Annotated in this window: 55 protein-coding genes and 1 pseudogene (2 of these 56 only partly in view); 39 read left to right on the forward strand and 17 right to left on the reverse strand. The window is 65.0% G+C overall.

Features of this window, described 5'->3' with window-relative positions; all coding sequences use genetic code 11:
* Positions 1–1094 carry the 3' portion of a VpsF family polysaccharide biosynthesis protein gene (locus tag LB565_RS12720; protein WP_411970642.1) on the forward strand. Its footprint begins 226 nt before the window's first position, so 1094 of the gene's 1320 nt are visible here — the last part of the coding sequence; its start codon lies off the left edge, out of view; it ends in the stop codon at positions 1092–1094.
* A gap of 43 nt (positions 1095–1137) precedes the next feature.
* Here LB565_RS12720 and LB565_RS12725 read toward each other — a convergent pair whose 3' ends face one another.
* Positions 1138–2337, reverse strand: a complete 1200-nt coding sequence (locus LB565_RS12725; protein ID WP_224584433.1) for a TCR/Tet family MFS transporter — start codon at positions 2335–2337, stop codon at positions 1138–1140.
* Positions 2338–2515: 178 nt separating this feature from the next.
* On the opposite strand from LB565_RS12725, the gene LB565_RS12730 reads away from it, so the two are divergent.
* Entirely contained in the window at positions 2516–3154 is a 639-nt protein-coding gene (locus tag LB565_RS12730) for a TetR/AcrR family transcriptional regulator (protein WP_224584434.1), read from the forward strand.
* 40 nt (positions 3155–3194) lie between these two features.
* Here LB565_RS12730 and LB565_RS12735 read toward each other — a convergent pair whose 3' ends face one another.
* Both LB565_RS12735 and LB565_RS12740 read right to left on the reverse strand, forming a co-directional pair.
* Positions 3195–4466 carry a glycoside hydrolase family 5 protein gene (locus tag LB565_RS12735; protein WP_224584435.1) on the reverse strand — a complete coding sequence of 424 codons (1272 nt, stop codon included), beginning with the start codon at positions 4464–4466 and terminating at the stop codon, positions 3195–3197.
* Entirely contained in the window at positions 4463–5650 is a 1188-nt protein-coding gene (locus tag LB565_RS12740; RefSeq protein WP_224584436.1) for a DUF1972 domain-containing protein, read from the reverse strand. The genes LB565_RS12735 and LB565_RS12740 overlap by 4 nt, the downstream gene beginning before the upstream one ends.
* Positions 5651–6028: 378 nt before the next feature.
* On the opposite strand from LB565_RS12740, the gene LB565_RS12745 reads away from it, so the two are divergent.
* The 9 genes from LB565_RS12745 to xth all read left to right on the forward strand — a co-directional run bounded on the left by LB565_RS12745 (position 6029) and on the right by xth (position 17071).
* Entirely contained in the window at positions 6029–7213 is a 1185-nt protein-coding gene (locus LB565_RS12745) for a glycosyltransferase family 4 protein (RefSeq protein WP_224584437.1), read from the forward strand.
* Positions 7210–8517, forward strand: coding sequence for a hypothetical protein (locus LB565_RS12750; RefSeq protein WP_224584438.1), 1308 nt, complete (start codon positions 7210–7212; stop codon positions 8515–8517). The genes LB565_RS12745 and LB565_RS12750 overlap by 4 nt, the downstream gene beginning before the upstream one ends.
* A 9-nt stretch (positions 8518–8526) precedes the next feature.
* The gene (locus tag LB565_RS12755; RefSeq protein ID WP_224584440.1) at positions 8527–9753 is read left to right on the forward strand and encodes a GNAT family N-acetyltransferase; all 1227 of its coding nucleotides are present in this window, start codon (positions 8527–8529) and stop codon (positions 9751–9753) included.
* Between the two features lie 97 nt (positions 9754–9850).
* Entirely contained in the window at positions 9851–10075 is a 225-nt protein-coding gene (locus LB565_RS12760; protein WP_095820755.1) for a hypothetical protein, read from the forward strand.
* Between the two features lie 265 nt (positions 10076–10340).
* Positions 10341–12833, forward strand: coding sequence for a DNA ligase D (ligD, locus tag LB565_RS12765; protein WP_224584442.1), 2493 nt, complete (start codon positions 10341–10343; stop codon positions 12831–12833).
* Between the two features lie 400 nt (positions 12834–13233).
* The gene (locus LB565_RS12770; RefSeq protein ID WP_224584445.1) at positions 13234–14145 is read left to right on the forward strand and encodes a Ku protein; all 912 of its coding nucleotides are present in this window, start codon (positions 13234–13236) and stop codon (positions 14143–14145) included.
* Between the two features lie 17 nt (positions 14146–14162).
* Complete coding sequence (locus LB565_RS12775) at positions 14163–15266, forward strand: tetratricopeptide repeat protein (RefSeq protein WP_411970643.1); 1104 nt, start codon at positions 14163–14165, stop codon at positions 15264–15266.
* Between the two features lie 210 nt (positions 15267–15476).
* Positions 15477–16130, forward strand: a complete 654-nt coding sequence (locus tag LB565_RS12780; protein ID WP_224584449.1) for an alpha/beta fold hydrolase — start codon at positions 15477–15479, stop codon at positions 16128–16130.
* Between the two features lie 167 nt (positions 16131–16297).
* Entirely contained in the window at positions 16298–17071 is a 774-nt protein-coding gene (gene xth / locus LB565_RS12785; RefSeq protein WP_224584450.1) for an exodeoxyribonuclease III, read from the forward strand.
* Between the two features lie 58 nt (positions 17072–17129).
* On the opposite strand, the gene LB565_RS12790 is transcribed toward xth, so the two are convergent.
* The gene (locus LB565_RS12790; RefSeq protein WP_224584451.1) at positions 17130–17219 is read right to left on the reverse strand and encodes a putative RiPP precursor; all 90 of its coding nucleotides are present in this window, start codon (positions 17217–17219) and stop codon (positions 17130–17132) included.
* 284 nt (positions 17220–17503) lie between these two features.
* Here LB565_RS12790 and LB565_RS12795 point away from each other — a divergent pair, with 284 nt between their 5' ends.
* The 6 genes from LB565_RS12795 (at position 17504) to LB565_RS12820 (ending at position 26463) form a co-directional block, all read left to right on the forward strand.
* Positions 17504–19084 carry a WD40 repeat domain-containing protein gene (locus LB565_RS12795; RefSeq protein WP_224584452.1) on the forward strand — a complete coding sequence of 527 codons (1581 nt, stop codon included), beginning with the start codon at positions 17504–17506 and terminating at the stop codon, positions 19082–19084.
* A 176-nt stretch (positions 19085–19260) separates the two neighbouring features.
* Positions 19261–20634: a c-type cytochrome gene (locus LB565_RS12800; protein WP_224584453.1), complete on the forward strand. Its 1374-nt coding sequence runs from the start codon at positions 19261–19263 to the stop codon at positions 20632–20634.
* Entirely contained in the window at positions 20634–21140 is a 507-nt protein-coding gene (locus tag LB565_RS12805) for a (2Fe-2S)-binding protein (protein ID WP_140710044.1), read from the forward strand. The genes LB565_RS12800 and LB565_RS12805 overlap by 1 nt, the downstream gene beginning before the upstream one ends.
* Positions 21140–23389, forward strand: coding sequence for a xanthine dehydrogenase family protein molybdopterin-binding subunit (locus LB565_RS12810; RefSeq protein ID WP_224584455.1), 2250 nt, complete (start codon positions 21140–21142; stop codon positions 23387–23389). The genes LB565_RS12805 and LB565_RS12810 overlap by 1 nt, the downstream gene beginning before the upstream one ends.
* 172 nt (positions 23390–23561) lie before the next feature.
* The gene (locus LB565_RS12815) at positions 23562–24242 is read left to right on the forward strand and encodes a hypothetical protein (RefSeq protein WP_224584457.1); all 681 of its coding nucleotides are present in this window, start codon (positions 23562–23564) and stop codon (positions 24240–24242) included.
* A 229-nt stretch (positions 24243–24471) separates the two neighbouring features.
* Positions 24472–26463 (forward strand): amidase, encoded by a 1992-nt coding sequence (locus LB565_RS12820; RefSeq protein WP_224584459.1) that lies wholly within the window; start codon positions 24472–24474, stop codon positions 26461–26463.
* A gap of 36 nt (positions 26464–26499) precedes the next feature.
* Here the strand turns inward: LB565_RS12820 and LB565_RS12825 are convergent, their stop codons facing one another.
* The gene (locus LB565_RS12825; protein ID WP_224584462.1) at positions 26500–27738 is read right to left on the reverse strand and encodes an MFS transporter; all 1239 of its coding nucleotides are present in this window, start codon (positions 27736–27738) and stop codon (positions 26500–26502) included.
* A 97-nt stretch (positions 27739–27835) separates the two neighbouring features.
* Here LB565_RS12825 and LB565_RS12830 point away from each other — a divergent pair, with 97 nt between their 5' ends.
* From LB565_RS12830 to LB565_RS12845, 4 genes and pseudogenes are all read left to right on the forward strand, one after another.
* Positions 27836–28744: a LysR family transcriptional regulator gene (locus tag LB565_RS12830; protein ID WP_224584464.1), complete on the forward strand. Its 909-nt coding sequence runs from the start codon at positions 27836–27838 to the stop codon at positions 28742–28744.
* A 681-nt stretch (positions 28745–29425) separates the two neighbouring features.
* Entirely contained in the window at positions 29426–29965 is a 540-nt protein-coding gene (locus LB565_RS12835) for an isochorismatase family protein (RefSeq protein WP_224584465.1), read from the forward strand.
* 174 nt (positions 29966–30139) lie between these two features.
* Positions 30140–30596, forward strand: a pseudogene (locus tag LB565_RS12840) (GFA family protein).
* A 761-nt stretch (positions 30597–31357) separates the two neighbouring features.
* Positions 31358–31513: a hypothetical protein gene (locus LB565_RS12845; RefSeq protein ID WP_224516067.1), complete on the forward strand. Its 156-nt coding sequence runs from the start codon at positions 31358–31360 to the stop codon at positions 31511–31513.
* 58 nt (positions 31514–31571) lie between these two features.
* On the opposite strand, the gene LB565_RS12850 is transcribed toward LB565_RS12845, so the two are convergent.
* Together LB565_RS12850 and LB565_RS12855 are read right to left on the reverse strand one after the other, a co-directional pair.
* Positions 31572–32312: a sulfotransferase family protein gene (locus tag LB565_RS12850; RefSeq protein WP_224584467.1), complete on the reverse strand. Its 741-nt coding sequence runs from the start codon at positions 32310–32312 to the stop codon at positions 31572–31574.
* Between the two features lie 165 nt (positions 32313–32477).
* Positions 32478–32753 (reverse strand): hypothetical protein, encoded by a 276-nt coding sequence (locus LB565_RS12855; protein WP_224584469.1) that lies wholly within the window; start codon positions 32751–32753, stop codon positions 32478–32480.
* Between the two features lie 227 nt (positions 32754–32980).
* On the opposite strand from LB565_RS12855, the gene LB565_RS12860 reads away from it, so the two are divergent.
* Positions 32981–34210 (forward strand): PLP-dependent aminotransferase family protein, encoded by a 1230-nt coding sequence (locus tag LB565_RS12860; protein ID WP_224584471.1) that lies wholly within the window; start codon positions 32981–32983, stop codon positions 34208–34210.
* Between the two features lie 249 nt (positions 34211–34459).
* The gene (locus tag LB565_RS12865; protein WP_224584473.1) at positions 34460–35005 is read left to right on the forward strand and encodes a YbhB/YbcL family Raf kinase inhibitor-like protein; all 546 of its coding nucleotides are present in this window, start codon (positions 34460–34462) and stop codon (positions 35003–35005) included.
* A 47-nt stretch (positions 35006–35052) separates the two neighbouring features.
* Here LB565_RS12865 and yghU read toward each other — a convergent pair whose 3' ends face one another.
* On the reverse strand, positions 35053–35922 hold the full coding sequence (yghU, locus tag LB565_RS12870) for a glutathione-dependent disulfide-bond oxidoreductase (protein ID WP_224584474.1): 870 nt from the start codon (positions 35920–35922) through the stop codon (positions 35053–35055).
* A 205-nt stretch (positions 35923–36127) separates the two neighbouring features.
* On the opposite strand from yghU, the gene LB565_RS12875 reads away from it, so the two are divergent.
* Positions 36128–37030 (forward strand): S1C family serine protease, encoded by a 903-nt coding sequence (locus LB565_RS12875; protein WP_224584476.1) that lies wholly within the window; start codon positions 36128–36130, stop codon positions 37028–37030.
* A gap of 13 nt (positions 37031–37043) precedes the next feature.
* Positions 37044–37994 carry a LysR family transcriptional regulator gene (locus LB565_RS12880; protein WP_224584478.1) on the forward strand — a complete coding sequence of 317 codons (951 nt, stop codon included), beginning with the start codon at positions 37044–37046 and terminating at the stop codon, positions 37992–37994.
* On the opposite strand, the gene LB565_RS12885 is transcribed toward LB565_RS12880, so the two are convergent.
* Positions 37945–38673 carry an SDR family oxidoreductase gene (locus tag LB565_RS12885; protein WP_224584480.1) on the reverse strand — a complete coding sequence of 243 codons (729 nt, stop codon included), beginning with the start codon at positions 38671–38673 and terminating at the stop codon, positions 37945–37947. The two genes, LB565_RS12880 and LB565_RS12885, sit on opposite strands and share 50 nt — an antisense overlap.
* Positions 38674–38858: 185 nt before the next feature.
* Between LB565_RS12885 and LB565_RS12890 the strand changes: the two genes are divergently transcribed.
* Positions 38859–39455 (forward strand): YdeI/OmpD-associated family protein, encoded by a 597-nt coding sequence (locus LB565_RS12890; RefSeq protein WP_224584482.1) that lies wholly within the window; start codon positions 38859–38861, stop codon positions 39453–39455.
* A 264-nt stretch (positions 39456–39719) separates the two neighbouring features.
* On the opposite strand, the gene LB565_RS12895 is transcribed toward LB565_RS12890, so the two are convergent.
* Positions 39720–40040, reverse strand: a complete 321-nt coding sequence (locus tag LB565_RS12895; protein ID WP_224584484.1) for a hypothetical protein — start codon at positions 40038–40040, stop codon at positions 39720–39722.
* A gap of 353 nt (positions 40041–40393) precedes the next feature.
* Here LB565_RS12895 and LB565_RS12900 point away from each other — a divergent pair, with 353 nt between their 5' ends.
* The 7 genes from LB565_RS12900 (at position 40394) to LB565_RS12930 (ending at position 47138) form a co-directional block, all read left to right on the forward strand.
* On the forward strand, positions 40394–41101 hold the full coding sequence (locus tag LB565_RS12900; protein WP_224584486.1) for an SDR family oxidoreductase: 708 nt from the start codon (positions 40394–40396) through the stop codon (positions 41099–41101).
* A 448-nt stretch (positions 41102–41549) separates the two neighbouring features.
* Positions 41550–42335 (forward strand): nucleotidyltransferase domain-containing protein, encoded by a 786-nt coding sequence (locus LB565_RS12905; RefSeq protein ID WP_224584488.1) that lies wholly within the window; start codon positions 41550–41552, stop codon positions 42333–42335.
* A 240-nt stretch (positions 42336–42575) separates the two neighbouring features.
* Positions 42576–43784, forward strand: a complete 1209-nt coding sequence (locus LB565_RS12910; RefSeq protein WP_224584490.1) for an ABC transporter substrate-binding protein — start codon at positions 42576–42578, stop codon at positions 43782–43784.
* Positions 43781–44581, forward strand: coding sequence for an ABC transporter ATP-binding protein (locus LB565_RS12915; protein ID WP_224584492.1), 801 nt, complete (start codon positions 43781–43783; stop codon positions 44579–44581). The genes LB565_RS12910 and LB565_RS12915 overlap by 4 nt, the downstream gene beginning before the upstream one ends.
* Positions 44574–45278: an ABC transporter ATP-binding protein gene (locus LB565_RS12920; protein ID WP_224584494.1), complete on the forward strand. Its 705-nt coding sequence runs from the start codon at positions 44574–44576 to the stop codon at positions 45276–45278. Before LB565_RS12915 ends, LB565_RS12920 begins: the two co-directional genes overlap by 8 nt.
* 7 nt (positions 45279–45285) lie before the next feature.
* Positions 45286–46173 carry a branched-chain amino acid ABC transporter permease gene (locus LB565_RS12925; RefSeq protein ID WP_224584496.1) on the forward strand — a complete coding sequence of 296 codons (888 nt, stop codon included), beginning with the start codon at positions 45286–45288 and terminating at the stop codon, positions 46171–46173.
* Positions 46173–47138, forward strand: a complete 966-nt coding sequence (locus LB565_RS12930; protein ID WP_224584497.1) for a branched-chain amino acid ABC transporter permease — start codon at positions 46173–46175, stop codon at positions 47136–47138. Before LB565_RS12925 ends, LB565_RS12930 begins: the two co-directional genes overlap by 1 nt.
* A gap of 43 nt (positions 47139–47181) precedes the next feature.
* Here LB565_RS12930 and LB565_RS12935 read toward each other — a convergent pair whose 3' ends face one another.
* Positions 47182–47655, reverse strand: a complete 474-nt coding sequence (locus LB565_RS12935; protein WP_224584498.1) for an Lrp/AsnC family transcriptional regulator — start codon at positions 47653–47655, stop codon at positions 47182–47184.
* Positions 47656–47762: 107 nt separating this feature from the next.
* On the opposite strand from LB565_RS12935, the gene LB565_RS12940 reads away from it, so the two are divergent.
* From LB565_RS12940 to LB565_RS12960, 5 genes are all read left to right on the forward strand, one after another.
* Entirely contained in the window at positions 47763–48956 is a 1194-nt protein-coding gene (locus tag LB565_RS12940; protein WP_224584499.1) for a diaminopropionate ammonia-lyase, read from the forward strand.
* 240 nt (positions 48957–49196) lie between these two features.
* A complete protein-coding gene (locus LB565_RS12945; RefSeq protein ID WP_224584500.1) occupies positions 49197–50393 on the forward strand; it encodes a diaminopropionate ammonia-lyase in 1197 nt (398 codons plus the stop codon).
* Between the two features lie 337 nt (positions 50394–50730).
* A complete protein-coding gene (locus LB565_RS12950; protein ID WP_224584501.1) occupies positions 50731–52848 on the forward strand; it encodes an EAL domain-containing protein in 2118 nt (705 codons plus the stop codon).
* Between the two features lie 90 nt (positions 52849–52938).
* On the forward strand, positions 52939–53340 hold the full coding sequence (locus tag LB565_RS12955) for a hypothetical protein (protein WP_224584502.1): 402 nt from the start codon (positions 52939–52941) through the stop codon (positions 53338–53340).
* Between the two features lie 162 nt (positions 53341–53502).
* The gene (locus LB565_RS12960; RefSeq protein WP_224584503.1) at positions 53503–54006 is read left to right on the forward strand and encodes a hypothetical protein; all 504 of its coding nucleotides are present in this window, start codon (positions 53503–53505) and stop codon (positions 54004–54006) included.
* 5 nt (positions 54007–54011) lie between these two features.
* Here LB565_RS12960 and LB565_RS12965 read toward each other — a convergent pair whose 3' ends face one another.
* Both LB565_RS12965 and LB565_RS12970 read right to left on the reverse strand, forming a co-directional pair.
* Positions 54012–54311 (reverse strand): AzlD family protein, encoded by a 300-nt coding sequence (locus LB565_RS12965; RefSeq protein WP_224584504.1) that lies wholly within the window; start codon positions 54309–54311, stop codon positions 54012–54014.
* Complete coding sequence (locus LB565_RS12970; RefSeq protein ID WP_224584505.1) at positions 54308–55051, reverse strand: AzlC family ABC transporter permease; 744 nt, start codon at positions 55049–55051, stop codon at positions 54308–54310. Before LB565_RS12970 ends, LB565_RS12965 begins: the two co-directional genes overlap by 4 nt.
* 168 nt (positions 55052–55219) lie before the next feature.
* Here LB565_RS12970 and LB565_RS12975 point away from each other — a divergent pair, with 168 nt between their 5' ends.
* Positions 55220–55678, forward strand: coding sequence for an Lrp/AsnC family transcriptional regulator (locus tag LB565_RS12975; RefSeq protein ID WP_040981044.1), 459 nt, complete (start codon positions 55220–55222; stop codon positions 55676–55678).
* A 38-nt stretch (positions 55679–55716) separates the two neighbouring features.
* Here the strand turns inward: LB565_RS12975 and LB565_RS12980 are convergent, their stop codons facing one another.
* The 4 genes in view from LB565_RS12980 to LB565_RS12995 are tightly spaced (at most 49 nt apart) and all read right to left on the reverse strand, a layout consistent with a single transcriptional unit that may run on beyond the window.
* Positions 55717–56037 carry a plasmid stabilization protein gene (locus LB565_RS12980; RefSeq protein WP_095768382.1) on the reverse strand — a complete coding sequence of 107 codons (321 nt, stop codon included), beginning with the start codon at positions 56035–56037 and terminating at the stop codon, positions 55717–55719.
* Between the two features lie 37 nt (positions 56038–56074).
* On the reverse strand, positions 56075–56272 hold the full coding sequence (locus LB565_RS12985; protein ID WP_224584507.1) for a hypothetical protein: 198 nt from the start codon (positions 56270–56272) through the stop codon (positions 56075–56077).
* Positions 56273–56321: 49 nt separating this feature from the next.
* Positions 56322–56540 carry a hypothetical protein gene (locus LB565_RS12990; RefSeq protein ID WP_224584558.1) on the reverse strand — a complete coding sequence of 73 codons (219 nt, stop codon included), beginning with the start codon at positions 56538–56540 and terminating at the stop codon, positions 56322–56324.
* A 27-nt stretch (positions 56541–56567) separates the two neighbouring features.
* Positions 56568–56587 carry the end of a hypothetical protein gene (locus tag LB565_RS12995; protein ID WP_224584509.1) on the reverse strand. 475 nt of this gene lie beyond the right edge of the window, so the window shows 20 of its 495 coding nt (coding positions 476–495); its start codon lies beyond the right edge, outside the window — the gene reads right to left on this strand; its stop codon occupies positions 56568–56570.

A 56587-nucleotide genomic window follows, 5' to 3' on the forward strand; every position in this document is an offset into this window, starting at 1 on the left:
TGCTCGTCTTCGTCTGGCGCTCCTGCACCTTTGGCAACCCGGTCGGCTATGTGGTTCATGTCACCAACAAGCGGCCGGCAACGATGCTGATGGCAGTGATCGCGACGGTGCTTCTCTTCGTCGTCATCCTCAGACAGCGCCCCGGCATGGCCGGCATGATCGACACGTTCGTCGCCCCGGCACTGCTCGTGCTGCTGCTCAGCGAGGACGACGAGAAGACCTTTGCCTGGCTGCAGCTCGTCATCCATGTCGTCATGACCGCGAATGCGCTGATGGCGCTGTTCGAGTTCGGCACCAAGCATCTGGTGTTCCCCTACAGGTTCGACGGCGCGGTGTTCGTCAACGACCTGCGCTCGACGGCGCTGCAGGGCCACCCGCTCTCTAATGCCACGGTCACCTCTATCTATGTGCTGTCGCTGCTGTCCGGCTCGCTTTCCCTGTCGACGCCGCTCAGGCTGGCGCTTGTCGGCCTGCAGTTCTGCGCGCTGGTCGCCTTCGGCGGCCGCTCGGGCATGGTGCTGACGATCTTGCTCGGCGGTGTCTATCTGCTCATCCAGGGCCTGGCGCAGCTCAGGACCGGGCGCGTCAACCTCTTGGGCGCCGCGCTGGTGATCATGCTCGCCGCGCTCCTGCCGCTGGCCATCGCGCTGGCCGGTTATTACGGCTTCTTTGACGCGCTGCTCGAACGTTTCGTCTCCGACAGCGGCAGCGCCAATGCCCGCGTCGAGATGTTCGATCTCTTCAGGCATCTGGAGCTGCGCGACCTGATCGTCGGGCCCGATGTCGACCTGCTCGACAGTATGCGCCGCATCAGCGGCCTGGAGCAGGGTATCGAAAACCCGGTCCTGCGCCTGACGCTCTACCAGGGGGCCTTCTTCACGCTCCTGATCTTCTTCGGCTTCGCGTTGTTCATGCATGAGGTCGCGCGCCGCTGCCATCCCGGCATCTGGTTGCCGATGCTGGGCTGGCTCATCCTGATCAACACCTCCGAAAGCATCGCCTCAAAGACGACGCTGATGACCAAATTCGTGGTGATGGCGCTGGCGCTTTATCGGCCGGCGAGGCCTGTTGCGGGTCAAAGGCCGCAGGCGTAGGCGCTCTACGGCGCCCCCGCGCGAAGGAACGCAGCCGCTCGCATTATGCATTCACGGGTCGACCAACCGCCTCAATCCTCCTTGTCCCAAGCAACACCAGCGGCACGGCGACCAGATTGATCGCGATCACAGAAAGCCAGATGGCGCCGGGCCATTCTCTTCGCGTGGCGAAGTAGAAGGTCGAGAAGGCGAGCGGGGCGACTATGGAGGCGAGGCTGACGACCGAGGCCAGCACGCCCTGCAACTGGCCTTGGCGTTCCGCATCGACCTGCCTTGTCGCTAGCGCCTGGAAGGCCGGCGTGCCGATGCCGGAGAGTGCGAAGACCGGCATGATGGCGAACACCATCCAGCCTTGGTTGGCGAAGGCCATTGTGGCCAGGGCGATGCAGGCAAAGCCGATGCCGGCGACGAAGGCCTTGCGCTCGCCGAGCAGCCGGGCGGCCGGACCGGGCAGGAAGGCCTGCGCCAGCGTCTGGCAAAGGCCGAACGCGCCGAGCGAAAGCCCGATCCAGAGGCCGTTCCACCCGAACGTGTCGAAACCCCAGAGCGCCCAGCAGGTGCCGTAGGCCTCGCCGGCGCCAGAGAGGATGAAATAGACCAGGACGATGGGCAGGAGCCCTTTCATCGACAACACCCAGCGCAGCGGCCTCAGCGGGTTGAGCGCGGCGAGCTCGATCTTCTGGCGGGGGGGCATCCGCGACTCCGGCAGGACGAAGACGGCCAAAAGCAGGTTGGCGGCGTTGAGCAGGGCGGCGGCGATGAGGGGCAACCGGATCCAGTGGTCGCCGAGCACGCCGCCCAGCACCGGGCCGACGATGAAGCCGATGCCGAACATGGCGCTGAACAGGCCGAAGCGGCCGGCGCGTCTCTCCTCAGGCGTAATGTCGGTGATGTAGGCCGTTGCTACGGAAATGTTGGCGCTGGTGAGACCCGCGACAGCGCGGCCGATGAACAGCATCCAGAGCTGTGGCGCGAAGGCCATGATGAGGTAATTGATCGCGGCGCCCGCCAGCGAAATCAGCAGGACCGGCCGCCTGCCCAGATTGTCGCTCAAGGCGCCGAGCACCGGCGCGAAGAAGAACTGCATGGCCGCGTAGAGCGCGGTCATGATGCCGATATAGGCGACGATATCGGGGCTGTGGGTCACCTCCTCGAGAAGGCGCGGCAGGATGGGAAAGACGAGGCCGATGCCGACGGCGTCGAGGCAAATGGCGGCAAAGATGACGATGAGGGGTTTGTTCATGGGGGTAAGCTCCGGGAGCAAAGGCTTCTTCGCCGGCCGGCGGGAGGGCACCTCGCGCCAGGCGTCAAACCTTCTGTGTACTGAGTTTTAATATGTACTGAGTACACATATCGGACGACGGCGAGGCAGAGTCAATACAAATATGTACTGAGTACAAAAATCATGCTATCGGGAAGCCATGCCAGAACCGTCCGACCGCCGTTCCCGAAAACGCCTCGCTACCAGCAAGGCTATCTCCGATGCCGCCACGCGCCTGTTCATGCAACGCGGCTTCGATCATGTGACCGTGGACGAGATCGCTGCGGCCGCCGACGTCGGCCGCATGACGGTCTTCAACCACTTCCCGCGCAAGGAGGACATGTTCTTCGACCGCGACGAGGAGGGGCGCGAGATGCTGCGCGAGGCCGTGCGCCAGCGTGAGGCCGGTGTCGCACCACTGGAGGCATTGCACCTGCTTGCGCACCGGCTGGTCGCCGAACGCAGCCCGGTGGTCGAATTTTCCGCCAGAAGCGAGCGCCTGGTGCCGACGGTCGCCGGCAGCGAAACCTTGAAGGCTAGGGCGCGAGCGATCCGCGACGAACTGGCCGACATGGTGGCGGCGGCGCTGGCCGAAAGCGTCGGCTGCGACGCCGCCGATCCCGACGCGCATCTCGCGGCAAACCTGCTGTTGGCGACCTGGACTGTTGCCTTCCTCGAGGCGCATCGCGCGTTCCGCCAGACCCGCAGCCAGGAGAAAGCTAACGATGTTTTCCTCGCGCTCGTCGACAAGGGGGCGGCGGGCCTGAAGGCCGCAATGGCCGGCACGCCGTACCTGTGAGCGAAACCAAACCTTTGGCGCGGTTTGGTGATTCAACAAATCAAGCGCGTGGCATCGTCAGCCCCAGCGCTTCGACCATCGCCGGGTCGAGCGCGCGCGTGGTGTCGTCCATCATGCCCATGCCGTCGAACAGGTCCCAGAATGCCCAGGCAAAGCCGAAGGCCTCGGCGCTCTGCCGGACATCGGCGATGTAGCGGGCGCGGTCGGGATTGGGCGCGGCGGTGTAGCGGGCATCGGTGCGCAACGCGCCGAACTCGCCCATGATGATGCGCTCGCGCGCGACGTCGTGAGCTTCCGCCCAGTCGCCCACCTGCTTGAGATAGCCATCGATGAAGCGGCGGTCGGGTTGCGCATCGAAATAGACTTTGAGCACCTTTTCAGTCTCTTCATAGGCGGCTTTCTTGGCCTCGTCCGACCTCTCGGAATCCTGCGCCATCCTTGCTCTGACCGAGGCCAAGGTCCTTTCCAGCGTTCCGGCGGAAGCCGGCCATGGCACGTTGTTCAGCGCGCGGTAGACCGGCTCGCGCATCCATGGCGCGCCCTGATGGCTGAACAGATAGGGTTCATAGAAGTGGAAGGTGAACAGGATCGGCTCGAAATCCGCCAGCGGTGCCGGATCCAGCGCGGTCAGTCCGCGCACCATCGAGCCGCAGCCGCCGGTGACGAGCAGCGGCAGCTTGCGCGCCGAGCCCCGCGCTGCGCTCAGCAGCGCCGCCTGGACCTCGGGCCACAACCCGGAGGCACAGTCCTGCGGCGGCTCGTTGACCGGCTCCAGCGCGATCCTGCCGGGCGCCATGTCCGCCAGCATGCCGGCAACCTCGCCGACGAAGACCTGGTAGCGCGTGAATTCCGGCGCCGCGGTGCTCGAATACATGCGGTCGGGATTCCAGTAATGCGTGGCGCCGTTGGCCTGCACGTTGACGATGACGGCAAGATCGGCTGCGAGCGCCGCCTCGACCGCCGCACTCAGCATCGCCATCAGCTTGGCGCGCTGGCCCGCGTCGGCTGCCAGGAATGGGCCCGGATCGACAGGCAGGCGGATGAAGTCGAGCCCGCTGGCGCGCAGCCGGGCAAGGTCGGCCGGCGTCGGCACCGGCCGCTGCGGCTGGAAGGGCGGGCAGTCATAGTCGGTGCGGGGCGCCGGAAATTCGCGCGTCAGGGCAAACCACGGCCAGGTGTTGACCCCGCGCCTGAAAGGCCATGCGCCGGCGGCTCGCGCTTGAGATACGAGCAGTGGAACCGCACTCGCCAGTGGTGCTGTTGCCGCGACCAGCGCCGCGCCGAGGATCCGGCGGCGCGACCAGCCGGTCATGCGTGCTTGGCGCGGTCGGCTTTCGCCGGCACGGCGGTGGCAACGCCGAGCTGCCGCAGCGCTTCCTTCTCATACGCTGTGAGAACGTCTTCCCAGCGGAAGGCCTCGCGAGCGCGTGCCCGCGCCGCCTTGCTGCAGCGCGCCACCAGCGCGTCGTCGGCCAGCGCCTCGTCGATCCGTTGGCTCAGGCTGTCCGTGTCGTTGAAATATATCGCCGCATCGCCGGCGACCCAGCGATTGTAGCGGTTGTCATGCGCGATCACCATGTTGCCGGCGGCAAGCGCCTCGACCAGCGAGGGGTTGGTGCCGCCCACCGTGTGGCCGTGCATATAGGCGCGCGCATGGTAGCGCAGCGCCTTCACCGTCGCCTGGTCGTAGATCGCGCCCGGCATCATCACCACCGAACCTGCCGCTTCGCTCACCGCGCGGTGATAGGGGATCTCGTCGTTGAGCGTACCCAGCACGACCAGCTTCATCTCGCCCCGGTCGCGGCGGCGGAAGGCTTCGATGATCGGCAGGATGTTGTTGTCGGGTTCGATCCGCGCGATCGAGACCAGATATTTGCCGGGCTCGAGCCCAAGCGCGCGAATGGGTTCCTCCGGAGCCGAGGTCACCGGGTCCGCGCCGTAAGCAATGGTGGCGATGGCGCTGCGCGGCCGCCTTGTCGCCAGGTGATCGGCGATCGCCGGGTGGTCGGCCACAAGCCGGTGCGAAAGCCACGCGCCGATCCATTCGTTGAGCCAGAACCAGGTGCGCGCCGCCGGTCCCCATTTCGGCCGCCTCCACTCGATGCCGTCCATATTGGTGATGATCTTGCGCCGCATGAGCCTGAGCCAGGTCAGGAAAACGGCGCCGTTATAGCCGAGCACCAGGCACACGCCCGGCCGCCTGGCGGCATCGAGCACGCATTGCCAGTCGAATTCCAGCGTCGCGCGCGGACCCCTGGAGGCGACCTCGATGGTGATGAGCTCGATCCCGCGCCAGGTCTCGCTCGTCACCCTTTGGCCGACGCGCTCGACCTCTTTTTGGCAATAGACACCGACCTTCCAGCCGCGTCCGGCCAAAAAAAGCGCCAGCCGCTCGGCGAAGGTCTCGAAGCCGCCGTGAGAAGCCGGAATGCCGCGTGTCCCCAGGATGAGGATCGAAGGCCTTTCGATCAGCTTGGAAGGTCGTTCCGGTTTCAAAATAGAAGGTCGTTCCGGTTTCAAAATAAAGGAATCCCCGGGGTCCGGTCATGGTTGTTGTTGCGTCACTGACACGCCCAGCAACTTGCGTGCCAGGGTACCCCCAAGGCGAATACTCGCATGAAGGTGTAAAATTTCTCTTCAGAAAGCTTGGCTTGCTTCATTATCGGTCAACTTTCGCGGCGTATCTGTACCGATACGGGGCACGGCCGGGGTTCAGGGGTCGCAGCAGGGCATTCACGAACCCGGCACAATCCTTGCTCCCGAGCCTCCAGTGGCCATCGCCGGGTAGAGCGGCGTGCGGATTTGGCATGAAGTTTCTTCCGCGCTTGAGGTCCGGTGCTGAGCGGACTCGGGGTGCAAGGTGGAAAGATAGTGATGCGCATTGCCTGCGTTCATCAGGGCTATGAGCTCTATGGTTCGGACCGCAGCTTCGCGGAGAGCGTGGCTGCGCTGCGCGCCGCGTTTCCGGCCGCCGAGATCGAAGTCGTGCTGCCGCGCGAGGGGCCGATTGTCGATATCCTCAAGCCGCATGCCAGCCGTATCGTGTTCGAACCGCTGTGGGTGCTCAGGCGCCAGGCGATGCTCAGGCTCGCCACCGTCGAGATGGCGCGGCTGCCGGCGGCGCTGTGGCGCGCCTGGCGGCGCATGCGGGGCAGCGACCTGACCTATATCAACACCTCGATCATCGTCGATTATGCGCTGGCCGCGCGGCTTTTGCCGCGCAAGGCTCTGCTGCACATCCACGAGATTCCCGAGGGCATCCTGCGCAAGGTGCTTGTCGCCTTGATGCGCTGGAGCAAGGCCGACCTGATCTTCAATTCACGTGCCACGCGCGCCACCTTCGGCGACCCGTCGATCATCGATGCCAAGGGACGGCGCACGCATGTCGTCTATAACGGCGTCGCCGGGCCGGCGGCCGCCCTGCCGACGACCTATGACGGCAACCGGCCGCTCAAGGTCCTGCTGCTTGGTCGCGTCAACCGCATCAAGGGACAGGAGGTGCTGCTCGAAGCGGTCGCCTCGCTCCCCGCTGCGTTGCGCGACCGTGTAGAGGTCCGCCTCGTCGGCGGCGCCTTCGAAAGCGTCGAGCGCGAGAAGGCACTGGCCGAGCTGGTTGGGCGCATAGGCCTGACCGGGCATGTCGAGGTGCTGCCATTCGTCGCCGACCCCGCCGACCACTATCGCTGGGCAGATATCGTGGCGGTGCCATCGCGCCGCCCGGAATCGCTTGGTCGCGTCGCCATCGAAGCAATGGGCTGGGGACGGCCGCCGCTGGTGTCGGCGATCGGCGGGCTGATGGAAGTGGTGGCGGACGGCGAGACCGGCTGGCATGTGCCGCCCGGCAACGCCGCCGCCCTTGCCGGCAAGCTCACGGAGATCATCCTGCGGCCGGACCTCTGGCGCGGCTTCGCCGCTGCCGGCCGGGCACGCTATGACGCGGTGTTCAGCGAACATATCGCCGCCGCCGCGATCGTGGCGATCGTGGCCGACAAGCTGAAGGCTGCAACGCCGCGACAGGGGCGGGCGCACATTGCCGGCCAGGCGGAGACGAGCCCGTGAAGTTCACCTTCCCGGGCCATCTGGTGCGGCGCCTCATGCTGATGATCGGCGGCGAGGCGATGCAGAGCGGCTTCCATTTCGCCCTCAACATCGCGCTGCTGCATCTTCTGTCGGCGGAAGGCTACGGCCTCTTCGCGCTGGCCATGGTGATGGGCGGCGTCGGCTTGTCTTACATCCGATCCCTCACCGCCGTTCCCGCCAGCATATGGATGAGCAAGAGCACCAACAGCGCCGGCGTCGACGCCCATGATGTAACCTTCGGATCGGCGGCGCTGGTGGTGGCGCTGCTGATGGGGCTGGGCACGGGATTGCTGATGCGCGTCCTGGGCGATCCGAACGGTATCGGCGCCGCCTGCTTCGTCTGCGCCTGGTCGCTGCGCAGCCATATGCGCACGGCATTCTTCGCACGCCGCATGCAACTCGTCGTCTCGATCAGCGACGCCCTGTTCACCGTCGCGGGCATAGTCCTCGCGGGGGCGGCGATCTGGTTTTTCACGGATGCGCTTCAGGCCACCTTCTACGCGCTTGCCGCGGCCAATATCGTCGGCATCGCCGTGCTGGTGAGACTGGCGCGCCGCAGGCTGCGCATCTCCTTCCGCGCGCCGACCTGGCGGCGCTATGCAAAGCTATGGCCGCAGCTCTGCTGGTCAGGGTTCAGCGCCACCACCACCAACATCCAGGGGCAATCCCTGGCGCTGCTGGTCGCGGGCATCGCCGGGCCCGCCGCTTACGCGCCGTTGGCGGCGGTGCTGGTGCTGTTTGCGCCGCTGCGCATTTCCAGCCTTGCCTTCTCCAACATGGCGCAGCCGGAACTGGCAAAGCTGGTGCGCAACAAAGAGTTCGACCGCGTATGGGCGCAGGCCAAGATCTGGGCGCTCGTCATGGGTGTCGGCAGCCTGGCCTATGGCTGCGGTATCCTGTTCATCTTGCCGATGATCAAGTCCCAGGCCCTGCAGCATGCCTCGGTCGGCCTGATCGGAATTTTCGCCATCGCCAACTTTGTGCCGATCATGGCCTATGTGATGCCGCGCGTGGTCCTCGAGATCGTCGGCGATTTCCGCATCGTCGCCTTCATCACCATGGCCGGCGCGATCGTCGGACTCGCGACGATCGGCATCCTGTTGGCCGTCGCGCCGTCGACTTGGTCGCTGGCCGGTGCCGCGGTGTCCGAGACCTTTGTGCTCGTGGCTTCATGGTATTTCGCGGCCAACCGCATGTGGAACCTCAAGCATCCGAGCAAGCAGCGCCCCACGATGGTCGGCGCCTGGCGCCGCGCGGCGACGCTCGCCGTGCAGCGACGATAGGAGAATGATGTGGCAAGCCAGGCAATGCCGATGGCCGCAATGACGACGGGCTTGGTTGACGGCGAGACCGCGGCGCACGCTGCCGGCGCCGCCAGCACCGCTTACGTGGCTGAGCTGCACACCAGCCTCGAAACGGCCAAGCCGCTCTGGCTGCGTCTCGAGGCGACGGGCGTGTGCACCGGCCACCAGCACTTCGCCTGGGCCGAGGGGATCGTCGAAGGGCTCCTGCCGCAAAAAGCCGACCTTGCGATCGTAGAAGTGAGGGATGCAGGCACGGGCGAGCCGAGGATGCTTGTACCGCTGATGCGGCGCCGCGCATTCCGCCATTGGGTGATCGAATGGCTGAGCTGCGGAGTGTGTGACTATTCCGCGCCCTTGCTCGCCGACGCGACGCCGTGGACCAGGCAATCCGCCGAGGCCGCCTGGGCGGCGGTGCTTTCCGTGCTGCCGCCGGCCGACCGCATCCACATCGTCGGCATCCCGAAAGAGGTCGGCGGCGTCGCCAATCCCTTGGCGCTGCTGTCGCCGGCGCGCGACTCCATCCACTCGCATTACGGCATCGCCATGGATGGCGACGCCGAAACCGTCGTCAAGCGCATCTGCCGCCCGTCCTTCGTCAAGGCGCTCAACAAGGATCTGCGCCGGCTCGATCGCAATGGCGGCCTGGCGCTGGTGGAAGCAGACACGCCGGCCCTTGTCGACTCCATCTTCGGGAAGCTGGTCGAGATGCGGCTCAGCCGCTTTCGCGAGCTCGGCCGGTTCGATCTGCTGGCGCAGCCGCCGGTCCTCGATTTCTACCGCAGGGCCGCGCATCGCGGCCTGACCGACGGTTCGGTGCGGATCTTCGGCCTGCGCGCCGGAGACGTGATAGTCGCGGTCCAATATCTGGCGGTCCATCTGGGCACCTTGCACGCGCTGCTTGTCGCGATCGATCAGGGCGCTGTGCCTAATGTCTCGCCCGGACTTTGCATCATGGGCGAGCTGATCAAATGGGGCCGCGGGCAGGACTTCGACTATTTCGACCTGTCTGTCGGCAACCAGAGCTACAAGGAACATATGGGCGCAGTGAAGTCGGTTCTGTCCGAACTTTGCTACGGCATCACGCCGAAGGGCGTAGCGGCGAGCGAGGCCATCAAATACCGCGGCCGCGGCGTCGCCTTCGTGCGCGACAACCCGCGCCTGTTCAAGATCGCGCAGGAATTCATGCAGCGCTGGCGGCGGCTGCGGGCGCGGTGAATGGGCAAAGCGGGCCTGGCAAATTGACTCACATTCCGCTCTCCGCCATGCTTACGGGGCAGCCGCATCTTTAGCGGCAGCGTGTTCGAGTGAGGCCATGGCCAGTCCCGTCGCCAGAGAAAAGTCCCGCCGCGCAGCGGTGAAGACCGCGCTCGAGCGCCACAAAGTCTATGTCACCGCGCAGCGCTTTTCCGGCGGCTCCTACAGCGCCCGCGTGCTGGTCGACGGCGAGGCCTACTGGGTCGACGAGTTCCGGCTGAGCCAGCTCAGGCAAGGGCTCACGCCGGCGGAGCTGGAACTGACGCCGGCGATTGACGATTGATCCAAATCCCTTGCTTCGCCGCGATGTAGGAAAATCTGAAATGCTGGCGGGACAGCACCCCCCTCTGTCCTGCCGGACATCTCCCCCTCAAGGGGGGAGATTGGCTGTCACGCCGGCTTTCGCCAATCGCCGACGGTGTAAGGGGAGCGCGGGCGCGCGGTCTGCTAATCTCCCCCCTAGAGGGGGAGATGTCCGGCAGGACAGAGGGGGGCGCGAAGGAACGAGGCGTTTGCCATTGTCCCGTCTGCGCCTCGGCACTTAGTCTATGCCCGCCAACCTCAAACCCTACCGCGCCAAGCGCGAATTCTCCCGCACCCCCGAGCCCGCAGGCAGCCTTTCCGCCGACGGTTCCAACCGCTTCGTCGTGCACAAGCACCACGCCACCGCCGACCATTACGATCTGCGCCTTGAAGTCGGCGGCGTCCTGAAGAGCTGGGCCGTCCCGCGCGGGCCCTCGCTCAACCCCGCCGACAAGCGTCTCGCCGTCGAGACCGAGGACCATCCGATCGAATACATCGATTTCGAGGGCGTCATCCCGGAGGGCGAATATGGCGGCGGGCCGATGATCGTCTGGGACACCGGCACCTGGGCGCCGATGGAGGATGTCGAAAAAAGCCTCAGGACCGGCGCCTTCAAGTTCCGGCTGGCCGGGCAAAAACTCAATGGCGGATGGATGCTGACCCGGCTGAAGCCGAAGCCCGGCGAGGATGAGAGCAAGAAGAACTGGCTCTTGTTCAAGGAGCGCGACCTCGCTTCCGACACCACGCTCGACATCCTCGAGGCACGGCCGGAGAGCGTGAAGTCCGGCCGCCACATTGAAGAACTGGCGGCGCCGCCGAAGAAGACGGAACGCCTGCCGCCAAAGCGTGGCTCGCTGAAGCCCGGTGCGCTGCCCGGCGCCGTCAAGGCTGACCCGCCGAGCCGCATCGAGCCGCAGCTCGCCACGCAGGTGTCGAAGCCGCCAGGCAGCGACGATCCCGCGGAGCGCACCGACCAACTCTGGCTGCACGAGATCAAGTTCGACGGCTACCGCACCATGGCGCATGTCGTGGATGGCGAGGTGCGGCTGATCACCCGCGGCGGCATCGACTGGACCAAGCGTTATGGCGATCTTCCGCAGGCTTTTTTGCGACTGCCGGTCGCCCAAGCGATCATCGACGGCGAGATCATGGTGCTCGACGATAAGGGCATCTCGCGCTTCGCGCTGCTGCAGGATGCGCTGGCCGAAGGTGCCGGCTCAAAACTGCATTTCTATGCCTTCGACCTGCTGCATCTCGACGGCTGGGACTTGCGCAAGGCGCCGCTGCAAAGGCGCAAAGCGCTGCTTGCCGAACTGCTCGCCGGCCAGGCCGCCAACGCCGCCATCCAGTATAGCGACCATGTCGAGGGTGACGGGCGCGGGCTGTATGAACAGGCGACGGAACTTGGACTCGAAGGCGTCGTCTCCAAACGCGCCGACGCCATCTACCAAAGCGGTCGAACCAAGAGCTGGACCAAAATCAAGGCGCTCGAGAAAGACGACTTCGTCATCGCCGGCTACACCGTCTCCGATCGGGCGGAAGGGCTGGCGGCGCTCGGCATGGCCGAGTTCGTTGATGGCGAATTGCACTATCGCGGCAAGGTCGGCACCGGCTTCGACCGCGATATGGCGACAGACCTGCTGGCCCGACTGGAGCGGTTGACCGCTGGCGCCAGCCCGCCTGAAGGCGTGCCGCGCGAGATCATGCGCGAGATGCACTGGGTTAAGCCGCTGCTGTCGGCCCGCATCCACTATTCGAACCGCACCGGCGACAATGCGATCCGGCACGGCGTCTTCCGCGGGTTGCGCGATGTCGGCGGGCTGACCACGCCGGTGCCGGTCAAGCGAAGGCGGCTGATCGCCGAATCCGATCTCGCCACTATCTGGGTCACCAATCCGGAGCGGCGGCTGTTCGGCAAGACCGGGCCCACAAAACTCGACATCGCCGTCTATTACGCGTTGGTCGGCGATTTCATGCTGCCGCATATCATCGGCCGGCCGGTTTCGCTGGTGCGCTGCCCGACCGGCAAGCCGCAGGACTGTTTCTTCCAGCGCCACGCCTTCACCGGCATGCCGCCTTCGGTTGCCGTGTTCGAGTCGATCAATTCGGAAGGCGAGACGAAAACCTATCTCTCGGTCGAGGACGCCAAGGGTTATCTGGCGCTGGCGCAATTCGGCGTGGTGGAATTCCACACCTGGGGAACGCACCGGTCAAAACTCGACAAGCCCGACCAGATCGTCTTCGACCTCGACCCGGGCGAGGGGATTTCCTGGCGCGAGGTGGTGGAGGCCGCCGTCCACATCAAGGGCGGGCTGGAGAGCCTGGGACTGATGCCATTCGCCAAAACCTCGGGTGGCAAAGGCATCCACATCACCGTGCCGGTGACCCGAAAGCAGAACTGGAAGAAGCTGCATCAGGCCTCGAGCGCGATTTCGACTTTGCTCGCTGCAACCGCGCCCGACACCTTCACCACCACGATGGGCAAGGAAAACCGCAAGAAGCGCATCTTCATCGACTTCCACCGCAACGCTCGCGGCCACACCTCCGCCGCGCCCTATTCGCTGCGCGCCCGCACCAATCTGCCGGCCTCGACGCCGGTGAGTTGGACCGACCTGGAGACCATCGACGCACCGGAGGACCTGAACTACGCCTCGCTGCCGGGGCTGTTGGAGACGTCTGGCGATCCCTGGGCGGACATCGACCAGGCGGCGCGGGATTTGCCGGTGTTTGAGCGCTAGTTCCTCTCCCCACGAAGTGGGGAGAGGTGGCCGCGCAGCGGCTGGAGAGGGGCAACGCCAGCGTGAGAGTTGAGGCGCCAAGAAGCATTCAACTTTGCGCCAATCCCCTCTCCGTCTCGGCTCCGCCAAGCCACCTCTCCCCCGCCTCCGCGGGGGCGAGGAACGGCGTCAGGGCATCGACGCTTGCTACAATTTGAACTATTCTCCGCGCCAACCGCCCCAGAAAACACTTCGTCAGGAATTCGGCAGTACAATCAGGGGTCGGTGTAGGATTTCCGCAGCCTCAATCGTCCTACGGACGAAGCGCTGCAAAGAGCATGGTCCCAAAAGGCGGGAACCGGTTTTTGGACAAGACCATGCTTCAACATAGTGTCAGTGCATGGCCGCGTAGGAGTTCATCATGGCGCCCAGGGCAAGTTGGAAAGGTTATCTCAAGCTCAGCCTCGTCAGCTGTCCGGTCCGGCTCTATCCGGCCACCAGCGCGAGCGAGCGCATCTCGTTCAACCAGTTGCACAAGAAGACCCACAACCGCATCAACATGAAGCCGGTCGATCCCGAGCTCGGACTGGTCGAGCGCTCGGACCTGGTGCGCGGCTACGAATATGAGGACAAGCAGTACATCATCATCGACGACGCCGACCTCGACGCGGTCCGGATCGAATCCAACCACACGATGAACATCGAGGCTTTCGTCGACGAGGGCGAGGTCGACGTCATCTACCAGGACTCGCCCTATTACCTCGCGCCCGACGGCGCCATGGCGGAGGAGACCTTCGCGGTGCTGCGGGAAGCGATGCGCAAGTCCGGCAAGCTCGCGATCGCCCGCCTGGTGCTTTCCAGCCGCGAGCGCGTGGTGACGATCGGCGCGCGCGAGAACGGCATGTTCGTCTGCACCTTGAGGAATCCCAACGAAGTGCGCGGCACAGCTGAATATTTCGGCAATATCCCGGATGCCAAGCCGGATCCCGAAATGCTGCAGCTGGCCGAGGCTTTGATCAAGCAGAAGCAGACCCATTTCGATCCGAAGAACTACGAGGATCGCTACGAGGTGGCGCTGATGGCGATGATCCGCGAGAAGCTGAAGGGTCATAAGCCGATCATCGCGGCCGCGCCCGAGCGTGGCAACGTCATCAACCTGATGGATGCGCTGAAGGCGAGCCTGTCGCAACAGGCGAAACCCCCGGCCAAGTCGAAGAGCAAGGCCGAGGAAGCGCCGGCAAAGCCTGCCAAGAAGGCGGCAGCCGGCGGCGGCGCGGCTGAGAACCCGCTGAAGGCGAACCTGTTGAAGGCTGTCGGCAAGAGCAAGAAGTGACGGGAAATGCAGGGCCAGTGATCGTTCCCGGCGCCGTCTTCGGCGTCATCGGCGCTCTGGCCGCCTTTCCGCTGCGTCTCGCTGCCCGCGAGGTCGAGCGCCGCCATGCGGAGTTGCGGCGCGGCGTCACCCGCCGCACCTCTCATGTCGTGTTCGGCCGCACGCTTCTCGCCAAGGCCGGGCTGACGAAGACTGGCGATGCCGAGATCGAGCGCCGCGCGAAGGCCGAGCGCGAAGCCGGCCGTGCCTTGGTCAGCGAGAATGGCTTCCTGCGCCTGCTTGGGCTGATGAAGGCGCCCGACACCTCGTCGCTCTCCCGGCAATCGCTGATCGACCAGTCGCGGCTGGCTAGCGAGGATCTCGACCTTCTGTCGCTGTTCGATGCCTTCGAGCATGATGGCGAACCCTATTCCTTCCGCGACCTGATCCTCGCGCGCAAATATGCCGGGCTGATCGCCAGCGGCGCCACCTGGGGCGCGATCGCGCGCTCCGTGCACCGCTCCGGCCCGGTCGCCTCGCTCACCGCCAAGTCGCTCAATCTCGGCTCGCAGCATGGCCGCCCGGATGCGATCTATCTCGACGAAGGCAGGAGCGAGCTCGACGGCCAGCTTTTGTTCGACCTGGGTTCACCCGAGGATGACACGCTGGAAGAGCTTTTCGCCGAGGCCGAGATAGCGGAAGAGGAGGGGCGCCACGATGATGCGGCCGCGCTCTACCAGCGTTGCCTGGCGATCGATCCCAAGGATGCGATTGCCGCCTTCAACCGCGCCAACTGCTTGCGCGGCGCCAGCCGAGTTGCCGAAGCCGCGCATGATTATGCTCGTGCGATCAAGCTCGACCCCGGCTTCGTCGAGGCCTGGTTCAACCTCGCCGGGCTGATGAGCGACGAAGGCAAGGTCGCTTCGGCGCGAAGGCACCTCCAGAAGGTCATTGCGCTCGACAAGGCCTATGCCGATCCGGTGTTCAACCTGGCGCGGCTGGAGTTTGACGGCGGCAATCTCGTCGAAGCTCGCCGGCTGTGGATGCGCTATCTGGAGCTGGATGCGGTATCCGAATGGGCACGGACTGCGCAGAAGGGGATACAGTTCGTGGATCTGCATATGGCGCGGACGGCGGGGTGAGCGCCTCTTCCTTCTCCCCTTGTGGGAGAAGGTGGATCGGCGCGTAGCGCCGAGACGGATGAGGGGTGCTGGAAGGAATGAGGCGCTGGTGACCTTGTCGCATGTAAGGATATTGATGGGCGTGGCCGCCAAGCTGGAGCACCCCTCATCCGTCCGAGCTTCGCTCGGCCACCTTCTCCCACAAGGGGAGAAGAGGAGGTTGGCGCACCCATGACCCATTTCCTCTTCGACGGTGACGACACCGCCCCCGTCACCATCCTGCTCGCGCACGGCGCCGGCGCACCGATGGATTCCGCGTCGATGGCCGCCACCGCCAAGGAGCTCGCAGCCGCCGGCTTTCAGGTCGCGCGTTTCGAATTCCACTACATGGCCGCCCGCCGCTACGGCCATCGCAAGCCGCCGCCGCGCGCCGAGACGGTGAACCCGGAATACGTCAAGGCAATCGCCGACCTGCGCGCCAAGGGCGTGACCGGCAGACTGATCATCGGCGGTAAATCGATGGGCGGCCGCGTCGCCTCCATGGTCGCCGACGAGATGTTCGCCAAGGGCGAGATCGGCGGGCTGGTCTGTCTCGGCTATCCCTTCCACCCGCCGGGCAAGCCGGAGCAGTTGCGGACAAAGCATCTCGCCGACCTGAAGACGCCGACGCTGATCTTCCAGGGCACGCGCGACGAGTTCGGCACGAGGGAGGAAGTCGCAACCTACGGCCTTTCTCCTGCCATCGAGGTGATCTGGCTGGAGGACGGCGACCACGACCTGAAACCGCGCAAAGCGATTTCGGGCTTTTCGACGGCGGATCATCTGAGGACGGTGGCCGAGACGATCAAGGCCAAGCTGGCGCAGCCCTCAGCGTCGTCATTCTAGGGCGAAGCAAGGAGCGGAGCGACGCGCGCAGACGTTAGAATCCACGCCGTTACATACGAGCGTTGCGGCATTCCAGAATTCTGCTCCGCCGCATTCCACGGCGAAGGCCACGGCATGGGTCCTCGGGTCAAGCCCGAGGATGACGAAGCGAGGGGCGTCGTCGGCAAATGAAGATCGCCACCTTCAACATCAACAACATCAACAGCCGGCTGGAAAACCTGCTCGCCTGGCTCGCCAAGGCAAGGCCCGATGTCGTCTGCCTGCAGGAGCTGAAATCCCGCGACACCCAATTCCCGCTGACCCGGCTCGCCAACGCCGGCTATGGCGCGGTGTGGAAGGGCGAGCCGGCCTGGAATGGCGTCGCGATCCTCGCGCGCGGCGCCGAGCCTGTGCTGACGCGCGATGCGCTGCCCGGCGACGATGCCGACCGCCAGGCCCGCTACATCGAGGCGGCCGTCGACGGCGTCGTCATCGCCTGCCTCTATGCACCCAACGGCAATCCGCAGCCCGGCCCGAAATTCGCCTACAAGCTCGCCTGGCACGAGCGCTTCGCGGCGCATGCGGGTGAGCTCCTCGACACCGGCCTGCCGGTAGCGCTCGCCGGCGATTTCAACATCGTGCCCGAGCCGCGCGACATCTATGCGACCCGCTCCTATGACGACAACGCGCTGGTGCAGCCTGAAAGCCGCGCCGCCTTCGCCGCGCTGATCGACCAGGGCTGGACGGACGCGTTGCGCAAGGTTTTTCCCAAGGAGCAGCGGCTCTACACTTTCTGGGACTATCGCCGGAACCGCTGGCCGCGCGACGCCGGCTTGCGGCTCGACCACATCCTGTTGTCGAAGAAGCTCGCTCGAAAACTGGAAGCGGCGGGCATCGACCGCGAGGTGCGGGCAGGGGAAAACCCCAGCGATCACGCGCCGGTCTGGGTGGAGTTGGGGTGAGAAAACAGAAATCCCCGCCGTGGCGGGGATTGTCGAGAAGCAGGTTTCGGGTGCCCGGTCATGGCGGCGGAATGGGCGGCGAGCCGGCCACAACTGCCGAAAGCTTGCCTTTACGAACGAAAACCGGTTTCTCGTAAGTCTTCTTCATGGTTGCCCTCCTATTACTCCGACGGATGATCTCATACGAGCAGCTTCCGTCAAGTAAGCGGTCGGGCGGGCCGTTCTATGGCTGGATAGTGTTTCACTGATGGAATAGCGGCCCGATAGTATACCGATAGTATGACGCCTGCAGTGGAACTGGAAGAGAAGCATATCGCCCGGCGAGCTGTGTGACGTCCTGCACTTAGCCTTGGCCGCCAGCTCGGCTAAGATGCCGAGGCCGGCCTGCTGCCGCCTGTGACAAGGGAGCGGCCGCAAGGCGCGGGGGAACCGATGAAGAGATCGACCGACAGGCTGCTGGCGCTGGCGATGCTGATCGTCGGCATTGCCTGTTTCGCCAAGCTCTATCCGGCGCTGGGCGGCGGGCCGCCGGCGACGGCGCGCCTGGAAGTCTTGGGCGCGGCCGGTTTGCTGTCGGTCCTTGCCGGGCTGCTGTTCCTCGCCGGCCTGCTGCCGGCCGCCGCCAGGCATGATCCGGCTGCCCCTTTGTTCGGTCGCGACGCCGAGATCGCGCCGGCCGGCCATCCGCGGTTGCGCCGCGCAGCGCTCGCCTTGCCGCTTCTGGCCCTGATCGTGATCGTCGCCGACCAGTTTGGTCCGTGGCGGGCGCCGGGCAGCGAAGAGGCGAAGGAGGTCGCCACCGCGCCGGCGGAGCCGGCGCCTCGGCCGCCCGAGCCGAAGGCGAGCGCAAAACCAACCACGCCTGAGGCGAGCGTCAAGCCAGCCGCGCCTGCATCCGCACAGGAAGAGGCCGCAAAGCGCGCGCTGCCCGAGCCGGTTGCGGCTCCCGTTCAGCCGGCGCCGGCAGCCGCCGCGCCGGCCGGATCCGCGCCGCGGCCCGCCCAGCCGGCAGAGCCGGTCCAGCCAACCCAGCAGACGGCGCTCGTGCCCGCAACGCCGCCGCAGACGGAGGCGCCGCCTCCGCCGGCACCTCCGGCCCAGCCGACCGCGCTCGAAGGCCACCGCGACGCCGTCGTCTGGCTGGCGGTGTCGGCCGACGGCCACGAGATCTTGAGCGCCAGCACCGACCGCATGATCAAGCTCTGGGACATCGACGGCAAGCGGCTGATCCGCGATCTTGGCCAGCACAAGGACATGGCGCGGACCGCGCTTTTCATGCCCGACGGCAGGACCGCGCTCACCGCCGGCGATGACGGCGAAATCGTGCTGCGCCAGCTATCCGACGGCACTGTGCTGCACGTCTTCTCCTCAGGGGCAAACGGCGGCGTCAGGCAATTGAAGATCAGCCCGGATGGCAAGCGCGCCGTCAGCGGTCACGATACCGGTTCCGTCGTGGTTTGGGACCTGGGGAAGGGGGCGGTGCTGCGCGTGCTGCCGGGCCACGACTGGTCGGTGAGCTCCGTTGCCATCTCGCCCGACGGCACCAGGGCGCTCACGGGCAGTATCGACGGCGAGCTGAAGCTCTGGGATATCGTTTCGGGCAAGCAACTGCGCAGCTGGCACGGCCACGACCGCGGCGCCTATGGCGCGGTCTTCCTGGCCGATGGCCATCACGCGGTGACCGGCAGCGGCGACTACACGATCAAGCTCTGGGATCTCGACACCTTCAAGGAGGTCCGCCGCTTCGACGGCCATTCCGGCACGGTTTATGCGCTCGCCTTGTCGGCCGACGGCAAGCGTCTCGGCTCCGTCTCGCTGGATGGCACCGCCAGGATCTGGAACGTGGACACCGGCGCCGAGATCGCCGAATTCGACCCCGGCACTGGCCCCATCTATTCGGTCGCCTTCGCCGCCGACGGCACGCTGTTGACCGGCGGCATCGACCGCTCCATCCGCGACTGGCCGGCGGCGGGCGGGGATGGAGCGGTGCTGTTTGCCGGGGCGCCGGAATAGCGGAGGCGATTGGCGAAGGCCCACGTGGCAGCCAATCTCCTCCACGAGGGGAAAGATCGGCGGCTTCCACGCCTTTGCCAATTGACGGGGCGCAGCTCCTGCCTAGTTCATCCCGATGACGGCATAGCCGGCCGGACATCCCGACTGCCGCCGCGCCTCACGCAAGGAGTCCTTCCTTGAAACGCTTCTGGATCGGCGTTCTCATTCTTGTTGCCGTCTGCCTGGCGGGCTTTGCCGCCTATGCCTGGAAGCCGGCGATCGACCCGATCGAACCGCCGCAGCGCGCCTCCTTCGACCGGGCGCTTATCGAGAAGGGGGCGGTGCTTGCTTCGGTCGGCAACTGCACGGCCTGCCATACCAAGCCCGGCGGAAAGTCCTTCGCTGGCGGGCTGGCGGTGCCGACGCCATTCGGCACCATCTATTCCACCAACATCACGCCGGGTCCCAAGACCGGTATCGGCCGCTGGTCGGAAGCTGCCTTCAGCCGGGCGATGCGGGAAGGCGTCGAGCGCGACGGCGATCACCTTTATCCTGCCTTCCCGTTCGACCATTTCACGCTGGTCTCCGACGACGACAACAAGGCGCTCTACGCCTATCTGATGACGCGCCGGCCAGTTGAGAGCCGGCGACCGGCCAACGACCTGCCGTTCCCGCTCAACCTGCGCCTCGTGCTGGCGGGCTGGAAGCTGCTCTTCTTCGACAAGGGCGCCTATCACGAGGATGCCGCGCAGAGCGCCGAATGGAACCGCGGCGCCTATCTCGTCGAAGGGCTTGGCCATTGCGGTGCCTGCCACACGCCGCGCAACGCCCTGGGCGCCGAGCGGAAAGGCGTGCATCTGAAAGGCGGCGAAGCGGAGGGCTGGGATGCCTTCGCTCTCGATGCATCGTCCTCCGCCCCGATCCCGTGGACGCATGACAGTCTCTTTGCCTATCTGCGCCAAGGCTGGCATGCCGATCACGGCGTGGCCAACGGACCGATGGCCGAGGTCACCGGCAATCTCGGCCGGCTTCCCGATTCCGACATCAGAGCCATCGCCACTTACCTGATCTCGCGGATGGGCGAGCCGACGCCGGAGCGCGCGGCGGCAGCCGAGGACATCCGCAAGAAGCTCTCGATCGACCAGGGCGGCACGCCGATACCGGCCAGCGCCGCCACCGGCAGTCCGACAAGCCGCGGCGGCGCGATCTACCAGGCGGCCTGCGCCACCTGCCATGACGGCAGCCGCCCGCAGCCTTTCGGCGGTATCGATTTCCATCTCTCCAGCACGATCGCCGCGCGCGATCCGCAAAATGCAATCAACGTCGTGCTCTTTGGCCTGCCGGCGGCGAGCGGCCGGGAGAGCCCGATCATGCCGGGCTTCGCCGTGACGCTGACCGACGATCAGGTGGCGGACCTGCTCGGCTATCTGCGCGAGGCCTTTGCCCGGAAGCCGGCATGGGCGGACGCGAAGGCGAAGACCGCCGACACCAGGAGCGGCAAATATCGGGTCAGCGTCCGGCCTTCGGACGGCATCGAGCGCAGCCCGGACAATGTGGGAGCCAAGGACTGATGGTTAAGCTCAACGTCAACGGCACGTCACATGACGTCGACGTCGATCCGGCGACGCCGCTGCTCTATGTGCTGCGCAACGATCTGAAGCTCAACGGCGCCAAGTTCGGCTGCGGCCTCGGCCAGTGCGGCGCCTGCACGGTGATGGTCGATGGCAAGGCGGTCTTTTCCTGCCTGACACCGGCCATGCTGGTCGAGGGGCGCGAGATCAAGACGGTCGAGGGCCTTGGCACCATCGACGATCCCGGCCCGATGCAAAAAGCTTTCATCGAACAACAGGCGGCGCAATGCGGCTATTGCATTGCCGGCATGATGATGCGGGCGCAGGCGCTGCTCGAGGCAAAGCCCGATGCCGCCGACGCCGACATCAGGCAGGCGCTGGAGCCCAATCTCTGTCGCTGCGGCACGCATATGCGCATCCTTCGGGCCGTGGCTCGCGCCCGCGACCTGATGCAGGGCAAGTCCGCCGGCAACATGGCGCCGGCCGCTGCCACGGGGAGGGGATGATGAACGCACCGAACCCGCTTCCCGATGTCACCCGCCGAGGCTTCCTGGCCGGAGCCGGCGCGCTGGTCGTGTCCTTTGCGATCCCCGCCGAGGCGCAGGAGGGCGAGGTACCGACGGCGCCGGGCGCCCAGGCGGTTAAGCCGAAACTACCCGGCAGCCTGGCCGATACACCCTCGCTCGACGCCTGGATCCGCATCGACGCCGACGGTTCGATCACCGTCTTCACCGGCAAGGCCGAGCTTGGCCAGGGCACCAAGACGTCGCTGCGCCAGATCGCGGCCGAGGAGTTGGAGGTCGAGCCCGCATCGATCAAGCTGGTCACCGCCGACACCGCGCTGACGCCGAACGAAGGCTACACGGCCGGCAGCCAGACGATCCAGAACTCAGGCACCGCCATCCGCTACGCCGCGGCGCAGGTGCGCCAGATCCTGATCGCCAAGGCCAGCCAAAAGCTCGGCGCGCCGGTCGAGGCGCTCAAGGCGCAGGCAGGCGCGATCGTCGGCCCGAACGGCGCCAAGGCCAGCTATGGCGAACTGGTCTCGGCCGACTTCCTGCATGTCGATGCGGCGGCCGACACCAAGCTCAAGCCGCCCGCCGCCTACCACGCGATCGGCAAGCCCTTTGCGCGGGTGGACATCCCGGCCAAGGTCACCGGCGGGAATGCCTATGTGCAGGACATGCAGCCGCCGGGCCTGGTGCATGCCCGCGTCGTGCGTCCGCCGAGCTACAACGCCAGGCTCACCGACTTCGCCGATGCCGCCGTCAAGGCGATGCCCGGTGTCATCGCGGTGGTGCGCGACGGCGATTTCCTGGCCGTGGTCGCCGAGCAGGAATTCCAGGCGGTGAGGGCCATGCGCGCCATGGCCGGCGTCGCCAGGTGGCAGGAGCAGCCGGCGCTTCCCGACCAGTACGACCTGCCGGCCTTCCTCAAAAAATCCGTATCGGAGGTCGGCGCGGTGACCTCTGTCGGCGCCGATAGCGTGCCGGGCGCCCGGACGCTCGAGGCGCAGTTCACCCGCGCCTACCAGATGCACGGTTCGATCGGCCCGTCTAGCGCGGTGGCCATGGTCGACAATGGCCTGACGACGGTGTGGACGCACACGCAGGGCGTCTATCCCGACCGCAAGGCGATTGCTCAGATGCTCGGCGTGCCGGAGGAAAAGGTGCGCTGCATTCATACCGAAGGCTCCGGCTGCTACGGTCACAACGGCGCCGACGATGCGGCGGCCGACGCCGCGCTGATCGCGCAGAAAGTGCCGGGCAAGCCGGTGCGCGTGCAGTGGATGCGCGACCAGGAGCATCTGTGGGAACCATACGGGCCGGCGATGCTGACCAAAGCGAGCGCCACGCTCGACCAGAACGGCAACATCGTCAACTGGCACTACGATCTGTGGAGCAACAGCCATGGCACGCGGCCGGGCTCGGCCGGGTCGCTGATCGCCGGCCGCTTGATGGCCCGGCATTTCCCGCCGGATCCGGCGAAGCTGCAGATATCGCCGCTCGGCAATGGCGACCGCAACGCCATCCCGCTCTATGACGTGCCTAACCAGCGCGTGAACTGGCATTTCATCGCCGACATGCCGGTGCGCGTTTCCTCGCTGCGCAGCTTAGGGGCCTATTGCAACGTCTTCTCCATCGAAAGCTTCATGGACGAGCTGGCGCTGGCGGCGAACGCCGATCCGGTCGAATACCGCCTGCGCCACCTGAAGGACCCGCGCGCCAGGAAGGTGATCGAGGTGGCGGCCGAAAAGTTCGGCTGGTCGAAGGATCCCCTGCCGGAAGGCCGGGGTAGAGGCTTCGCCTTCGCCAAATACAAGAACCACGCCGCTTATCTGGCCGTCGCGCTGGAGGCCGATGTCGACAGCGACAGCGGCGCGATCAAGGTGTCGCGCGTCGTCACGGCGGTCGATTGCGGCGAGGCCGTCGCCCCGGATTCGATCGTCAACCAGACCGAGGGCGGCATATTGCAATCGATGAGCTGGACGCTGTACGAGGCGGTGCATTTCGACCGCACGCGCATCTTGAGTCCGGACTGGTCGACCTATCCGATCCTGCGCTTCAGCGCGGTGCCCGACAGCATCGAGGTGCAGGTCGTCGACAGTCCAGGCACGCCCTATCTCGGTGTCGCCGAAGCCGCCCAGGGCCCAACCGCAGGCGCCATCGCCAATGCGTTCCGGAGTGCGACTGGCAAGCGGATTTACGACCTGCCCTACACGCGCGAGCGGGTGAAGGGCGTGCTGGGCGTTTAACGCGCCGGCGATTGGCGAAAACGGTCGCGACATCGATCTCCCCTGCGGGGGGAGATGCTCGGTTCACCCTCCGAAGCTGGAGCAAAGGACGGGCAGGGCAGAGGGGTGCTGTCTCGCCAGCCTATCCGAGGAAGACCTGTACAAGGACTGTCCGAGCAGCCATCGTCGCCGCATGAGCAACACTGCCGAATCCACTTATTTTGTCCTGCAGGAGATCGATCCTGCGACCGGTTCGGCTGTCGCTGAGGCTCGAATCTGCGTCTTGGACCTGAAAGAGCTTGGCGCGGTTCTGGGTTGCAGCAGCACACAGTTATCAGGCTCATGGGAATTGGACCCGGGAGATATTCAAAGACTGGGCGCGATATGCATCCCACCTCGCGAGCTTGACCCGAGGCTCAATTGCATCGAATCCTGGCATCCAGTCCGCGAAACACCGTATCTCGTTCACACGAATTTCGAGCTGCCGCTGATGCTGGAAGGTCGCAAGCCTCTTGCGGTGTTCCAAGACACCTATCCGGTGGAGTGGCTGACGGAAACGCTGGCCCGCTTTGACCCATTCGTCCGCTCGGGTCGGTTGGTGCGCCGCATAATGGACACGCCCTTCACCAACGCCGAGCGCGCTCGCTTCCCAAAGTTCGAAAGATGGCGGCGCGCCTTCTTCGCACTCCCCGGCGAGGAATGGCGAATAGACGCATATCTGCTGGCATCGCAAGTCTCCGCCAAGACCGGCTGGAACGAAGCCCTCGAACGGATGGAGGGCTCACTTCTCGGTTATGAGGATTGGCAGAATGATTGGTGGGTTGAGCATAGAGCACCACCGCGAGAGGCGGGCATTCGTCAGGAAAATGAATAGCGCCCTTGGATTACCTGACAGGCAGGCGGGACAGCACCCCCTCTGGCCTGCCGGCCATCTCCCCCGCAAGGGGGGAGATCGGCAGCTTTGCCGACGGCACTCGTCCTGCAACGTCGGCGATTGGCGAAAGCGAAGGCGACATCCAATCTCCCCCCTTGCGGGAGAGATGCCCGGCAGGGCAGAGGGGGTGTGACGGAACGCAGCCTCTGCAAGGATATTCGCTCCTACTATGCTCCACCTCGTCGAAGCCTCGATCGCCGACCTGCGCCGCGCGCTGGAAGACGGCACCGTCACCAGCGTCGAGCTGGTCGCTGCGTATCTGCGGCGCATCGCCCATTACGATCGCCACGGCATCGCGCTCAACGCCGTGCCGGTCCTCAACCCGAAGATGTTCGAAGAGGCGGAAGCGTCCGACCGGCGCCGCCGCGAGGGCAAGACAGTCGGGCCGCTTGACGGCATCCCCTACACAGCCAAGGACAGCTACAAGGCCAAAGGGCTGACGGTGGCGGCCGGCTCGCCGGCTTTCGAGCATCTCATGGCGAACGAGGACGCTTTCACCATCGCCCGGCTGCGCGCGGCCGGCGCGGTGCTGGTCGGCCTCACCAACATGCCGCCGATGGCCAATGGCGGCATGCAGCGCGGCGTCTACGGCCGCGCCGAAAGCCCGTACAACAAGGACTTCCTCACCGCCGCCTTCGCCTCCGGCTCGTCCAACGGTTCGGGCACGGCGACCGCCGCCAGCTTCGCGGCTTTCGGGTTGGGCGAGGAAACCTGGTCGTCCGGCCGGGCGCCCGCTTCCAACAACGCGCTGGTCGCCTACACGCCCTCGCGCGGCGTGATCTCGGTGCGCGGCAACTGGCCTTTGGTGCCGACCATGGATGTGGTCGTGCCACATACGCGGACCGTTGCCGACATGCTGGAACTGCTCGATGTGATCGTCGCCGACGATAACGAGACGCGCGGCGATTTCTGGCGCGTGCAGCCCTGGGTGGAGATCCCGAAAGCCTCGGCGCTGCGGCCGGCGAGCTATGCCGCGCTTCCATTGCAAGGCGCGCTGGAGGGCAAAAGGCTCGGCGTGCCGAAAATGTATATTGGCAAGGACGAAGGCGCAGAGCGTCCGATCGAGACGCGCACCTCGGTGTTGGAGTTGTGGCGGCAGGCGGCGCGCGACCTTGAAGCACTCGGCGCCGAGGTGGTCGAGGTCGATTTCCCCGTCGTCTCCAACTACGAGCGCGACCGGCCGGGCGCCCGCTCCATGGTCGATCGCGGCCTCGTGCCGCCGGAATTCGCCGAATACGAGATCTGGGACCTGTCCATCTGGTCCTGGGACGATTTCCTGCGCGCCAACGCCGATCCGGCGATTCCCGATCTCACTTCGGTCGACGGCGCAAAGATCTTCCCGCAACCACCGGGCACGTTGCGCGACCGTTACGGCGAAGCCGATTTCGATCTGGCGCAGTATGTCGAGCGAGCGAAGCGCGGGGTGGCGCGACTGGAAAATGTCCCAACCATCGAGAAAGGCCTGAAGGGCCTGGAAGCAACGCGCCGCATCGACTTCGAGGACTGGCTCGATGCCAACCGCCTCGACGCCGTGGTGCTGCCGGCGGTCGCCGATGTCGGCCCGGCCGATGCAGACATCAACGAGGCTTCCGCCCGGCTTGCCTGGCGCAACGGCACCTGGGTCGCCAACGGCAATCTGGTCTGGCGGCATTTCGGCATCCCGACGGTGACGGTGCCGATGGGCGCCATGGCCGATATCGGCATGCCAGTTGGCTTGACCTTCGCCGGCAAGGCCTATGACGATGCAGCGCTGCTCAGCTTGGCCGGCGACTACGAGCGCGCCACGAGGCGCCGCACCGCCCCGCCGCGCACGCCGCCGCTTGCCGATGATGTGTTCGAGGGAAGGGGTGCGGTCGCCGGCGACGCGCCGCTCAGCCTCACGCTGGCTGCCGAGACGACCCGCGGCGGCGCCACCGATGAAATCGCGATCGCACTGGAGGTCGGCGACGCTGCGGTGGTGAAAGTCCACATCAACGGCGAGCCGGTTTTTATGCAAGGCAGCGGTAACCGATTCACCGGTCGCGTGATCGTACCGGCCACGACCCATCAAGGCTTCCATAGCGTCTGGCGCGGTTCCTATGGTTCGATCGTCACGGCCATTGTGAGATCGCCGGATGGGCGCGTCGGCGGGGCATATACGGTGACAGGTGGGATTGGGTAGCTTCCCTTCCTCACAAGCGGGGAAGGGAAGATCGTGCTACTCGGTCCAATCCACCACCAGCGCCACCAACCCGAACACCGCGCCGGTGGCACACACCGCGTTCCAGCCGCCCCAGGCCCAGGCGATGCCGGCCAGCAGCGAGCCGATCGCGCCGCCGATGAAGAAGATGCCGACGAACAGCCCGTTGATGCGGCCGCGCGCCTTGGGCTGCAGCAGGTTGACGGCGCGGCGGCCCAGCGTCTGGTCGCCGGTGACGCCGATATCGAGCAGCACGGCACTGATGCCCATAAGGATGAGCGGCAGCCATGCGCCGCCGGCCTTGGCCGCGCCGGCCCATGCCGCGAGGCCGAGCGCTGCGATCAGCACGAGATGGCACAGAATCGTGGCCGCGCACGTAAAACCGCGGTCGCCGGCGCGGCCGAAGATTGGCGTCACCGCTGCACCCCCGGCGCCGACCAGCGCGAACAGTGCGATGCCTTTCTGGCCGAGATCGAAGGGTGGAGCGGAGAGGCGAAGCGCTACCGCCGTCCAGAACACGCTGAAGGCCGCCATCACCAAGCTCGCGGTGAAGGCACGACGCCGCAGCACCGGTTCCTGATTCAGAAGTCCGACCAGAGAGGCGATGAGCCCCGCATAGCTCGCATGCGTCAGAGGCTTGCGCCTTGGCAAAGCGAGGCCGAGCATGATGGCGAGCAGCCCAAGTGCCGCGGCGCTGATACCGTAGAAGGCTCGCCAGCCGAAGGCGTCGGCGACGAGGCTGGCGATCGGACGCGACAAGAGGATGCCTATCATCAACCCGCTCATCACATCGCCGATGACGCGCCCGTCCTGTCCGGGAGGCGCCATCGAGGCCGCGACCGGCACCAGCACCTGGATGCAGGAACATGCAGCGCCAAGCACGAACAGCACGGCAAGCAGCGAGGACGCCGACGGCGCGAATGAGGCTGCCGCCGCGGCGAGCGCAGCCGAGCACAGCATGCGCAGCACCAGCACGCGGTTCTCGACGAGATCGGACAGCGGCACCAGGAAGAACAGCCCGGCGGCGTAGCCGAGCAGCGTGGCCATCGAGACCAGGCCACTTTGCGACGCGGCGGCGCCGAGCGAGGGGCCGATGAGCCCGACCAGCGTCTGCGGCGCGAACAGATTGGTGACGATGATGCCGACCGAAGCGGCGAACAGCAGCGTCTGGGATCGGGTGATCGTGCCGCCGCCGGCATGCGGCGACGGATCGGCGAACTCGGCCGTCGCGATCCGGGCGTTGTCTGTTCCGTTCATGGGTAGCCTCGCTGTTTGCATATTTCGCAAGGACTTTATTCGAACCGATCATAATGCTACAATTGAAATGATATGATAATGATTATGCGAGATGCGCATGAACATCCATGACCTCGAAGCCTTCGTCGCCGTCGTCGAAACCGGCTCCATCGTCGGCGCTTCGGCCAGGCTCAATCTCACCCAGCCCGGCGTGACGCGGCGGGTGCAGAATCTCGAGGAGCGGCTGGCGACGCCTTTGCTCGACCGCCAGTCGAAGCCGCTTAAACCCACCGCCTCGGGCCGCGAGGCCTATGAGCATGGCCGTCGGGTGCTGCGCTCGCTGGAGGATCTGAAGGCGGGCGTCTCGCCGGTCGGCGAGGTGAGGGGCGAGTTCCGCCTCGGCATCATGCCTTATCTCTCGACCAGCGCGCTGTCCGAGCCGCTCGACAGTCTTCGCGCGGCCTTCCCGCAATTGACGCTGAAGATCACCTCCAGCCTGTCGCCGCGCCTGGTGGAGCAGGTGCTGCACAGCGAGATCGACGCAGTGGCCGTCTGCCTCGCCGACGGCGTTGCGCCGCCGCCGGAGCTCGTCGGCGACGATCTCGGCGTGCAGGCAGTGCTGCTGGTGGCCGCGCCAAGCCTCGGCGTGCCGAAGCCGGCCGAGCTCAACGATCTCGCGCGCTACCCTTGGGTGCTCAATGAAACCGGCTGCGGCTTCCGCGCCTTCATCCGCCACCGCTTCGAGGCGGCGCGGCTGCCTTTCCATGTCGGCGTCGAGGCGCAGGGCGCGGATCTGAGAATGTCGCTGGTGGCGCGCGGCCACGGTATCGGCGTCGTCACGCCGGGCGCGCTGTCGGGCAGCCAATGGCGCGACGCGGTCGAAGTGGTCGACTGCCCCAGCTTCAAGCCGCAGGTGCGCTGCTGGCTGCTCCACCGCCCGCCGGCCGGCAGGCTGGTGCGTCCGATCGCGGTCTTCCGCGACGTGCTGGCGAAAGCGCTGAAGGGGCCGATGCCGCTGATGTCGTAAAAGCCAGGCGCCTTATCTTCCCCCTGACAGTGGAAAAAGCGATTTCAGCATCTTGGCAAAGCGAAATGCTAGAGACTGCCAGAGGGAGTGGGCTGCACCGTCCGTCGAGTTCGCTATCTCCGGGTCTTGCGATCGGGGGAAGGGAGGCGAGCCACGAATCCCAAAACTTCTGCTGCATGGAGACGAACACGGGCATCACATCATAGCCATCGTCAAATATGTTGACTAAGTCGCTCTTATTGGGGCGCTCGCCCGTTTTCACTTTGCAGACCACCAATCCTCGACTCGTCTCTGTCACGGTGCCTTCAGGGAAAACATTGGCGCTCGCGCCATAACAAAAGGGTAGTAGTCCTTCCACTTCGAGCTGATTGCGGATTTGGCATAGGGCTTCGAAATAGTCGTCTTCTTCAGCGACGATGACTTTATTGCGATAGCTGCAGGTGAGCCTGCATCGGGTCCCCACATCGTGCGGCGTGAACACCGCCTGCTCGTCACCTCCCGTGCCTCCTCCGATCAGGAACACGGTGTATTGTTCATCCATTGTCATCCCCCGATCTCTCGACCATCTTAGTTGTGATTAATCATGAATACAATTGCAAATTGTAGACGGTTCGGCGAGTTGCTGCTTGCTGGCTTCTGCCTCGTCCTTGACCCATCCCCCACCCACGCTATCTTCGCGCCATGCCAGACACAGCCCCCTCCGCCGCCGCGCCGCTGATCGTCATCGACCTGCAGACCGGTATGTTCGACGGTCGGTTCGATCCGCCGATCCATGACGCCGACACGATCGCCGAGCGTGCCCGCAGGCTGATTGATTGGGCGCGGCGCACCGGCCGCAAGGTGGCCTTCATCCGCCATGACGGACCGCCCGGCGATCCGCTGGCGCCGGGCGCCTCCGGCTGGCCGGTCTGGCCGCTGCTCGGCCAGGCCGACGACGAGCCGACTTTCGGCAAAAATGTCGGCAACGCTTTTTCCAATCCAGACCTAGCAGCATGGGTGGCGGGGCAGGGCGCGCGGGACGTTGTGCTCATCGGCGCCCAGACCGATTTCTGCGTCGCCGCCACCGTGAAGGGAGCCTTCGCCGAAGGCCTGGGCGTCACCCTGGTCTCCGACGCGCATTCGACGCTGGACTCACTGGAGGAGAAGGCGCCCGACATCATCGTCCGCCACAACGAGGCTTTCGCGGGGCAGGGCTCTCGGCCGCCGCCGCGGACGGGGTGATCGCCCCATCCGCGGCGACCAACACAATGAACGATTCGCTATACACAAGGGGTGTTCCAGGGAATGCCAGCGTTTCACTCCGCTGGAACACCCCTCATCCGTCTCGGCGCTGCGCGCCGATCCACCTTCTCCCACAGGGGGAGAAGGGAAGAACCCCAACCCAAGGAGCTCATCTTGCCCACCCTCACTCTGCCCGCTGAAGGAGGCTGCCGCTGCGGCCGCGTGCGGCTGAAGATCTCGGCAAAACCTTTGCTCACCATGGCCTGTCACTGCACCGGCTGCCAGTCGATGTCGTCCAGCGCCTATTCGCTGAGCGCGGCGATCCCCTCGGAGGGGGTTCGAGATCACAAAAGGCGAACCGGTGGTCGGCGGCCTGCACGGCGCGTCGAAGCACTATTTCTGCGGCTACTGCATGACCTGGATGTTCACTCGGCCGGAGGGGATCGACTGGTTCGTCAACCTGCGCCCGACCATGCTCGACGACCATGCCTGGTTCGCGCCCTTCATCGAGACCTGGACGTCCGAGAAATTGCCCTGGGCGGCGACGGCGGCCGTGCACAGCTACGAAACGCTGCCGTCCTTCGAGGAATATGAGCCGCTGATAGCCGACTACGCCGGCATCCAAGGCTGACTAAAAGCCGGGCCCGTCGAAAAAACGGCGACCTAGGGGCAAGGTCGCCATTGCCATTTCCGTTCATGGTCGACGCGGCCGTTGGGGGCGCATTGTTGGGGATGTGCTTGGGCGTCCGCGTCGACCACGGCGGCCTCATACCGCAGACTTCACCATGGCACATTTGCCGCCCGCTGAAACTTCCGCGAAAACGGTATATCGGGGCCGTTGTACTTGCCTTCTTCCACAAGGAGAGATGGTAAGCGTGAACCAGTTTCTATCCCTTGCCGCATTGGCCTCGTCCGCGCGACGATGATTGAGGTTTCCTTTTCGACGGATTGCACCATCGGCCGGCCAGCCAACTGAGTGAAATGTCCGCTTGACAGCCTGTGAGCCGGTGCCAGTGCGGACTTCGCCATGAAGAAAGAATACGCAAGGCCGACGCTCGTCCGCAAAGACCGGCTTTCCGAGCAGACCGCGAGGCCAAGCGCTTCGGATTCGCAGGCGCCTGAGTAAGGCGCGGCCCTCTCACGGGACGTGAATCAACGCACAAGGCAATACGCCCAAGCGTCTGACATTGCAGGTCATGCAGGCTCGCGCTCTGCGAAGGGCCACATGGCCGACCCTATAATTAGTTTGCATGCATATGTTTCAAGCCGCTCCGGCTTCGTGAAGCATTTCACCGTTCGCGCGCTATCGACTGGTTACAGACGCATCGCAAAAGCGACGCCGGGAAGAGGCGGCGCCGGTTTTCCGCCGCTGATCGATGTATGGAGGCTCTCATGATCAAAAGTCTTAACAGGATCCGCGCCGCCTTCGCACAGGCCAGCAAGCGCCGGAGGACGACGCGCGAGCTCTACGAACTGCCGGCGGAGATCCAGAAGGACATCGGCTGGCCCGAGCGGGCCGAGCCCGACGAAATCCGCCTGCCGTTCTAATCGCGCGGAGCCGAAGACGCGGCATCGGCGGTCGTGGTGGCTTGATGGGTACCGTTCGCTACCCCAGCCACCACCACAGGCCGCCAGCCGCCAGCGCGATCAGCACCGCGACGCCGGCAAGCATCAGATAGGATCCCATGATCATCCCGTTGATGATCTTTTTGATGCTGGCGCGGTCGTTGAGATTGGGGAAGGGCTCGTTGGGCAACGCGACGCCGAGGAAATCACAGAGCGGCGCCCAGCCGTCGCTGACCTTGAAGACCAGCAGCTTCTCAGGCGGCACTGCCGCCTTCACCTCTTCGATATAGGAATTGTAGCGCGCCACCGCCTTGTCGCGGTCGTTCATCACGCCCTTCAGTGTCCGGCCCCAGACCAGCTTGCGCGACATGTCGCCGAACTTGCGGCCGAACGGCGTCAGCCATTCCAGCACCCTGAACTGCCAGACATTCTCGGTGAAGTAGATCGTGTCGATGGTGCTGTCATACCAGGCTTCGGCGCCGCGCGGGTGCAGCGTCAAAAGCACCTTGGCGTCCGGATAGGCGACCATCAGCTCGCGCCACACGCAGCAGCCCGGATTGTCGACGGTCGCCCGATAATTGGCGAAGACCCGGTTCCAATCATGCTGGGTGCCTGGTTTGCTGTTCGCCACCTTGCGCCAGAAGTCGAGATGGCCTTTGTTGGCCTTGTTGATGATGACTTCCTGCATGTGGTAGCTCGGAAAACCGAGCCGGTTCAGCGCGGCGAAAGTCGACCACGTACCGGTGCGGCCGAAGCCGGCCCCGATGAGCTCGAGTGTCATTGCCCCTCCCGTTCCGGACCGATGTTCTTCTTTTTGCCGGTCTGCCGGGATGAGGTTGCATCCGCGCGCGGTTGCGCGCAATGGATTTCTATTCGCGAATGCTAAAATATTTGAGCGGCGGGATGGCGGTCCTCTCCAGGCCCGCCATCCGCCGTCGGAACTCGATCAGGCGTGGCCGGCCAGCGCGTTCAGCTTCGCGCAGAATTCGGCATGCGGCTTGCTCATCGCCGCATCCTGACATTCCTTCATCATCGCCGCCTGGTGCTTCTTGGACATCTTGGCCCAGACCTTCTTCATGTCGGCGTCCGATTTCATCGTCTTCATGGTCTTGTCGGTGAAGAAGGGTGCCATCATCTTCGGCTCGTCGAGGATCCCCGCGAAAGCCGAGCCGGCGATGACGGATGCGGCCAATACGCTCAGAAACGCAGTTTTGGTTTTCATGCTTTATCTCCCATCTTTTAGCCCCGTGCGGGGCACCTTCATCAGTACCACCTATGCGAGTTGAATTAGAGGCGCCTGATATTTACCGGCGGTCACGTTTCGGTGACTATGACGGCGGCGTTGCGGGCCGATGCGGCTGGGATTGGCCCGCGCCCCATGCGCGGCTGGGCTATTCAACTCGGCAGAAAAGCCTGATAATAGGTCAGTCAAGTTGACCTAAATAGAACATGCCCTACGGGAGGTGCGCCTTGACCCTGTTGAACCTTCTGGCCTCGCGCTCCTCGCGCATGAAGGCTTCGGAAATCCGCGAGCTCCTGAAACTGCTCGAGCAGCCGGACATCATCTCCTTCGCCGGCGGCATTCCCGACCCGTCGCTGTTTCCCGCCGAAGCGATCGGCGATGCCTACCAGGCCGTGCTGGGCGGCGCCGAGGCGGGCACAGCGCTGCAATACCAGGTCAGCGAGGGTTTCCTGCCGCTGCGCAAATGGCTGGCCGCCTATATGGGCAAGCTCGGCGTTCAATGCGACGAAGGCAACATCTTCATCACCTCCGGCTCGCAGCAGGCGCTCGACTATCTGGGCAAGCTCTTTTTGTCCCCCGGCGACACCGCGCTTGTGACATGGCCCACCTATCTCGGCGCGCTGCAGGCCTTCAACGCCTATGAGCCGCGCTACGACCGGCTGAACACCGCCGGCGGCAACATGACGCCGGAAGGCTATCGCGCGGCAGCGGCGGCAAATGGCGGCAAGGTGAAGTTCGCCTATCTGGTGCCGGATTTCGCCAATCCGACCGGCAATACGCTGGATACCAAGCAACGCGAGGCGGTGCTCGACCTCGCCGGCGAGCTCGACATCGCCGTCATCGAGGATGCCGCCTATCGCGCGCTGCGTTATGACGGGGAGGGCGAGCCGCCGATCCTGGCGCTCGACTGCGCCCGCGCCGGCGGTATCGATCATGCGCGCACCCTCTATTGCGGCTCCTTCTCGAAGATCCTGTCGCCCGGCATGCGCGTCGGCTGGGTGTGCGCGCCGCGCCATGTGGTGGAAAAGCTGGTGCTGATGAAGCAGGCCTCCGACCTGCACAGCCCCTCGATCAACCAGATGGTCATGCACCGCGTCGCCGAAACCATCTTCGACGCCCAAGTGGACAAGCTGATCGATGCCTACCGCAAGCGCCGCGATGCGCTGCTTGGCGCGCTCGAAGCCGACATGCCCGACGGGATTTCCTGGAGCCGTCCGGACGGCGGTATGTTCGTCTGGCTGACGCTGCCGGAAGGCACGGATGCCACCGGGCTCCTGGCGCGCTCGGTCAAGGAGGCGCGCGTCGCCTTCGTGCCGGGCAATGCCTTCTACGCCGACGGCACCGGCCGCAACACGCTGCGCATGTCGTTCACCCTTGCCGACGACCGTGCGGTGAACGAAGGCGTGCCGAGACTGGCAAAGCTGCTGCGGGGTTAATCCGGGAGATGTCGCCGGAGGCGACAGAAGGGGACGCCGCGCATCGAGCGTCGACGCCTTTCCGCAAAGGTGAGGAGGTTGGCGCTCTATGTGAGACGACCCCCTCTGGCCTGCCGGCCATATCCCCCTCGAGGGGGAGATCAGCAGCCGCTGTCGGCGGGGCTTTTTCATTGTCCAGGCAGGCGGCCGCGCTAGCTTGCCTTTTTCGGGCCGCTTTTCGGCTACGCTGTGTTGTTCAGGGAGGATCAAATGACCTTGCGCCTCGGCTTCACCATGCTTGCCCTTGTCGCCTTCGCCACCCAGGCGTCCGCCTTTGAGATCTCGAGCCCCTCCGTGTCGAACGGCAAATGGGATGCGAAATATCTCGGCGACAAGCCCAGCTGCGGCGGACAGAGCGTCTCGATCGCGCTTGCCTGGAAGGACCCGCCGGCCGGAACGAAAAGCTACGCGCTGACCATGTTCGACACCGATGCCAATGGCGGCAAGGGTTTCTGGCACTGGCTGGCCTGGAACATCCCGGCGAGCGCCAAGGGACTGCGCGAAGGCGCCGGCGCGCAAAGTGGCCAGCGCATGCCAAAGGGCTCGGTGCAGGGCAAAGGCGGCGTCGGCCGCGCCGGCTATTTCGGCCCGTGCCCGCCGCCCGGCAGCGGCGACCATCACTATGTCTTCACGCTCTATGCGCTTGGTGAAAAGACATTGCGCATACCGGCCAACCCCTTGCCGGAGATGATCTCGGTCGCCGCCAAAAGCTCTGCGCTCGGCCAGGCAACCGTGACGTATACCTTTGGGAGGTAGCGGGGCGCTGGCGACAGCCAATCTCCCGGACGAGGGGGGAGATTACCTCACTCCGCCGCTTGCAGCTTATCCTGCGTCTTCGTCTCGAAGTCGCTGGCGTCGTGGCGCTCGCGCAGCTGGAAGGCCGGATCGCCGGACATGCGGTTGACCATGCGCCCTCGGCTTACCGCCGGCCGCGCGTCGATCGCGTCGGCCCAGCGCTGCACGTTCTTGTATTCGTGCACCGAGAGGAACTCCGCCGAGTTGGTGTAGCTGCGGCCCTTGGCGAGCCCGCCATACCAGGGCCAAACCGCAATGTCGGCGATCGTGTAGTCGGGGCCGGCGAGATATTCGCTCTCCGCCAGCCTGCGGTCGAGCACGTCCATCTGCCGCTTGGTCTCCATGGCGAAGCGGTCGATCGCGTATTCGATCTTGTGCGGCGCATAGGCGTAGAAATGGCCGAAGCCGCCGCCGAGATAGGGCGCGGAGCCCATCTGCCAGAACAGCCACGAGAAGGTCTCTGCGCGCGCCGCGCGCTCGGTCGGCAGGAATTCGCCAAATTTCTCGGCGAGATAGGTGAGGATCGAGCCGGATTCGAACACGCGCACGGGCTTCGGCTCGCTATGGTCCATCAGCGCCGGGATTTTCGAATTCGGATTGACCTTGACGAATCCGCTGCCGAACTGGTCGCCGTCGCCGATCTTGATCAGCCAGGCGTCGTATTCGGCGCCCTTATGGCCGAGTGCCAGAAGCTCCTCCAGCATGATCGTCACCTTCTGGCCGTTGGGCGTTGCCAGCGAGTAGAGCTGAAGCGGGTGTTTGCCGACCGGCAGTTCCTTCTCATGCGTCGGGCCCGCGATCGGCCGGTTGATCGAAGCGAACTCGCCGCCATTCGGCTTGTTCCAGGTCCAGACTTTCGGCGGGGTGTATTGGTCCATGTTGGGGGCCTTGTGTTACGTGAGCGGCGGGAAGTCTGCCACCGATGCCGATAGACTTAGGTGCGGTTCCGCGCGCGTCAAAGAAAAAAGTTCAATCTTCGTTGAACTAGCGTTTGTGCCAGCCCGGGCGAGGGGAAATCCGCCCTTGCACGGCGCTCCTTCGGCCATACTTTATAGACAAAGACCCGCAATGCAGGATGGATCGATGACCATCGAGAAAATTTCGCGCTCCGTCGTTGCCGTGCGCGCCATGGTGCCGGACGACGCTTTCACCGCCAATGCGCTTGGTACGCGCCGCGAGGGCAGCGGCGTGGTGATCCGCGACAATGGGCTCGTGCTCACCATCGGCTATCTCATCACCGAGGCCGAGGAAGTGTGGCTGACGGACCAGGACGGCCGCGTGGTCGCGGCACATGCGCTGGCCTATGACCAGGAGACCGGCTTCGGTCTCGTCCAGGCGCTGGCGCCGCTCGGCCTGCCAGCGGTCCAGTTCGGCAGCGCCAGGAAGGCCAATATCGGCGATGCCGTGACATTGGCCGACGGCATCGGCCAGCAGGTCGACGCCCACATCGTCACCAAGCAGGAATTCGCCGGCTATTGGGAATACCTGATCGACGAAGCGATCTTCACGGCGCCCGCGCATCCCTCCTGGGGCGGTGCCGCGCTGTTCGACCACGACGGCAGGCTGCTCGGTGTCGGCTCGCTGCGCCTGCAGATGAGCCGGGCCGGCGAGGTGGCCGACATCAACATGGTCGTGCCGATCGATCTCTTGACGCCGATCCTCGACGATCTCGTCAAGCGCGGCCAGGCGGCGAAGGCGCCGCGCCCGTGGCTCGGCGCCTTTTCAGCTGAGTCGAACGGCATGGTGGTGGTGATGAGCGTGGCCGAAGGCGGACCCGCGGCAAAGGCTGGCCTGCGCCAGGGCGACATCATCTCCGATGTGCGCGACGGCGAGGTCGACGGTCTTGCCGATTTCTACAGAAAACTTTGGCAGAACCCGGCCGGCTCGGAAATCCCGCTGCGCGTCGTGCGCGACGGCCGCGAGACCTGGCTGCGCGTCAAATCGGCCGACCGCAATTCATTCCTGAAGAAGCCGCAACTGCAGTAGCCTCGAAGCGCCGATGCATCCCAGGCTGCTGAAGACCTTTCTGGCGGTCGCTCGTACCCGCAACGTCACGCGCGCGGCGCGGGAGGTCAATCTCGCGCAGTCGAGCGTCAGCGACCAGATCCAGGCGCTGGAAACCGAGCTTGGCGCCAGTCTCTTCACCCGCTCCCGGCAGGGGCTCACCCTGACGCCGGCGGGCGAGGCGCTGAAACCCCATGCCGAGGACTTGCTGGCGCTTGCCGACGAGGCCCGCGCCGCCGTCGATGCCACCAGCGCCGAGGCGGCCGGCAGCCTGTCGATCGGCGCGCTGGAGACGATCGCCGCGGCAAGGCTGGCGCCATGGCTCGCTGATTTTCGCGTCGATCATCCCGGCATCGACATCAAGCTCCGGATCGCCGGCAGCGGCGAGTTGCTGCGCCGGCTGGGCGACGGTGAGATCGACGTCGTTTTCTGCTTCGAGCGGCCCCCAGAGATCGATGTTGGTGAGACGGACCGGCGTCTTGCCAGGCGCGTCATGGCGGTCGAGCCCCTGGCCCTGATAGCGCCGCCCGGCGACAATCGGACGGATGTTGATCTGGCGACGCTGGCCGAGAAGCAGTTCGTTGCCACCGAGACCGGCTGCGTCTACCGCGCCATGGTCGACAAGGCATTCGCCGAGGCAGGCCTCGGCAATCCCAACCTCGCTGCCGAAGCCGGCAGCATCGACGCCATTGCCGGGCTGGTGGCGGCCGGCGCCGGCTTTGGCCTCGTGCCGCGGCTGGCGGTCGCCGCCGCGATCGATCGCGGCGAGGTCGCCGAGCTTGCCTGGCCCGGCCCGGTCCGCTCCTCCAACATCGTTATGATCTGGCGCCGCCGGCGCGTCCAGCCACCGGCGCTGAAGGCGCTGCTCACCGCCCTGGTGGAGGGCTTCGCCTTGGTCACACCAGGCGGTGCCCGCCCTCGACATGCAGCGTCTCTCCCGTCGTAAAGCCATTGCCGATCAGGAAGCGGATTGCGTCCGCAATATCCTCCGGCCGTCCGACCCGCCCAGCAGGCAGGCGTTTCGCCATCGCGGTAAGCGTCTCGTCCTTTTTGTCGCCGGCGACGAACTCCCAGATCGGCGTGTCGACCCAGCCGGGCGAGACGGCGTTGACCCGGATCGGCGCCAACTCGACAGCCAGCGCCCGCACCAGCCCTTCCAGCGCCGCATTGACGGCGGCAACGACCGCGCCGCGTGCCGCCGGCCGGTAGGCGGCAATGCCCGAGACGAAGGTGAGGGAGCCGCTCGGCGGCAGCTTCGGCGCGCCATGCTTGGCGAGCAAAAGCGGTCCATAGAACTTGCTTTCCACCACCTTTTGCGCGGCTGAAAGCTCGATCTCGGGCAACAGCCGGTAGGCGCCCTCGATGTCGGCCGCCGTGCTGACGATATGGTCGAGCCTGCCGATGCGCTCGAAAAGCGCTGCAACCTCATCCTCGCGGCTGATGTCAATCACCGCCGTTTCGAGCGTGTCCCGGCGGCCGAGCTCTTCCTGCGCCGCGCTCAGCTTCGCTTGCCCACGCCCGGCGATGATGACGTGAGCGCCTTCTTCGAGGCATCGTCTGGCAAGCGCCAGCCCCATGCCCGAGCTGCCGCCGACGACCAGGATTCTTTGCTTCTCCATGTCCATGCCTTTCCTTTGCATGGAGGAGGTTTGGCAGACCCTGGCGCGAAGCGGAAACGGAAGAAACCGATGGCGCCATCGGAAACTCCGATGGCATGTACCGCCTGCTGACAGAAACTGGCACCATTGAAGGCTACAGCCGGGGCGGAATCGTTCTAGCTGCAAGTCGAGACAATGAACATGAGGTGACGATGGCCCCGATCAAGGTCGATCCGCACAAGGTGCGCGAGTTCCCCGATGCGGAGAGCTTCTATGCGTGGCTTGCCGACAATCACGCCAGCGAAAGCGAAATCTGGATCAAGATCCACAGGGTCGGCTCGGGGCTGCCATCGATCACGCCGAAGGAGGCGATCGACGTCGTGCTTTGCTTCGGCTGGATCGACGCGGTGCGCAAGTCGCTCGACGAGAAGAGTTTTCTGCAGCGCTACACCCCGCGCGGCAAAAAGAGCATCTGGAGCAAGATCAACATCGACAATGTCGCGCGCCTGATCGAGGCGGGCCGCATGACCGAGCATGGCCTCGATCAGGTCGAGGCGGCCAAGGCGGACGGTCGCTGGGACCGCGCCTATGGCGGATCGAAGGAGATGACCATCCCACCCGACCTGCAAGCCGCGATCGACGCCGAGCCGAAGGCGAAAGCGATGCTGGAGAAGCTTTCGGCACAAAACCGCTTCTCGCTCGCCTTCCGCGTCCACAACATGAAGACCGAGGCAGGGCGCAAGAAGAAGATCGCTGATCTGGTGGCGATGCTGAAGCGCGGCGAGACGATCCATCCGCAGAAGAAATAATGCGTGATCCCGAAAAACGTGGTTGCCGGTTTGCCCGACTAAAGCGCGTCGCGATCTTTCAGATTCGCTCCATGCGCTTTAGGGTCTTGATTTTACGCATGTCTTTATCCCGAAACCGGTTCCCACTTTCAGGAGACATGCTTTAAGACCGCAAACAAAAACGCCGCCCGGAAGGGAGGGCGGCGTTTTCGGGAAGCGATGATCCTGAACCCTTAGCAAGCGGTCCCGGATCATCCGGTCGTGAAGATCGAAACGCGTCAGGCCTCATGCGGCTTTGTTCGCAACATGCTTCTTCACATGGTGCTTGCGCGCGTGATGCTTCCTCATGTGGTGCCGGGTGTGCTTCCGCATGTGATGCTTGCGGCCGTGATGGCGGCGATGATGCTTCCTGAGCGTCTTGTGCGGGCCATTGGCGCCGGCCTTCGGCGTCTCGGTAGCTGCCGGGGCAGCCGCGGTCGCGGCAGGAGCAGTGGTGCTCGTCGCCGGAGCGGTGGTCGTCGTGGTGGTGGTCTGGGCGTTGGCGGCGGGCGCCGCGAAAGCGAGAGCGACGGCGAGGCCGAGTGCGGAAAGAAGGGTCTTTTTCATAATCGGCATTCCTTGGTTAGGATCAATGTCTGTTGTGGCGCGCCGTAGTGGTCGGCTGCTCCGGGTACCGTTATGACACTCGCTCTTTTCGCGAGTTTTTCCCGACTGTTGAATCTTGTTTCCCGATTGTGTCTGGCGCTTTCCTATTGCGGAATGGGATGGCCGCTTCGCAAGCGCGGGCCGCGACGGTCAACTGGCGATCAAGCATCCACCTGCGATGAAGGCGGCGGTGCACCCGGCTTGGGGAGGCCTTTCATGAGCCCAATCGCACGATGCGTGCGAATTCCGCGCCCTAATCATTCGGTCCGATCGATGCCATCTTGCTGCCGACATACCGGACAGGAGCAGGAGCAATGACCACCAACTCAGATCATTCCGGCAAGGTGGCGCTCGTCACCGGCGGCAATCGCGGCATCGGCCTGGAAACGGCGCGCCAGCTTGCGGAACTCGGCTTCACCGTGCTCATGGGCGTGCGCGATCTTGCCAAGGGCGAGGCGGCGGCAAGGAAGCTTGGCGGCGCCGTCGAGACCATCGCGCTGGATGTCGGCGTGCCCGAAGCAGCCGCGCGCGCCGCAGCCGAGGTCGAGAGCCGGTTCGGCCGGCTCGACGTTTTGGTCAACAACGCCGCCATCCACTACGACCCTTCGGCGCGGGCGCTCCATCCCGACTGGACGGTCATCCGCGAGGCCTTCGAGACCAATGTCTTCGGCGCCTGGCGTGTCGCCGCCGCCTTCGCGCCGCTGCTTGGCGCTTCCGGCCACGGCCGGTTGGTCAACGTCTCGTCGGAAGGCGGCTCGCTCGCTTCGATGGGCGCCGGCGCGCCCGCCTATTCGACCAGCAAGGCGACGCTCAACGCGCTGACCCGCATCCTGGCGGCTGAGCTGCGCGGTGCAGGCGTCCTGGTCAATTCGATCTGTCCCGGTTGGGTCGCGACCGACATGGGCGGCCCAGGCGGCCGTCCCGTCGCGCAAGGCGCCGCCGGTATCGTCTGGGCCGCGACCTTGCCCGACGACGGCCCGACCGGCGGCTTTTTTCGCGACGGCAGGCGGCTGCCTTGGTGAGAAAGGAAAATTGTGGAGTCGTTTGCGCCGAAATATGATCTAAGGTATTGTTTTCAAGCATTTTTCCACTATCATAACGGAATTCAGGGATGATAGTGGAAAATGAATGGCAAGGCACTGTTATTTAAAAGTTTTCCACTATGGCTTCAAAAATGGCTCGGCAGAGTGGAAAACGGATGCTTAGAGAGCTGACAAACGAACAGCGCCGCCAACTCATAGATACCCAACAAGTCTATGAGGGCTGGCTCGGCGCCAACGAAGAGCACCGAAGGCGCTTCACGGGCAGCATGCGCTGGGTTGAGCGGAACGGCGCCGAATACCTGCTGCGCAAGATCGGCAAGGCCGAAAGCTCGCTAGGCCCCAGAAGCGAAGAGACGGAAAGATCATTTTCGGCTTCTCCGAGGGCAGGGAGCGGAACAAGGACCTGCTGGCCGGCCTGTCAGATCGCTTGAACAGCCTTGCCAAGATCAATGTTGCAATTGGCTTGGGACGGGTGCCGGCTATCGCTGCGCGGATATTGCGACGCTGCGCCGAAACGAACCTCCTTGGAAGACAGTTGCTTGTCGTCGGCACGAATGCCCTGTTCGCCTTCGAGGCGTTGGCGGGTGTGCAGATCGCCAGCGGCCTCACGGCAACCGGAGACATCGATCTGCTCTTTGACTCGCGCCGCCGGATCAGCTTCGTGACTGGCGAGAAGATAACACTGTCCGGGCTGATCGGTGTATTGCGCAAAGTGGACCGGTCCTTCAAGCCGCTCCAGCCCAGGGCCTTCAGGGCGACAAACCGGGATGGTTATCTGGTTGATCTCATTCGATCGCAAACGAGAAGTGTCCTCAAGGATAATGTCCCAACGTTGATAACGCCGCTTGCCGATGATCTCGACGGTGCCCCGATGGAGGGATTGCAATGGCTCATCAATGCGCCCAAGACGGAGGCAATGGCCATCGACGAGCGCGGCTACCCCGTAAGGATTCCGACGGTCGACCCCAGGATATTTGCGCTTCACAAGGCATGGCTCGCGAGGCGGCCCGACCGATCCGCAGTCAAGGCAACTCGTGATCGCGAGCAGGCTGAGGCGGCTGCGGCGATTTCCCAAAACTACCTGAAGCTTCCACTGGACAGCGACTATCTCAAGGCCTTTCCCACTTCTCTTCGAGAAGCTGCGATCCGGACGCTCCTGCCGGTAAAATCGGCTGGGCTTTCCGAGGATTCGACAATAGAGCCTGATTGGTAGGCGCGCGGGCCACCTGGCAATCCTCCATGCTACGAAAATAGCATTCTCGGCTCGCGAAAGGTGATGCTAGGCTCGCACACGTGCACCCAAGGCACGTCGCGGCCCAGCCCGCAAACCGGAGGTCCGCGAGAGGAGGAGCGGCAGAGCGGGATCGAGGCTCCAATCCAAAATCCGAAGGAACTGTTGAACCATTGCGAGGCCGCCGCGTTTCCCGTGGTTGCCACCAGGGAGGAACCACCAGTGAAAGCATCCTGTCTCGTCTCGGCCGCGCTCCTTGCGGCATCCGCAATGCCGGCGGCGGCCGGCGAAATTTCCGACGGCAAGGTCAAGATCGGCATCTTGAACGACCAGTCGGGTGTTTACGCCGATTTCGGCGGCAAGTGGTCGGTCGAGGCCGCCAAGATGGCGGTGGAGGATTTCGGCGGCAAGGTGCAGGGCGCGCCGATCGAGATCGTCAGCGCCGACCATCAGAACAAGCCCGACATCGCCTCCAACATCGCGCGCCAGTGGTACGACACCGAGCAGGTCGACGCGATCATGGAGCTCACCACCTCTTCCGTGGCGCTGGCCGTGCAGGGGCTTTCCAAGGAAAAAAAGAAGATCGATATCGTCACCGGGGCGGCTTCCACCGACCTGACCGGCAAGCAGTGCTCGCCCTATGGCTTCCATTGGGCCTACGACACGCACTCCCAAGCGGTCGGCACCGGCGGCCAACTGGTGAAGCAGGGCGGCGACAGCTGGTATTTCATCACCGTCGACTACGCCTTCGGCTATTCGCTGAAGGACCAGACCGCCAAGCTGGTGGAGGCAAGCGGCGGCAAGGTGCTGGGCGAAGTGCGCTATCCGCTCGGCTCCACCGACTATTCCTCCTTCCTGCTCCAGGCGCAGTCCTCGGGCGCCAAGATCGTCGGGCTCGCCAATGCCGGCCTCGACACATCGAACTCGATCAAGCAGGCGGCCGAGTTCGGCATCGTCGCCGGCGGCCAGCGGCTGGCGGCACTTCTCTTCACGCTTGCCGAAGTGCATGGGCTGGGTCTTCAGGCGGCGCAGGGCGTGGTGCTGACCGAAGGCTTCTACTGGGACCGCGACGACAAGAGCCGCGAATTTGCCCAACGCTTCTTCAAGCGCACCAACCGCATGCCGAACATGATCCAGGCCGGCACCTATTCGGCGGTGACGCAGTATCTCAAGGCCATCGACAAGGCCGGCACCGACGGGACTGAGGCGGTGGCCAAGGAGCTGCATGAGATGCCGGTCAACGACGTCTTCGCCGCCAACGGCAAGGTGCAGGCCGACGGCTCGATGGTGCACGATATGTATCTCTACCAGGTCAAGAAGCCAGAAGAGTCGAAGAAGGATTGGGACTATTACACCTATCTGGCGACCATTCCGGGCGACAAGGCCTTCATGAAGGCCGAGGACAGCGGCTGCCCGCTCGTCACCAAGTGACGCTCGACACCGCCACTGCTGTCCGCCCGGGCGGCGCGGATCAGACGCCGCGGGTGGTGCTTTCCGCCCGCGGTCTGCGGCGCGACTTTGCCGGCTTCGTCGCGGTGAAGGATGTCGACCTCGACGTCCACCACGCCGGGATCCATGCGCTGATCGGCCCGAACGGCGCCGGCAAGACGACCATTTTCAACCTTTTGACCAAGTTCCTGCAGCCGACCAGCGGCAGGATCGAATTGCTCGGCTCCGATATCACCCGCACGCCGCCGGCCAAAGTGGCGCGCATGGGCCTCGTCCGCTCCTTTCAGATATCGGCGATCTTTCCGCACCTCTCGGTGCTCGACAATGTCCGCGTGGCGCTGCAGCGTCCAAGCGGGCTGGGCTACCAGTTCTGGCGCCCGGTCTCGGCGCTGAACCAGTTGACGCCCAGGGCGCGCGAATTGCTAGCCGTCGTCGGCCTCGACGACGTGGCGCATCGTCTCGCCGGCGATCTCTCTTACGGCAGGAAGCGCGTGCTGGAGATTGCGACCACATTGGCGCTCGATCCGAAAGTGCTTCTGCTCGACGAGCCGATGGCCGGCATGGGGCATGAGGATGTCGGCATGATCTCCGGCATCATCCGCTCGCTGGCCAAGGACCGCGCCGTGCTTATGGTCGAGCACAACCTGACCGTCGTCGCCGATCTCTGCGATTGGATCACCGTCATGCAGCGAGGCCAGGTGCTCGCCGCCGGCGACTACGCAACCGTCAGCCAGGACGAGCGCGTGCGCGTCGCCTATATGGGGACAGAGCATGAGTGAGCCGTTGCTTGCCGTGCGCGACCTCCACGCCTGGTACGGCGAGGGCCATGCGCTGCATGGCGTCGACCTCGATGTGATGCGCGGCGAGACCGTGACGCTGCTCGGCCGCAACGGCGTCGGCAAGACGACGACATTGCGCGCCATTATGGGGTTGATCCGCAAGCGCACCGGCTCCGTCACCTTCAACGGCAAGGACCTTATCCGCCTGCCGCTGCACCGCGTCGCCCATCAAGGCATCGGCTTCGTGCCGGAGGAACGCGGCATCTTCGCCACCCTCACGGTGGACGAGAACCTCATCCTGCCGCCGGTCGTGGCCAAGGGCGGTATGAGCGCGGAAGAAATCTTCGAGCTCTTCCCCAACCTCAAGGAGCGCCGCAACAGCCAGGGCACGAAACTGTCCGGCGGCGAGCAGCAGATGCTGGCAATCGCGCGCATCTTAAGGACCGGCGTCGAGATGCTTTTGCTCGACGAGCCGACTGAAGGCCTGGCGCCGGTCATCGTCCAGCGCATCGGCGAATTGCTGGCGACGTTGAAGAAGCGCGGCATGACCATCCTGCTGGTCGAGCAAAACTTCCGCTTCGCCGCTCGCATCGCCGACCGCTTCTACCTGATGGACCACGGCAAGGTGGTGGAAGGCTTCCCGGTCGGCCAGCTTTCCGCGCACACCGACAAGCTGCACGAGGTGCTGGGGGTATGATGGCGCCATGACCATGATCTTCGGCATCCCCATCCAGGCGCTTCTCGGTCAGCTCCTCGTCGGCCTGATCAATGGTTCGTTCTACGCCATGCTCAGCCTCGGTCTCGCCGTCATCTTCGGCCTGCTGCGCATCATCAACTTCGCCCATGGCGCGCTCTATATGCTGGGCGCCTTCATCGGCTATCTGCTGCTGGTGCATTTGGGCATCGGCTATTGGCCGGCGCTGGTCCTGGTGCCGCTTATCGTCGGCCTGTTCGGCATGGCGGTCGAGCGCCTGGCCCTGTCGCATCTCTACCGCCTCGACCCGCTCTACGGCCTGCTCTTCACCTTCGGCCTCGCCTTGGTCATCGAGGGCGTGTTCCGCTATTATTACGGCGTTTCGGGCAATCCCTATGCCGTGCCGACGCTGCTTGCCGGCGGCACCAATCTCGGCTTCATGTTCCTGCCCAACTATCGCGGCTGGGTGGTGGCGGCTTCGCTGATCGTCTGCATCGGCACCTGGCTCCTGATCGAGAAGACCAGGCTCGGCTCTTACCTGCGCGCCGCCACCGAGAACCCGGAACTGGTTCAGGCCTTCGGCGTCAACGTGCCGCTTCTGCTCACGCTCACCTACGGGCTGGGCGCGGCCCTTGCGGGGCTCGCCGGCATTCTCGCCGCTCCCGTCTACCAGGTCAGCCCGCTGATGGGTTCGGATCTCATCATCGTCGTCTTCGCCGTCGTCGTGGTCGGCGGCATGGGCTCGATCCTCGGCGCCATCGTCACCGGTTACATGCTCGGCCTCGCCGAGGGCCTGACCAAGGTTTTCTATCCCGAGGCCTCGAACCTCGTCGTCTTCGTCATCATGGCGATCGTGCTTTTGCTCAGGCCCGCCGGCCTGTTCGGAAGGGACGCCTGATGAGCGAGGCGACCCTTCACGCAGAACGCGCCGCCGCCTCCGTGAGGCTCGAACGGGCGCTGGTGGTGCTGGGCATCGTGGCGCTGATCGCCGCGCCCTTCGTCATCTATCCGATCTTCGTCATGAAGATGCTGTGCTTCGCGCTGTTCGCCTGCGCCTTCAACCTCTTGCTCGGCTACACCGGCCTGCTTTCCTTCGGCCACGCCGCCTTCTTCGGCGGTGCCGCCTATTTCTGCGCCTACGCGGTAAAGGCCTGGGGCTGGCCGCCGGAAGCAGCCATCCTGCTCGGCACCGCGGGTGCAGCGCTGATGGGCCTCGTCATGGGTTTCCTCGCCATCCGCCGGCAGGGCATCTATTTCTCGATGATCACGCTGGCGCTGGCGCAGATGTTCTATTTCTTCTGCGTCCAGGCGCCCTTCACCGAAGGCGAGGACGGCATCCAGGGCGTGCCGCGTGGGCATCTCTTCGGCGTCGTCGACCTCGGCGTCACCATGAACATGTATTTCTTCGTGCTTGCCGTATTCCTGATCGGCGTCTTCGCCGTCTGGCGCATCATCAACTCGCCTTTCGGCATGATCCTGCGTTCGATCCGGGAGAACGAGAATCGCGCCATTTCGCTAGGCTATTCCGTCGGCCGCTACAAGCTGGCCGCCTTCGTCATGTCGGCAGCGCTTGCCGGCCTTGCAGGCGCTACCAAGGCGATCGTCTTCCAGTTCGCCACGCTCACCGACGTCACCTGGCAGATGTCGGGTGAGGTGATCCTGATGACGCTGCTGGGCGGCATCGGCACCATGGTCGGCCCGGTGGTGGGCGCCGGCCTGGTGGTCGGCCTGGAGAACACGCTGGCCACCTCCGGTTTCCCGGTGACGATCGCCACCGGCCTGATCTTCATGATCTGCGTTCTGATTTTTAGACGCGGGATTGTCGGGGAGGTTTATGCACGATGGCTGTCGGGCAAGGGCTAAGTGAGGGGAAGACGCGCCATAGCTTCGGCGCCGCGCTTTCCCCTCACTCCACCGGCACCTCCAGCCCCACCTTCACCCTGTCCATCGCCACGAAAGTCCGAAACCTTTTGACGTTATTGTTCTCGAAGAACAGCCGCCTGGTCAGCGCCTCGTAGTCGGCCATTGTCGCGACGGTGACGACGAGGATGAAATCGGCCTCGCCGGTGACGTAGTAGCATTTCTGCACTTCGGGCACTTCGGCAAAGCCGCGCTTGGCGGCGTCGATCAACTCGGCGCGCTCGCTCTCCACCTCGACCTCTACGAATATGGTGATCGGGTGGCCGACCTTGGCCGGATCGACCAGTGCGACATTGGCGCGGATGACACCCGTCTCCTCCATGCGCTTGATGCGCCGCTGCACCGCCGGCGCCGAGAGGTTCACCTTTTCGCCGATGGCGCGCTGCGGCGTGGCGTTGTCCTTCTGCAGGATGGCGAGGATGGCACGGTCGAAGGCGTCGAGTTCGGGCGAAATGGACATTGCAGCGTTCCAAACGAAACAAACTTGCATTTCAATCAGCAAAACAGAGCGCCTTCCTCACTCAGCCTGCAATAAATTTCAGTCATCAAGACGGAGAAAGCCGAACCATGTTCCTGCTCAATCGCCACCTGGACTATCGCCAACCGCTGACTGAGGAGGACGCCGCGACGCTTGGGCTCGCCGGCGCCGGGGCGGCCGAGCGCTTCCTTGCCTCGCGCGACAACCATGCCGAGACGCCGCTGCACGCCCTGCCGGCCGAGCTTGGCATCGGCGCGCTGCACGTCAAGGACGAGGGCAAGCGCCTCGGCCTCGGCAGCTTCAAGGCGTTGGGCGGCGCCTATGCCGTCATGCATCTGGTGCTGGAGGAGGCAGGCAGGCAGCTCGGCCGCGCCGTCGCGGTCGAGGACCTGCACAAGCCTGAGATGAAGGCGATCGCCGCGCAGATGACCTTCGCCTGCGCCACCGACGGCAACCACGGACGCTCGGTGGCGCAGGGCGCCGGCCTCGTCGGCGCACGCTCGGTCATTTTCGTCCATTCGGGCGTCAGCGACGAACGCGTGGCGGCCATCGCCCGCTTCGGCGCCGAGATGGTGCGTGTCGCCGGCGATTACGACCAGTCGGTCAGGGAAGCCGCCCGCGTCGCCGCCGAGCGCGGCTGGACCGTCGTCTCCGACACGTCCTGGCCGCGCTACGAACGCATCCCGGGGCTGGTCATGCAGGGCTACACCGTGATCGTGCGCGAAGCGCTGAAGCGCTTGCCTGAGCCGCCCACCCACGTCTTCCTTCAGGCTGGCGTCGGCGGCTTCGCCGCGGCGGTGGCCGGCCATCTCACCATTGCGCTCGGCGACGCGCGGCCGACCGTGACAGTGGTCGAGCCGAAGCGGGCGGCCTGCGTCTATGAGACGGCCAACGCCGGACGTCCGGTCACGATCGCGCACAGCAAGCCGACCGTCATGGCGATGCTCGAATGCTACGAACCGTCCCTGGTCGCCTGGCGCGTTCTGTCGCGGATCGGCGATGCCTTCATGACCGTGGACGAGGAAGATGCTGTCGCCGTGATGAACCGCATGGCGCGGCCTTCGGGCAATGACCCGGCGATCGTCTCCGGCGAGAGCGGCGGGGCGGGGCTCGCCGGGCTGATCCGCGCCGTCGGCGACAGGAAGATGCGGGCGGCGCTCGGCCTCGATGGGAACTCCCGCGTGCTGATCATCAATTCCGAGGGCGCGACCGACCCCGGTCGCTATGGCGAGCTCGTCGGCATGGCGCCGGATGAAGTCCCAAACGCAAGGCTGCCGGCATGACGATCTGACGATCAACGCCGACCGGCTTCCAGATCGCATCGTGGGAGGAACCAGATGGGCGTGCCGCCGGAGGCGAAATACCACCAAAAATAGTCATGTTGGCTGTATCGGGTCGTCCCGAAGCGAACATCCGGCGACATCCAATCGAAACAAACTTCAATCACTAGCCAATCAAAGCGTCCAGAATCGTGCCCGAATCGCGCCCGCCAACAGAGTTCAGTGCCTCGCAGGAAGACTAGCATGCTGCTTCTCAACCAACGTCCAGAACACAACCAGCCGTTGGTTGCCGCCGATGCCGAGTCGCTCGGCATCCCGGGAGGCGAACGCGCCGAGCGTTACCTCAAGGCACGCCACAACCATGCCGAGACGCCGCTGCACGCCTTGCCGGCGTTGGCCGACGAGCTCGGCATCGCCGCGCTTCACGTCAAGGATGAAGGCCAGCGTCTTGGCCTTGGCAGCTTCAAGGCGCTGGGCGGCGCCTATGCTGTCATGCGGCTGGTGCTGGAGGAGGCGGGCAAGCGCTTGGGGCGCGCTGTCGATATCGACGAGATCAACGATCCCAAGCTGCGCGCTATCGCCGCTCAGATGACATTCTGCTGCGCAACCGATGGCAATCATGGCCGTTCGGTGGCGCAGGGGGCCGGCCTCGTCGGTGCGCGTTCGGTGATCTACGTCCATGCTGGCGTAAGCCGCGAGCGTGTCGCGGCCATCGCCCGCTTCGGCGCCGAGATTGTCGAGGTCGAGGGCGGCTATGACCATGCGGTGCGCGAAGTCGCCCGCGTCGGTGCCGAGCGCGGCTGGAAGATCATCTCCAACATGTCCTGGCTTGGCTACGAGCGCGTCCCCGGACTGGTCATGCAGGGTTATACGGTGATCGTGCGCGAGACGCTGCGGCGCATGATCGAGCCGCCAACGCATGTCTTCCTGCAGGCCGGCGTCGGCGGCTTCGCGGCGGCGATCGCCGGCCACATGGCGGTCATGCTCGGCGAACGGCGGCCGACGGCCGTGGTGGTCGAGCCGCGGCGCTCGGCCTGCGTCTATGCTTCGGCCGAGGCCGGACGTCCCGCAACGATCGCAAGTCAGCAGCCGACCGTGATGACGATGCTCGAATGCGCCGAGCCGTCCCTCGTCGCCTGGCGCGTGCTGGCGCGCGTCGGCGATGCCTTCATGACGGTGGAAGAAGAGGATGCGGTCGCGGTGATGAAGCGGCTGGCGCAGCCCTTGGGCAACGATCCGGCGATCGTCTCCGGCGAGAGCGGCGGGGCAGGCCTAGCCGGGCTGGTCCGCGCCGCGGGCGATAGGCACATGCGCGCGGCGCTCGGCCTCGATACGCATGCGCGCGTGCTCGTCATCAACTCCGAGGGCGCGACCGACCATGGCCGCTTTGCCGAGCTGGTCGGGATGGCGCCGGAAGAAGTGTTCCTGCAGACTGCCTGAGAGCAATCCGGAAAAAGTTGCGGCGGTGGTGCGAAGAAGGTTGGCGCTGGCCTCGTGATGTCGTCATCATCGGGCTTGACCCGAGGATCCATCCGTGACCGACGTCGTAGGGCGCAACGATGCAGAATTCTTTAGACGTTGCAAGGCCTTAACGTCACGGAATGAAGTCTGGGGTCTGCGCGTCGCTTCGCTCCCGCTCCGCGCTAGAATGACGAGCGCGAAAGGTTTCGCGCCATATCCGCCCGGTCTGACGTCTCATCTTTAATGGGGAGCCCCGGTAACCCTTTCTTGTCTGCTTGCATGCAGTATTGCCGGGGCAGGACGGCAAGAACAAAGAATGGCGGACGACGATAAACGCAATGGCAAGTTCTGGGCGCTGGCGATTGATCGCGCTCATCTCGGCCTGTGGGACTGGAATCTCGCGACCGGCGACTGCTACTATTCGCCGACCTGGTGGCGCATGCTGGGCTATGCCGAGGGCGAGCTCGCCGACAGTTCCGATCTCTGGCTGAAGCTCACCCATCCCGACGACCGCGAGCGGGCGCTGGCGAGCGGCGACCGCCATATCGCCGGTCACACCGAATCCATCGAGACAGAACTGCGCCTGAAGCACCGGGACGGCCACTGGGTCTGGGTGCTCGACCGTGGCGGCATCGTCGAGCGCGATGCTGAGGGCAAGCCGCTGCGCCTGATGGGCGTGCAGACCGACATCACCAGGCAGAAAGAGGCCGAGGCCGCGCTTGAGCAGGTCAATGTCCGTTTGCGGCTCGCGCTCGCCGCCAGCGGCACCGGCATCTGGCACTACGACATCGGCACCAACAAGAGCTATTGGGACGCCCGCACCAGGGACATTTTCGGGCTGGTCAGCGATACCGACGAGGTGACGGCCGAACTCTGGCACACCTATCTCCACCCGGACGACAAGGAGGCCATCGAGCGCGCCCATCTGCCGCCGCCGGGCTCTGAAAGCGTGACCGCCACGCAATATCGCATAGTCCGGCGTGACGGCCAGGTCCGCCATATCGAATCGCTGGTGCGCTTCATTGCCGGTGTCGGCTCGGCCGGTCAGATTCTGGGTACCGTGCGCGACGTCACCGAGGAGAAGACGCGCGCCGAGGAGCTTGCCTTCGCCGCGCGTCACGATGCGTTGACCGGGCTACTCAACCGTTCGGCCTTCGGCCGGATGCTTGCCGAGAACATCCCCATGGCCGAGCGGCTGCCGCTTGCCGTGTTCTATGTCGACCTCGACTACTTCAAGGCGCTCAACGACTATGCCGGCCATGCCGCGGGGGACCTGGCGCTGAAGAGCGTCGCGGCGGGAATCCTCGCCAGCCTGCCCGCTTCGGCGCATGCGGCGCGGCTCGGCGGCGACGAATTCGCGCTTTTGGTGCCGAACTGCAATGACGCTTGCGCCGAGCATCTTGCCCGTGCCGTGCTTGCCGCCGTGCGCAACGCCGATCTTGGCGCGGCCGTCACCTCGCGCAGGCTTGCCGCCAGCATCGGCGTCGCCTTTGTGCGCGACCGCAACATGAGCGTGGCCGACGCGCTCGCCTGTGCCGACGATGCCTGCTACGCCGCCAAGGCCGGCGGTCGTGACCGCTTCGTGGTGTTCTCGCCGGAGACGGCGTCGGGTGTCGGCGGCCTCAACGCCGCGCGGCTGGCGGCCGACTTGGTCGATGCGATGGAGGACGGCCGGCTGAGGCTGTTCGGTCAGGAAATCCACCGGCTCGGCCAGCCATGGGAAGACAGCCGCCATGTCGAAGTGCTGGCCAGGCTCGAAGCCCACACCGGCAACATGATCCCGCCCGGCGATTTCGTGCCGGTCGCCGAACGCTTCGGCCTCGCCGCCCGGCTCGACCGCTGGGTCATCCGCACCGCGCTGACGCGTCATGGCGAGGCGATGCGCGCGGGGGCCATCTCGCTCGACTTCAATTTGTCGGCGCAGACGCTTTCCGATCCGCAGCTCTGGGAATTCGTCGACGAGGCCATCGCCGGGAGCGGCGCGTCGCCGTCGGCCGTCGGCTTCGAGATTACCGAAACCGCCGCCGTCACCAATTTCGACGCGGCGGAAGAATTCGTACGCAAGGCGAGGCTCCGCCATTGCCGCGTCAGCCTCGACGACTTCGGCGCCGGCATGAGCTCCTTCGAATATCTCAGGCGCTTTCCCATCGATGCCATCAAGATCGACGGTTCGTTCGTCGAGCACATCGCCGACAGCCGCTTCGATCGCGAGATCGTCTCGGCGATCACCGGCATCGCCCGCTCGATGGGCGCCGCGGTCGTGGCCGAAAAGGTTGAGGAAAAGAACGCGCTGGAGATTCTCATGGGCATGGGCGTCGCCTATGGCCAGGGCTATTTCCTGCACCGGCCGGAGCCGCTGGAGGCGATCGTGGCGAGAGCCGTAAGCGGCACTGTGTCACCGGCAGGGCCGCATGCCAGGTCGGCACAAAAATAAGAGGTTCCTAAAATTGCAATCACTCATTTAAGGGCGCTGTAATCCGGCGCGACGATGATCCGATCTCACAAAACGGATCGGAGCGCGTGGATGAAAACCCTTCCCTTGTTTGCGGCAACTGCAATCGGCCTGCTCGGCATCTTCGCCACGCAGCCGTCTTATGCGGGCTCCGACAATGGCGGCGGGTTGACGGCGGCGTCCACAGCCGACCATGATGACGATCAGGTCAATACATCCAGCGTCGGCGACGACCATGAAGCCGCCGAGAACGACGAGGCCGGGCACAAGGGCGACGGCGCCGCTACCGGCTCGCATGAAGGCGACCAGGACGGCGATCATCAGGGCGACGATCATGACGGCGACCACGAAGGCGGGGACGGTGCCGGCCATGACGGCGGCGCAGACAGCGGCGGCCACGACGGTGGCGGCGACAGTGGTGGCCACGATGGCGGCGGGGGAAGCGGCGGCCATGACGGGGGCGGGGACGACTGAGCCTTGGAGGTGATAGAGCGGCTCATCGTTAAAAGCTGAGCCATCCTTCCATCGAACTCTTAGGACAACTGGCCTTATTGCCTGTGCTCTGCTCGGACATGACGTCTTGGCTCGACCGTTCGGCGCCCGAACCATGACGGATGGGCGCCTGCGAGACCTGTAATGTCCTCGATCGTCAACACCGCCATTGTGACCCTACAGCCGCAGCGCCTGTTTCCAACGATCAGGCCGGCAGCCAGCATCCACAGCGCCGTCGGCATCGCTGCTTCGCCGCTCGTGCAGGCGGAGCCCGCGGCCCCAGCATCCAAGTTCCGCCTCGACAACCTCAACATCACGGCGACGAAGGTTCGACTGATGGAACGCGCGGGCAAGGAGTTTGGCGTCGATCAGACCGACTACGAGTCCGTGTCGTCCTATGGGGCGGCGATCAAGAACGCCGTCGAAGCGTTGAAGCGGCAATCTCCGTCGGCGATCGCCGAAATCGAGAGACAGCTTGGCTTGGACCAGCTTGGCGTTTCTCTCGATACGCTCGTCGACGCGATAGTCGATCCGCGAGGCAGCGACAGCGAAAGGCTGGATGCCGCGTTGAAGCAGCATGCGGGCGGGCCTGGCGAAGGCGACGCCGCTTCGATCCAGCCGGACGAGCTCGGGCTCTACGGCGGCTGAGGCAGCTAGCCCGTCAGCCACCTCAGTACGCCCGCCGAAGCCACCCCGATCACCACCGTCGGCAGCATCGACAGCCTTGACGCGGCAAGCACGGTTATGGCCAGCGCGGTGAGATCGGCCGGGTTCTTCGAGACGAAGTCTGGCGCGATCACCGAGATCAGCACGCAGCCGGGTGCCGCCTCCATCACCGCCGTGGCGCGCGGGCCGAGGGTGCGGTTCCTCAGCACCACATAGCCGCCGATGCGGGTCAGATATGTCACGCCGGGCATCGCCAAGATGGCGAGCGCGGTCATCGGATCGATCATTTGTCACCTGCCAGAAACCAGGCGGCCACCAAGCCGGACAACGCGCCGGCCGCCACATACCAGGCGCCGGGCACGACGAGATAGGTGAGCGCCGCCACCGCCAGGCTGGCGAGCCAAGGCCGGGCCGCTGCCAAACCCCTCCACATGCCGCGAAGCAGCACCAGGAAGACGGCCGGGAAGGCCATCGCGAAACCGTATGTCTCGACGTCGCCAAGCACCGGGCCGAGTGCTGCGCCGCAGGTCGTGAACGCCACCCAGGCGAGATAGAAGGGCAGGCCGGCGCCTAGATAAAAAGGCAGGCTGAAGGCCGGCCGCATGCCGGCGGCGGCACGGCGCTGCGCGTCGGCGAGTCCTACCGCCCAGCTCTCGTCGCACATCAGGAACAGCGCAGGGAACACCTTTCGCTTCGGCAGGTGCTTGATGAACGGCGCGAGTGCGGCGCCCATCAGGAAATGCCGGCTGTTGACCAGCAGCGTGATGGCGGCGATCAACAGGATATGCGGCGGCGAGGTCCAGAGCTGGATTGCGGCGAATTCCGAGCCGCCGGCGAAGTTGAGGCCGGTCATCAGCGGCACCTCGACGACAGAAAGGCCTTTCTGCGCTGCCTGCGCGCCGAGGACCAGCGCGTAGGGGATGATGCCGAGCAGCACCGGCGTCGAGGCGGCAAGCCCGCGCCGGAGCTCGGCGCCGCGGCCGTTGCCGGTTTGCTCCCCGGCGAGGGCGATCTCGGAAACGCTCATGGCTTTGCTTTCGGCTGGCTTTGCGGCCACCGTTCTCCCGGTCGGTTGTGGGTTGTCGATGGCCGGACAATAGCCGAAACGCCTGGCAATCGGGTTGCGAAGATGCGCCATTTTTGCCAGAATTTGGTATCAGATAGCACAATTAGGAAAAGATTGGAATCGGGAGCTATGAAGCTGGACGAGATCGACAGACGTATCTTACGTGCCTTGCAGCGCGACGGCCGCATGGCCAACAACGATCTGGCCAAGGAGGTCGGCTTGTCGCCATCGCCATGCCTCCGCCGCGTCAAGCTGCTGGAGGAGGCCGGCGTCATCGATCGCTATGTCGCGGTGCTCAACCCGGCCAAGATCGGCCGCGGCCAGACCTTCTTCACCCGCATATGGCTGAAGCAGCAGGATGAGGACACGATCGAGCATTTCGCCGCCGAGGTGGCGAAATTCCCGGAAGTGATGGAGTGCTACCTGATGCTGGGCGATTGCGACGCGATGGTCCGGATCGTCGCCGCTGGCATCGACGACTACCGCCGCTTCCAGTCGGAGCATCTGAGCCGCATCAAGGGCGTGCAGAACGTCAAGACGGACGTGCCCAGCCAGACGATCAAGCAGACATCGGAGATGCCGCTGTGAGGCTCTGGCCTTCTCTTACGAGGGGAGAAGGGAAGTCCTCAATGATGAGCGTGGTGCTCCGCGTTGCGTTTGCGCGTGGCCGCTGCCTTCTTCGCGGAAGCGGAGCGCGCGGCGGCGGATCGCTCGCCCGACGCCTTGCCGCCAGCCTTCCCGCCCTTATGCGCCGCCGGATGGCCGGTGTGCTTGCCGCGGCCGGAGCCGCCTGCCTTCTTGCCCCCGGCGTCGTCCTTGTTGACCGTCGCCCAGGCGCGACGCTCGGCTTCCTTCTCGGACACGCCGCGCTTTTCATAGCCTTCGGCGATATGGTCGGCCTTGCGTTCCTGCTTGTCGGTGTATTTCGATTTATCTCCGCGTGGCATTGTCCTGCTCCTTGTTGCGCTGAGTGAATTGAGAGTCTCAGGAACCCTTCTTCTTGGCGACGTCGCCGAGGTCGGACCGTTCCGGATCCTTGTTGTTCTCGCCGGCCGCGTCGCGATCCTCGTCGGGATCGTCCTTGGCCGGCAGGTAGCCGCGCGGCTTGTTGGCCTTCGGGCCTTCCCAGCGCGGCCATTGATCGGAGGTTCCGGGACGTCCGGTTCTGGGGGAATTGCTCATGGTAACCTCGCTTTCGAGAAGGCCGTCTGCCCTCCGTCTTGGAGAGCCGTCAGCCTTCCGCTTTCATGGTCCGTGCGATCTTCAAGAGTTTGTCGCGGTCGTGCCCGTGCTCCCGGATCAGTTCGCGCGCCTGCTTCGGCGACAGATCGGTGTGCTCCGCCAGGAAGCGCACGTCGGGATCGTCGCCGCCCTTGGTCGGCAGGCTGCCCGTTTGCGGCGCATGGGCCCCGCCCGGACGATGGGGGATGTTGTCCTTTGCCTGGGTCATCGCAGGCCTCCTTGGATTTCCTTGGCGTCAGCCGGCCGTCTCCGACT

Source organism: Mesorhizobium sp. CA14, from assembly GCF_020165195.1.
In the GTDB taxonomy this organism is placed as follows: Bacteria; Pseudomonadota; Alphaproteobacteria; order Rhizobiales; family Rhizobiaceae; genus Mesorhizobium.

Bases quoted from the DNA above. Each gene is read 5' to 3' on its own strand.
- LB565_RS12725 (WP_224584433.1), bottom strand. From the start codon at position 2,337: ATGAACAAACCCCTCATCGTCATCTTTGCCGCCATTTGCCTCGACGCC.
- LB565_RS12730 (WP_224584434.1), top strand. From the start codon at position 2,516: ATGCCAGAACCGTCCGACCGCCGTTCCCGAAAACGCCTCGCTACCAGC.
- LB565_RS12735 (WP_224584435.1), bottom strand. From the start codon at position 4,466: ATGACCGGCTGGTCGCGCCGCCGGATCCTCGGCGCGGCGCTGGTCGCG.
- LB565_RS12745 (WP_224584437.1), top strand. From the start codon at position 6,029: ATGCGCATTGCCTGCGTTCATCAGGGCTATGAGCTCTATGGTTCGGAC.
- LB565_RS12760 (WP_095820755.1), top strand. From the start codon at position 9,851: ATGGCCAGTCCCGTCGCCAGAGAAAAGTCCCGCCGCGCAGCGGTGAAG.
- ligD (WP_224584442.1), top strand. From the start codon at position 10,341: ATGCCCGCCAACCTCAAACCCTACCGCGCCAAGCGCGAATTCTCCCGC.
- LB565_RS12770 (WP_224584445.1), top strand. From the start codon at position 13,234: ATGGCGCCCAGGGCAAGTTGGAAAGGTTATCTCAAGCTCAGCCTCGTC.
- LB565_RS12780 (WP_224584449.1), top strand. From the start codon at position 15,477: ATGACCCATTTCCTCTTCGACGGTGACGACACCGCCCCCGTCACCATC.
- xth (WP_224584450.1), top strand. From the start codon at position 16,298: ATGAAGATCGCCACCTTCAACATCAACAACATCAACAGCCGGCTGGAA.
- LB565_RS12790 (WP_224584451.1), bottom strand. From the start codon at position 17,219: ATGAAGAAGACTTACGAGAAACCGGTTTTCGTTCGTAAAGGCAAGCTT.
- LB565_RS12795 (WP_224584452.1), top strand. From the start codon at position 17,504: ATGAAGAGATCGACCGACAGGCTGCTGGCGCTGGCGATGCTGATCGTC.
- LB565_RS12805 (WP_140710044.1), top strand. From the start codon at position 20,634: ATGGTTAAGCTCAACGTCAACGGCACGTCACATGACGTCGACGTCGAT.
- LB565_RS12810 (WP_224584455.1), top strand. From the start codon at position 21,140: ATGAACGCACCGAACCCGCTTCCCGATGTCACCCGCCGAGGCTTCCTG.
- LB565_RS12815 (WP_224584457.1), top strand. From the start codon at position 23,562: ATGAGCAACACTGCCGAATCCACTTATTTTGTCCTGCAGGAGATCGAT.
- LB565_RS12820 (WP_224584459.1), top strand. From the start codon at position 24,472: ATGCTCCACCTCGTCGAAGCCTCGATCGCCGACCTGCGCCGCGCGCTG.
- LB565_RS12825 (WP_224584462.1), bottom strand. From the start codon at position 27,738: ATGAACGGAACAGACAACGCCCGGATCGCGACGGCCGAGTTCGCCGAT.
- LB565_RS12830 (WP_224584464.1), top strand. From the start codon at position 27,836: ATGAACATCCATGACCTCGAAGCCTTCGTCGCCGTCGTCGAAACCGGC.
- LB565_RS12835 (WP_224584465.1), top strand. From the start codon at position 29,426: ATGCCAGACACAGCCCCCTCCGCCGCCGCGCCGCTGATCGTCATCGAC.
- LB565_RS12845 (WP_224516067.1), top strand. From the start codon at position 31,358: ATGATCAAAAGTCTTAACAGGATCCGCGCCGCCTTCGCACAGGCCAGC.
- LB565_RS12850 (WP_224584467.1), bottom strand. From the start codon at position 32,312: ATGACACTCGAGCTCATCGGGGCCGGCTTCGGCCGCACCGGTACGTGG.
- LB565_RS12855 (WP_224584469.1), bottom strand. From the start codon at position 32,753: ATGAAAACCAAAACTGCGTTTCTGAGCGTATTGGCCGCATCCGTCATC.
- LB565_RS12860 (WP_224584471.1), top strand. From the start codon at position 32,981: ATGCCCTACGGGAGGTGCGCCTTGACCCTGTTGAACCTTCTGGCCTCG.
- LB565_RS12865 (WP_224584473.1), top strand. From the start codon at position 34,460: ATGACCTTGCGCCTCGGCTTCACCATGCTTGCCCTTGTCGCCTTCGCC.
- yghU (WP_224584474.1), bottom strand. From the start codon at position 35,922: ATGGACCAATACACCCCGCCGAAAGTCTGGACCTGGAACAAGCCGAAT.
- LB565_RS12875 (WP_224584476.1), top strand. From the start codon at position 36,128: ATGACCATCGAGAAAATTTCGCGCTCCGTCGTTGCCGTGCGCGCCATG.
- LB565_RS12880 (WP_224584478.1), top strand. From the start codon at position 37,044: ATGCATCCCAGGCTGCTGAAGACCTTTCTGGCGGTCGCTCGTACCCGC.
- LB565_RS12885 (WP_224584480.1), bottom strand. From the start codon at position 38,673: ATGGACATGGAGAAGCAAAGAATCCTGGTCGTCGGCGGCAGCTCGGGC.
- LB565_RS12890 (WP_224584482.1), top strand. From the start codon at position 38,859: ATGGCCCCGATCAAGGTCGATCCGCACAAGGTGCGCGAGTTCCCCGAT.
- LB565_RS12895 (WP_224584484.1), bottom strand. From the start codon at position 40,040: ATGAAAAAGACCCTTCTTTCCGCACTCGGCCTCGCCGTCGCTCTCGCT.
- LB565_RS12900 (WP_224584486.1), top strand. From the start codon at position 40,394: ATGACCACCAACTCAGATCATTCCGGCAAGGTGGCGCTCGTCACCGGC.
- LB565_RS12920 (WP_224584494.1), top strand. From the start codon at position 44,574: ATGAGTGAGCCGTTGCTTGCCGTGCGCGACCTCCACGCCTGGTACGGC.
- LB565_RS12925 (WP_224584496.1), top strand. From the start codon at position 45,286: ATGACCATGATCTTCGGCATCCCCATCCAGGCGCTTCTCGGTCAGCTC.
- LB565_RS12930 (WP_224584497.1), top strand. From the start codon at position 46,173: ATGAGCGAGGCGACCCTTCACGCAGAACGCGCCGCCGCCTCCGTGAGG.
- LB565_RS12935 (WP_224584498.1), bottom strand. From the start codon at position 47,655: ATGTCCATTTCGCCCGAACTCGACGCCTTCGACCGTGCCATCCTCGCC.
- LB565_RS12940 (WP_224584499.1), top strand. From the start codon at position 47,763: ATGTTCCTGCTCAATCGCCACCTGGACTATCGCCAACCGCTGACTGAG.
- LB565_RS12945 (WP_224584500.1), top strand. From the start codon at position 49,197: ATGCTGCTTCTCAACCAACGTCCAGAACACAACCAGCCGTTGGTTGCC.
- LB565_RS12950 (WP_224584501.1), top strand. From the start codon at position 50,731: ATGGCGGACGACGATAAACGCAATGGCAAGTTCTGGGCGCTGGCGATT.
- LB565_RS12955 (WP_224584502.1), top strand. From the start codon at position 52,939: ATGAAAACCCTTCCCTTGTTTGCGGCAACTGCAATCGGCCTGCTCGGC.
- LB565_RS12960 (WP_224584503.1), top strand. From the start codon at position 53,503: ATGTCCTCGATCGTCAACACCGCCATTGTGACCCTACAGCCGCAGCGC.
- LB565_RS12965 (WP_224584504.1), bottom strand. From the start codon at position 54,311: ATGATCGATCCGATGACCGCGCTCGCCATCTTGGCGATGCCCGGCGTG.
- LB565_RS12970 (WP_224584505.1), bottom strand. From the start codon at position 55,051: ATGAGCGTTTCCGAGATCGCCCTCGCCGGGGAGCAAACCGGCAACGGC.
- LB565_RS12975 (WP_040981044.1), top strand. From the start codon at position 55,220: ATGAAGCTGGACGAGATCGACAGACGTATCTTACGTGCCTTGCAGCGC.
- LB565_RS12980 (WP_095768382.1), bottom strand. From the start codon at position 56,037: ATGCCACGCGGAGATAAATCGAAATACACCGACAAGCAGGAACGCAAG.
- LB565_RS12985 (WP_224584507.1), bottom strand. From the start codon at position 56,272: ATGAGCAATTCCCCCAGAACCGGACGTCCCGGAACCTCCGATCAATGG.
- LB565_RS12990 (WP_224584558.1), bottom strand. From the start codon at position 56,540: ATGACCCAGGCAAAGGACAACATCCCCCATCGTCCGGGCGGGGCCCAT.